At 71.0% G+C, this 55246-nt stretch carries 52 protein-coding genes and 1 pseudogene (1 of these 53 running past the window's edge); 31 read left to right on the top strand and 22 right to left on the bottom strand.

The genetic code is table 11. The features are described from left to right. Positions 1–23 precede the first annotated feature (23 nt). Positions 24–956, top strand: coding sequence for a lysylphosphatidylglycerol synthase transmembrane domain-containing protein (locus tag ADK36_RS15830; RefSeq protein WP_078942643.1), 933 nt, complete (start codon positions 24–26; stop codon positions 954–956). Positions 957–987: 31 nt separating this feature from the next. Here the strand turns inward: ADK36_RS15830 and ADK36_RS15825 are convergent, their stop codons facing one another. Together ADK36_RS15825 and ADK36_RS50185 are read right to left on the bottom strand one after the other, a co-directional pair. Beyond that, on the bottom strand, positions 988–1734 hold the full coding sequence (locus tag ADK36_RS15825; protein ID WP_053197969.1) for a PP2C family protein-serine/threonine phosphatase: 747 nt from the start codon (positions 1732–1734) through the stop codon (positions 988–990). A gap of 112 nt (positions 1735–1846) precedes the next feature. Further along, positions 1847–1998: pseudogene (locus tag ADK36_RS50185) on the bottom strand (peptide-methionine (R)-S-oxide reductase MsrB); the annotation flags it as partial. Positions 1999–2080: 82 nt separating this feature from the next. On the opposite strand from ADK36_RS50185, the gene ADK36_RS47930 reads away from it, so the two are divergent. Next, the gene (locus ADK36_RS47930) at positions 2081–2380 is read left to right on the top strand and encodes a hypothetical protein (RefSeq protein ID WP_048583771.1); all 300 of its coding nucleotides are present in this window, start codon (positions 2081–2083) and stop codon (positions 2378–2380) included. Positions 2381–2478: 98 nt separating this feature from the next. Here the strand turns inward: ADK36_RS47930 and ADK36_RS15815 are convergent, their stop codons facing one another. The 5 genes from ADK36_RS15815 to ADK36_RS15795 form a co-directional block, all read right to left on the bottom strand. Beyond that, positions 2479–3399: a phytoene/squalene synthase family protein gene (locus tag ADK36_RS15815; RefSeq protein ID WP_048583770.1), complete on the bottom strand. Its 921-nt coding sequence runs from the start codon at positions 3397–3399 to the stop codon at positions 2479–2481. Between the two features lie 17 nt (positions 3400–3416). Continuing rightward, positions 3417–3824, bottom strand: a complete 408-nt coding sequence (gene msrB, locus ADK36_RS15810) for a peptide-methionine (R)-S-oxide reductase MsrB (RefSeq protein ID WP_048583769.1) — start codon at positions 3822–3824, stop codon at positions 3417–3419. A 13-nt stretch (positions 3825–3837) separates the two neighbouring features. Then, positions 3838–5229, bottom strand: coding sequence for a UDP-N-acetylmuramate--L-alanine ligase (murC, locus tag ADK36_RS15805; protein ID WP_048583768.1), 1392 nt, complete (start codon positions 5227–5229; stop codon positions 3838–3840). Between the two features lie 209 nt (positions 5230–5438). Next, a complete protein-coding gene (locus ADK36_RS15800) occupies positions 5439–5912 on the bottom strand; it encodes an indole-3-glycerol phosphate synthase (RefSeq protein ID WP_199830189.1) in 474 nt (157 codons plus the stop codon). 149 nt (positions 5913–6061) lie between these two features. Then, positions 6062–6931, bottom strand: a complete 870-nt coding sequence (locus ADK36_RS15795; RefSeq protein ID WP_107083813.1) for a pyrimidine reductase family protein — start codon at positions 6929–6931, stop codon at positions 6062–6064. A 37-nt stretch (positions 6932–6968) separates the two neighbouring features. Between ADK36_RS15795 and zapE the strand changes: the two genes are divergently transcribed. The 8 genes from zapE to ADK36_RS15755 all read left to right on the top strand — a co-directional run bounded on the left by zapE (position 6969) and on the right by ADK36_RS15755 (position 14552). After that, the gene (gene zapE, locus ADK36_RS15790) at positions 6969–8078 is read left to right on the top strand and encodes a cell division protein ZapE (RefSeq protein WP_048583766.1); all 1110 of its coding nucleotides are present in this window, start codon (positions 6969–6971) and stop codon (positions 8076–8078) included. A 175-nt stretch (positions 8079–8253) separates the two neighbouring features. After that, positions 8254–8658 (top strand): hypothetical protein, encoded by a 405-nt coding sequence (locus tag ADK36_RS15785; protein WP_048583765.1) that lies wholly within the window; start codon positions 8254–8256, stop codon positions 8656–8658. A gap of 79 nt (positions 8659–8737) precedes the next feature. Further along, positions 8738–9316, top strand: coding sequence for a carbonic anhydrase (locus ADK36_RS15780; protein WP_048583764.1), 579 nt, complete (start codon positions 8738–8740; stop codon positions 9314–9316). A 5-nt stretch (positions 9317–9321) separates the two neighbouring features. Continuing rightward, positions 9322–10779 carry a SulP family inorganic anion transporter gene (locus ADK36_RS15775; RefSeq protein ID WP_048583782.1) on the top strand — a complete coding sequence of 486 codons (1458 nt, stop codon included), beginning with the start codon at positions 9322–9324 and terminating at the stop codon, positions 10777–10779. A 120-nt stretch (positions 10780–10899) separates the two neighbouring features. After that, positions 10900–11799: a slipin family protein gene (locus ADK36_RS15770; RefSeq protein ID WP_048583763.1), complete on the top strand. Its 900-nt coding sequence runs from the start codon at positions 10900–10902 to the stop codon at positions 11797–11799. 90 nt (positions 11800–11889) lie between these two features. Further along, the gene (locus tag ADK36_RS15765; RefSeq protein WP_048583762.1) at positions 11890–13278 is read left to right on the top strand and encodes a PhoX family protein; all 1389 of its coding nucleotides are present in this window, start codon (positions 11890–11892) and stop codon (positions 13276–13278) included. Between the two features lie 21 nt (positions 13279–13299). Next, a complete protein-coding gene (locus ADK36_RS15760) occupies positions 13300–13632 on the top strand; it encodes a hypothetical protein (protein WP_159029221.1) in 333 nt (110 codons plus the stop codon). Between the two features lie 62 nt (positions 13633–13694). After that, the gene (locus tag ADK36_RS15755) at positions 13695–14552 is read left to right on the top strand and encodes a polysaccharide deacetylase family protein (protein WP_048583760.1); all 858 of its coding nucleotides are present in this window, start codon (positions 13695–13697) and stop codon (positions 14550–14552) included. Positions 14553–14618: 66 nt separating this feature from the next. On the opposite strand, the gene ADK36_RS49525 is transcribed toward ADK36_RS15755, so the two are convergent. After that, positions 14619–15290: a hypothetical protein gene (locus ADK36_RS49525; protein WP_048583759.1), complete on the bottom strand. Its 672-nt coding sequence runs from the start codon at positions 15288–15290 to the stop codon at positions 14619–14621. Next, positions 15287–16204 carry an ABC transporter ATP-binding protein gene (locus ADK36_RS49520; protein ID WP_048583758.1) on the bottom strand — a complete coding sequence of 306 codons (918 nt, stop codon included), beginning with the start codon at positions 16202–16204 and terminating at the stop codon, positions 15287–15289. The genes ADK36_RS49525 and ADK36_RS49520 overlap by 4 nt, the downstream gene beginning before the upstream one ends. A 55-nt stretch (positions 16205–16259) precedes the next feature. Here ADK36_RS49520 and ADK36_RS15740 point away from each other — a divergent pair, with 55 nt between their 5' ends. From ADK36_RS15740 to ADK36_RS15725, 4 genes are all read left to right on the top strand, one after another. After that, entirely contained in the window at positions 16260–16991 is a 732-nt protein-coding gene (locus ADK36_RS15740; RefSeq protein ID WP_053197967.1) for an aminoacyl-tRNA hydrolase, read from the top strand. Between the two features lie 169 nt (positions 16992–17160). Beyond that, positions 17161–18495 carry a DUF692 domain-containing protein gene (locus ADK36_RS15735; RefSeq protein ID WP_053197965.1) on the top strand — a complete coding sequence of 445 codons (1335 nt, stop codon included), beginning with the start codon at positions 17161–17163 and terminating at the stop codon, positions 18493–18495. A gap of 283 nt (positions 18496–18778) precedes the next feature. Continuing rightward, complete coding sequence (locus tag ADK36_RS15730) at positions 18779–19570, top strand: DUF4142 domain-containing protein (protein WP_048583755.1); 792 nt, start codon at positions 18779–18781, stop codon at positions 19568–19570. Positions 19571–19704: 134 nt separating this feature from the next. Further along, positions 19705–21381: an alpha/beta hydrolase gene (locus ADK36_RS15725; RefSeq protein WP_053197963.1), complete on the top strand. Its 1677-nt coding sequence runs from the start codon at positions 19705–19707 to the stop codon at positions 21379–21381. On the opposite strand, the gene hemQ is transcribed toward ADK36_RS15725, so the two are convergent. Next, positions 21382–22113: a hydrogen peroxide-dependent heme synthase gene (hemQ, locus tag ADK36_RS15720; RefSeq protein ID WP_048583753.1), complete on the bottom strand. Its 732-nt coding sequence runs from the start codon at positions 22111–22113 to the stop codon at positions 21382–21384. A gap of 5 nt (positions 22114–22118) precedes the next feature. Continuing rightward, positions 22119–23579: a protoporphyrinogen oxidase gene (gene hemG, locus ADK36_RS15715; protein ID WP_048583752.1), complete on the bottom strand. Its 1461-nt coding sequence runs from the start codon at positions 23577–23579 to the stop codon at positions 22119–22121. Between the two features lie 161 nt (positions 23580–23740). On the opposite strand from hemG, the gene ADK36_RS15710 reads away from it, so the two are divergent. Continuing rightward, positions 23741–24775, top strand: coding sequence for a DUF4349 domain-containing protein (locus tag ADK36_RS15710; protein ID WP_053197961.1), 1035 nt, complete (start codon positions 23741–23743; stop codon positions 24773–24775). Between the two features lie 27 nt (positions 24776–24802). Then, on the top strand, positions 24803–26212 hold the full coding sequence (locus ADK36_RS15705; RefSeq protein ID WP_048583750.1) for an FAD-dependent oxidoreductase: 1410 nt from the start codon (positions 24803–24805) through the stop codon (positions 26210–26212). Positions 26213–26307: 95 nt separating this feature from the next. On the opposite strand, the gene ADK36_RS15700 is transcribed toward ADK36_RS15705, so the two are convergent. Continuing rightward, positions 26308–26637, bottom strand: coding sequence for a hypothetical protein (locus ADK36_RS15700; protein ID WP_048583749.1), 330 nt, complete (start codon positions 26635–26637; stop codon positions 26308–26310). A gap of 125 nt (positions 26638–26762) precedes the next feature. Here ADK36_RS15700 and ADK36_RS15695 point away from each other — a divergent pair, with 125 nt between their 5' ends. Then, the gene (locus ADK36_RS15695) at positions 26763–27587 is read left to right on the top strand and encodes a rhomboid family intramembrane serine protease (RefSeq protein ID WP_048583748.1); all 825 of its coding nucleotides are present in this window, start codon (positions 26763–26765) and stop codon (positions 27585–27587) included. Between the two features lie 6 nt (positions 27588–27593). On the opposite strand, the gene hemE is transcribed toward ADK36_RS15695, so the two are convergent. Beyond that, complete coding sequence (gene hemE, locus ADK36_RS15690) at positions 27594–28649, bottom strand: uroporphyrinogen decarboxylase (protein WP_053197959.1); 1056 nt, start codon at positions 28647–28649, stop codon at positions 27594–27596. Positions 28650–28795: 146 nt separating this feature from the next. On the opposite strand from hemE, the gene ADK36_RS15685 reads away from it, so the two are divergent. The 8 genes from ADK36_RS15685 (at position 28796) to ADK36_RS15650 (ending at position 35749) form a co-directional block, all read left to right on the top strand. Then, the gene (locus ADK36_RS15685) at positions 28796–29431 is read left to right on the top strand and encodes a DUF3000 domain-containing protein (protein WP_048583746.1); all 636 of its coding nucleotides are present in this window, start codon (positions 28796–28798) and stop codon (positions 29429–29431) included. Between the two features lie 210 nt (positions 29432–29641). Further along, a complete protein-coding gene (locus ADK36_RS15680; protein ID WP_003997051.1) occupies positions 29642–30304 on the top strand; it encodes a response regulator transcription factor in 663 nt (220 codons plus the stop codon). Between the two features lie 440 nt (positions 30305–30744). Beyond that, positions 30745–31065: a DUF4333 domain-containing protein gene (locus ADK36_RS15675; protein ID WP_048583745.1), complete on the top strand. Its 321-nt coding sequence runs from the start codon at positions 30745–30747 to the stop codon at positions 31063–31065. Between the two features lie 134 nt (positions 31066–31199). After that, positions 31200–31907, top strand: a complete 708-nt coding sequence (locus ADK36_RS15670; protein ID WP_048583744.1) for a hypothetical protein — start codon at positions 31200–31202, stop codon at positions 31905–31907. Positions 31908–32082: 175 nt separating this feature from the next. Continuing rightward, complete coding sequence (locus tag ADK36_RS15665) at positions 32083–32394, top strand: WXG100 family type VII secretion target (RefSeq protein WP_053197955.1); 312 nt, start codon at positions 32083–32085, stop codon at positions 32392–32394. 10 nt (positions 32395–32404) lie between these two features. Continuing rightward, complete coding sequence (locus ADK36_RS15660) at positions 32405–33604, top strand: putative T7SS-secreted protein (RefSeq protein ID WP_048583742.1); 1200 nt, start codon at positions 32405–32407, stop codon at positions 33602–33604. Between the two features lie 182 nt (positions 33605–33786). Then, the gene (locus tag ADK36_RS15655; protein WP_048583741.1) at positions 33787–34302 is read left to right on the top strand and encodes a hypothetical protein; all 516 of its coding nucleotides are present in this window, start codon (positions 33787–33789) and stop codon (positions 34300–34302) included. Positions 34303–34468: 166 nt separating this feature from the next. Next, complete coding sequence (locus tag ADK36_RS15650) at positions 34469–35749, top strand: ribonuclease D (RefSeq protein WP_078942642.1); 1281 nt, start codon at positions 34469–34471, stop codon at positions 35747–35749. Positions 35750–35856: 107 nt separating this feature from the next. Here ADK36_RS15650 and ADK36_RS15645 read toward each other — a convergent pair whose 3' ends face one another. Genes ADK36_RS15645 through ADK36_RS15635 form a run of 3 tightly spaced genes read right to left on the bottom strand, consistent with a single transcriptional unit; the run spans position 35857 to position 38947 of the window. After that, on the bottom strand, positions 35857–36687 hold the full coding sequence (locus ADK36_RS15645; protein ID WP_053197952.1) for a carbohydrate ABC transporter permease: 831 nt from the start codon (positions 36685–36687) through the stop codon (positions 35857–35859). Beyond that, positions 36684–37637: a carbohydrate ABC transporter permease gene (locus ADK36_RS15640; protein WP_053197950.1), complete on the bottom strand. Its 954-nt coding sequence runs from the start codon at positions 37635–37637 to the stop codon at positions 36684–36686. The genes ADK36_RS15645 and ADK36_RS15640 overlap by 4 nt, the downstream gene beginning before the upstream one ends. Then, complete coding sequence (locus ADK36_RS15635) at positions 37637–38947, bottom strand: ABC transporter substrate-binding protein (RefSeq protein ID WP_048583781.1); 1311 nt, start codon at positions 38945–38947, stop codon at positions 37637–37639. The genes ADK36_RS15640 and ADK36_RS15635 overlap by 1 nt, the downstream gene beginning before the upstream one ends. A gap of 173 nt (positions 38948–39120) precedes the next feature. Here ADK36_RS15635 and ADK36_RS15630 point away from each other — a divergent pair, with 173 nt between their 5' ends. From ADK36_RS15630 to ADK36_RS15615, 4 genes are all read left to right on the top strand, one after another. Beyond that, the gene (locus tag ADK36_RS15630; protein WP_053197949.1) at positions 39121–41514 is read left to right on the top strand and encodes a glycoside hydrolase family 2 protein; all 2394 of its coding nucleotides are present in this window, start codon (positions 39121–39123) and stop codon (positions 41512–41514) included. After that, a complete protein-coding gene (locus tag ADK36_RS15625; RefSeq protein ID WP_053197946.1) occupies positions 41511–42545 on the top strand; it encodes a LacI family DNA-binding transcriptional regulator in 1035 nt (344 codons plus the stop codon). Before ADK36_RS15630 ends, ADK36_RS15625 begins: the two co-directional genes overlap by 4 nt. Before the next feature lie 237 nt (positions 42546–42782). Then, positions 42783–44009 carry a thiolase family protein gene (locus ADK36_RS15620; RefSeq protein ID WP_048583735.1) on the top strand — a complete coding sequence of 409 codons (1227 nt, stop codon included), beginning with the start codon at positions 42783–42785 and terminating at the stop codon, positions 44007–44009. Further along, complete coding sequence (locus ADK36_RS15615; protein ID WP_048583734.1) at positions 44006–46135, top strand: 3-hydroxyacyl-CoA dehydrogenase NAD-binding domain-containing protein; 2130 nt, start codon at positions 44006–44008, stop codon at positions 46133–46135. The genes ADK36_RS15620 and ADK36_RS15615 overlap by 4 nt, the downstream gene beginning before the upstream one ends. A 91-nt stretch (positions 46136–46226) precedes the next feature. Here ADK36_RS15615 and ADK36_RS49515 read toward each other — a convergent pair whose 3' ends face one another. Together ADK36_RS49515 and ADK36_RS15600 are read right to left on the bottom strand one after the other, a co-directional pair. Next, positions 46227–47054 carry a hypothetical protein gene (locus tag ADK36_RS49515; protein ID WP_199830188.1) on the bottom strand — a complete coding sequence of 276 codons (828 nt, stop codon included), beginning with the start codon at positions 47052–47054 and terminating at the stop codon, positions 46227–46229. Between the two features lie 32 nt (positions 47055–47086). Continuing rightward, a complete protein-coding gene (locus ADK36_RS15600) occupies positions 47087–48103 on the bottom strand; it encodes a hypothetical protein (RefSeq protein WP_048583733.1) in 1017 nt (338 codons plus the stop codon). A gap of 153 nt (positions 48104–48256) precedes the next feature. Between ADK36_RS15600 and ADK36_RS15595 the strand changes: the two genes are divergently transcribed. Continuing rightward, positions 48257–49165, top strand: a complete 909-nt coding sequence (locus tag ADK36_RS15595) for an NAD(P)-dependent oxidoreductase (RefSeq protein ID WP_048583732.1) — start codon at positions 48257–48259, stop codon at positions 49163–49165. Next, positions 49158–49535, top strand: coding sequence for an NTP pyrophosphohydrolase (locus ADK36_RS15590; protein WP_053197944.1), 378 nt, complete (start codon positions 49158–49160; stop codon positions 49533–49535). The genes ADK36_RS15595 and ADK36_RS15590 overlap by 8 nt, the downstream gene beginning before the upstream one ends. A 38-nt stretch (positions 49536–49573) precedes the next feature. Here ADK36_RS15590 and ADK36_RS15585 read toward each other — a convergent pair whose 3' ends face one another. The 4 genes from ADK36_RS15585 to ADK36_RS15570 form a co-directional block, all read right to left on the bottom strand. Then, a complete protein-coding gene (locus tag ADK36_RS15585; RefSeq protein WP_048583730.1) occupies positions 49574–51091 on the bottom strand; it encodes an amino acid permease in 1518 nt (505 codons plus the stop codon). Between the two features lie 145 nt (positions 51092–51236). Continuing rightward, on the bottom strand, positions 51237–53165 hold the full coding sequence (gene dxs, locus ADK36_RS15580) for a 1-deoxy-D-xylulose-5-phosphate synthase (RefSeq protein ID WP_048583729.1): 1929 nt from the start codon (positions 53163–53165) through the stop codon (positions 51237–51239). Positions 53166–53386: 221 nt separating this feature from the next. Then, positions 53387–54679, bottom strand: a complete 1293-nt coding sequence (locus ADK36_RS15575; protein WP_048583728.1) for a sugar ABC transporter permease — start codon at positions 54677–54679, stop codon at positions 53387–53389. Further along, positions 54676–55246, bottom strand: the 3' portion of a protein-coding gene (locus tag ADK36_RS15570; RefSeq protein ID WP_048583727.1) for an ATP-binding cassette domain-containing protein. Its footprint extends 221 nt past the window's final position; only the last 571 of its 792 coding nucleotides appear in the window; its start codon lies off the right edge, out of view; its stop codon occupies positions 54676–54678. Before ADK36_RS15570 ends, ADK36_RS15575 begins: the two co-directional genes overlap by 4 nt.

Genomic DNA, 55246 nt, shown 5'->3' with positions numbered 1-55246 from the left:
GTCCCCGCCTCTCCCCCACCCGCATCGCTCGCATCGCCCGCCACGCGCTGCCCCTGCTTCCGCTCCCGCTGATCGGGGCATGGGCGGTGGCCGACTGGCACACCGTCCGCGACGGCGCCGCCCGGCTCTCCTCCGCCGACCCCTGGTGGCTGCTGGCCGGTCTCTTCTTCACCTGCATGGGCTGGGTGATCGCCGCGGTCGTCCGCCAAGGGGCCCTGCCGGAACGGCTTCCGCCGGGCCTGCTGCTCGCGTCCCAGTTCGCCGCCGGCGCCGCCAACCAGGTGCTGCCGGCCAGTATCGGCGCCCACGCCGTCACCCTGCGCTTCCTCCAGAGCCGCGGCATACCCCTGTCCCGGGCCACCGCCTCGCTCGCCCTGTACTCCCTGGTCAAACCGGTGGCGAAGACACTGGTGCTCCTCGCCTTCCTCGTGGCCTTCCCCGAGCTGCTGCACCTCGGCGAACTCCTCCCGGACCGGCGGACGTTGCTCATGGTCGCCGGCGGCGTGACGACCGCCCTCGTCACCGCAGGCGTGCTCGTGACAGCCGTACGACCGCTACGGCGCCCCCTCCTCGGCTTCGTACGCACCGCCCTGACCGACGCGCGCATCCTGCACACCCGCCCCAGCCGCGTCCTCGCCCTCTGGGGCGGGGCCGCCGCCACCCCGCTGCTCCAGGCGAGCGTGCTCGCCTCGGTCGGCTTCGCGCTAGGGCTGCCGCTGTCCTGGACGCAGGTGGTCCTCGCGCTCCTCCTCGCCAGCACGGCGGTGGGCGCGGTGCCCGCGCCGGGCGGCATCGGCCCCGTGGACGCGGGCGTGGTGTTCACGATGATCACCTTCGGCGCCCCGATGGGCCTGGCGGCGGCCACCGTCATCGGCTACCGCGTCCTGACGGTCTGGGTCCCCCTGCTGCCGGGCGCGCTGGTGCTCTCGGTCATGGTCCAGCGCAAGATCCTCTGACCCGGCGGACGGCTGCCCGGCCCGCTCCCCCTCACTCCTCCGCGACCCGCACCACCGCCACCGTGATGTTGTCGGGCCCGCCCGCCTCGATCGCGGCCTTCCACAGCTCGAAGGCCGCCCGGCCGTCGTCGTGCTCCCGCAGGATCTCGTCCAGTACCGCCTCCGGCACCGGGTCCGTCAGCCCGTCCGAGCAGACGAGGTAGCGCTCACCGGGAGTCAGGGGCTCGGCCCTGACATGGGGCAGGACGGCGCGATAGACGGGCGAGCCGCCCAGGCACTGGGTGACGAGTGAGGTGGTGCGCCCGACCGGGTGCGGCGGGCTGTCGTCGACGCTCAGCTGGCGCAGCCCGTCGGGCGACGCCGCGAGGACCCGGCTGTCCCCCACGTTGAACGTCGTGACCGAGCCGGGCTGTACGACGACTCCGGCGATCGTCGTCCCCATGGCGCTCAGCTCGCCGCCCTCATCGCCGCCGGCCGCCTGGTACACGGCGCGGTTGCAGGTGTTCAGGGCGTCACGGACGGCGACCTCGCTGCTCAGGGCGGGCCCGAGCGAGGCGATCCGGCGCACCACCAGGGCACTGGCCACCTCCCCGCCGGGATGCCCGCCGAGCCCGTCGGCGACGGCCACGACGAGGGGCGTGCCCAGCGGGAAGATCAGGGTCTGCGGATTCTCGGTCACGGTGCCGCACAGGGTCCACGGCCCGACGACGAGGCTGTCCTCGTTCCGCTCGCGCAGCAGTCCGGGATGGCTGATCGCACTCACAGCGACGTACGGCATGCAGCGCCACCGCCTTCCCGCAGGGACTGACAGCCGGGCCGGACGTGCCTTACGAGTCTAGGAACACCGGCATCCGGCGTGCCAGCGCAGCGGGGTCGGCGTTCGCGCGGCGTCAGCCTTCGGCCGGCGTCAGCCGGAGCGAGATGCTGTTGATGCAGTACCGCTGAGGTGCGAGCGGTCCTCGATGAGCTCCACCGCGTCGGTGTCCCTCGGGTCGTAGAAGGAGGGCCAGCCGTCATGATTCGCATATTCACAACTCACGGTCGAGGGCGTGTCCCCCGGTTCGGAGTGGGCCCTCGGCTGTGCAAGGGCCCGGAGTCACGCGGACCCGGCAGAGTCGATGTCAGTGGCACTCACCGACCTGATCCTGGACCGGCCCAGCGTGGAACCCGCCCGCCGGGAAGAACGGCGGCCGCCGGCCGTGGCCCGAGTCAACACATCGAGCCTGGGGAGTATTGAGGCGGCCGTCCACCCGGGCTTGGAAGTCCTGTCCATCGGCGTGTGGGACGTGCGCCGCGCTCCCGTGGCCGGCCAGCCGCGACTGCGAACCCTCACCGCGGACCTCGCCAACGAGCTCCTCGCCCTCCGGGACCGGCCCCCGATCATCCAGACCGTCATCGAAGGCGACCTCGGTCCAGCGGCGTAGGCGGTGGTTCCCTCGGCGTCTCACTCGCCGGAGCGCCGTGGCCGGCGTTACAGCACCCACGCCTCACAGGACACTCGGCCACGCCACAGACATGGGCGTCAACCTCCACTGCGGGGGCGCCACCGTGCGGCAGTCTCCCGTGCCAGCAAGCAGAGGCTGCCTACCGCCGAAGGCCCTGACGGTCGTTCGATGAGCCCGGCGCCGACCGCCCGTACGGCCTCAAGACGGAACTGCTGCACACCGATCAGCGCGCGCACGAAGGGCTTGTTCGCGGGGCTCACCGTATGCTCCAGCGGCCTCGCTGACTCCAGTGCGGTCGCGGCGGCGTCGGCCTGGGTCTGGATCAGACGGTTGACTGCCGGGCTCTGCGGTCTGTCCGGCAGCAGGTCCGCCCGGCTGACGTCGCAGTCTTCGAGGGCCTCCACAGGGATGCCAAGGCGCCCTGTGCGGAGATCCGACGCGAGGTCTTCCAGGAAGTCGAGACGCTGCATCGCCGAGATCAGCCTCTCGCAGCAACTGATGAACTCGTCCGGGCCGGGAGACCCGGCAGGAGCCAGAAGGCCCGCCGTGAGCATGAGGGCAGGTAGCGAGTAGCCGGTGACGTACCGGTCGAACTCCGCCTCGGTGGCGAACTCCTCCCAAGCGACTTCCAGCACGGCCCCGTCGAGGAAGTCCCCGACACGGGCCCGCATGCCCGGGTGCCGCTCGGCGGTGTGAGCCAGCACGCGCAGCACGGGAAGATCGGCGTCTCCGGTGGTACATGCCTTCTCTACCCGCTCGGCCCACTCGGCCAGGGCGGCCGAGCGCTCGGCCGCCCCACCCCGGTCGACGCGGTTGTCGGTCTCGTGCATGAAGGCGACGGCCGCGACGACGTCGGGCTGGAGAGCCGTCGGCAGCAGAAGACGTACGGCCAGGTACTCGGCTCGCGCGAAGCGGGCCACCACACGCCGCTGAAGCGCGTAGTCGCGCCGCAGCGACGGGTCCGCTATGCCCGCCTGCCGCAGGACGCGCCCCCACATACGTTCCCCTCCCGTACTCAGTCCCCGTCCGGGACCAGCCGCAGGGAGATCGAGTTGATGCAGTAGCGCTGGTCCGTCGGGGTCGGGTAACCCTCGCCCTCGAAGACGTGGCCCAGGTGCGAGCCGCAGCGGGCGCACCGGACCTCCGTACGGACCATCCCATGCGACGTGTCGGCCAGAAGTTCGACCGCGTCTGAGTCGCGTGCATCGTAGAAGGACGGCCAGCCGCAGTGGGACTCGAACTTCGTGGTGGAGGTGAAGAGCTCGGCGCCGCAGGCGCGGCAGGAGTAGACGCCCGTCGTCTTGGTGTTGGTGTACTCACCGGTGAAGGCGGGCTCCGTACCGGCCTGACGGAGGACGGCGTACTCGGCCGGGGTCAGCTCCGTGCGCCACTGCTCGTCCGGCTTTTCGATGTCGTACGACATGAGTGCTTGCCCCTCACTTCGACAGGCGGTCCAGAATGAGCGGGCCCAGGTCGGTGACATCGCCCGCGCCCATGGTGAGAACGAGATCACCGGGCTTCGCCATTCCCGCGATCAGTGCGGGCACCTCGGCCTTGTCCGGCACCGGCGTCACCTCGGCGCCGGCCGCCCGCGCCGCCTCGATGACCAGCTCGCTGGTGATGCCGGGGATCGGGTCCTCACGGGCCGGATAGATGTCGAGGACGAGCGAGGAGTCCGCGAGGGCGAGGGCGTCGCCCATCTCCTTGCCGAGCTCCTGGGTACGGGAGAAGAGGTGGGGCTGGTAGACGACCAGGATCCGGGCGTCCCCGGCGGCCGAGCGCATGGCCTCCAGGTCGGCGGTCATCTCGGTCGGGTGGTGGGCGTAGGAGTCGATGACCTGGACGCCCGCGGCCTCGCCCTTCAGCTGGAGCCGCCGCTTGACGCCCGTGTAGGCCGCCAGGGCCGGGGCCAGCTCGGCGGCCGGGACGCCGAGCGCCGCGCCCGCCGCGAGGGCGGCCACCGCGTTGAGCGCGTAGTGGCGGCCCGGGACCGAGACCGTGAAGGTGAGCTCCTGGCCGTCGAGGAGGACGGTGACCTCGCTCTTGAGCCCCTGCGGCAGCACCGACAGGACACGCACGTCGGCGTCCTCGGCCTCGCCGTACGTCACCACCCGCACCTCACCGGCCGCGACCCGCCGGGTCAGCTCCCGCGCCCCGTCCTGGTCCGCCGAGATCACCAGCGTGCCGCCGTCGGTGATGCGGTCCGCGAACGTCTCGAAGGACTCGTAGATCTCGTCCATCGACGCGTAGTTGGCGTGGTGGTCGAGCTCGACGTTCAGGACGATCGCGACGTCGGGGGCGTACTTGTGGAAGCTGCGGTCCGATTCGTCCGCCTCGGCGACGAAGATGTCACCGTCGCCGTGCAGGGCGTTCGAGCCGGGGGCGTCGAGGTCGCCGCCGATGGCGTACGACGGCTCGAGGCCCAGCTCGGTCAGGGAGACGGCCAGCATCGACGTCGTGGTCGTCTTGCCGTGCGTACCGGCGACGGCGATCGGGCGCAGCCCGTCCATCAGCGAGGCGAGCGCGTCGGAGCGGTGCACCACCGGAATGCCCAGCTCGGCGGCGCGGGCCAGCTCGGGGTTGTCCTTCCGGATCGCCGACGACACGACGACACAGCTGGCGTCGTCCGCGAGGTGCTCCGCCGCGTGCCCGATATGCACGGTCGCCCCCAGCGCCCGCAGCGCCTCGGCGGTCGCGGACTCCCTGGCGTCACTGCCGGCCACCTTGGCCCCCCGCTGCGCGAGAATCTTCGCGATCCCCGACATTCCGGCCCCACCGATACCGATGAAGTGCGGTCGGTCCATGGCGGTGGGAAGGCCGGGTGCCATGCGTGTTCTCCCAGGATGTGCGATACGACGGTGAGACCCCAGCCTATGGGGTACTCCGGCGGGCGTTGAGCAATGGGGCGCCGGGCACTGTGCCGACTCAGGGGCGCGGGGCGGTGTCGATATGCGGCTCCGCCGCGTGCGCGCGACAGGCCACAGACGACCCGCAGCCGGCGTCCACCACACCCGCTACGGCGCGACCCCGAAAAGCACTACGCCTTACTGTGCGAGAACAACTTCAGCACCGGCACCCCCACCTTGTGCCGAGCCCTCGACGCCCAGTCCCGGTGGAAGAACTCCTCCACGTAGTGGGGATCGGTCAGCACGATCACCTCGTCCGCCTCCACCTCGTCCACCATGCCCTTCAGCGCATCGAGCGGGTGATCCTCCAGCAACCGCCCCTCTGCCTCCGCCCCGGCCGTCCGCAGCGCCGTGAGCGACACCTCCAGCGCCCGCTCCCCCGTGGTCAGCGCCTCCTCGCCCTCAGGGGTCTCCCCCTCCCGTACGGCCTCGTCCAGCTCGCCGAGCGCGATGTCGTCGATGGCGCGCAACAACCTGTCGGCCTGCTCGCCCCGAGGCTGGAGCAGCACATGGAACGAGACCTGCTCGTCGCCGTGCAAGGTGGTGACGAACTCCACGTCGGCGGACGTCAGGGCCTTCTCGATCATCAAAACGCTTGTGAACACCGGGCGCCCCTTCTGCGGAAACCATCCTGCCCCGTGCTCGCACGGGGACTGCGAGTTTTAGTGTGCCCGGCGGAAGCTAAACGGAACGGTGGATTCCGCCGTTTTCAGGAGCACGGCATCCATAGAACCCATTTCCGAACCGCCTGACCTCACGTCCGCCGGTACCGACCGAACAGAAAGCCGTCCTCCTCCAGCAGGGACACCAGCTCGAACCGTTTCGGAACCGCCACCGACGGCCCCCCGGCGATGCGCTGGGCGTCTCCGGCGGTGAGCATCGGGGAGATCGTCAGACAGAGCTCGTCGAGCACTCCGGCGGCCACCAGCTGCCCGAGCAGCCGTGGGCCGCCCTCGGTCAGCAGCCGGGTGTGACCGAGCTCGGCGAGGGCCTGCACGGCCCGTACCGGGTCCACGCCGATGCCGTCACCGGCGATCACCACCTGGGCGCCCGCCTTCTCCGCGGCGGCGACCCGGTCCGGTGCCGCGGCGGCGCCCGTCAGGATCAGGGTGGGCACGGCGGGCGACGTGAAGAGCGGCAGGCCGTAGTCGAACTCCAGGCCGGCACTCACCACCGCGATCGCCGGCGCGGGGGCCTGCCCGGCCGCCTCACGCGCCGCCGCGAACTCCGCACGTACGCGCGCCGGACGGTACCCCTCCTGACGTACCGTTTCGGCGCCGACCAGCACGACGTCCGCCAGCGCCCGCAGCGTGCCGAAGATCCGCATGTCGGTGGCGGTGGAGATGGGCTGCGAGCGCCCGTCGTGCTGGGCGGCCCCGTCCAGCGTGGACACCATGTTGGCCCGCAACCAGGGCTGCGGCGAGCCGGGCGCGGGTTCGGGATAGGCGTAGGCGGCGGCGAGCCCGGTGAGGCTCCACTCCCGCTCGGCGAGATCACCCCCCAGAAGGCCATCGGACCCACTGGCCACAAGCCCCCCTCCAGCGGCCCCGGCCCCGGCCTCCCCGGGCGAACCGCCGGAGGGCCTCGCTGCTGTCTCGTCGGTCACAGGGAACAGGCGTCGCATGTCATGGAGTGTGGCACGGCGCTTAGCATGGTGAACCGTGTCGTCCTCCTCCGCCGTGTCCAAGCCGAGCCCGATAGCCGAAGCGAGCCCGCTGTCCCTGTGCGCCCTTGAGCCGCACGTCCCGGCGGACCGGCTGGTCGCCGAGATGGTGCCGCCGCCGCGCTTCGACTCGGTTCGCTTCAGCACGTACATCCCGGACCCGAACCAGCCCAGCCAGATCGAGGCGGTCGGGGTCCTGGAGTCCTTCGCGGGCGGGCTCGGCGGGGCGCACGCGAGTGGTGCGGGGAAGGCCAAGCGCGGCTTCCTCGGGTTCGGCAGGCCGAAGGCACCCAAGACGCCGGCCGGCCCTCGCGGCGTCTACCTCGACGGCGGCTACGGCGTCGGCAAGACGCACCTGCTCGCCTCCCTCTGGCACGCCACCCCGGCCGAGCCGTCGCTCAAGGCCTTCGGCACGTTCGTGGAGCTGACCAACCTCGTCGGCGCCCTCGGTTTCCAGCAGACGGTGCAGACCCTCTCCGGTCACCGCCTGCTGTGCATCGACGAGTTCGAGCTCGACGACCCCGGCGACACCGTCCTCGTCTCCACCCTGCTCGGCAAGCTCGTCGACGCGGGCGTGGCACTCGCCGCCACCTCCAACACCCTCCCCGGCAAGCTCGGCGAGGGCCGCTTCGCGGCGGCCGACTTCCTGCGCGAGATCCAGGGCCTGTCGGCCCACTTCCGCCCGCTGCGCATCGACGGCGAGGACTACCGCCACCGCGGTCTGCCCGAGGCGCCGGCGCCGTACTCCGACGAGCAGGTGACCAAGGCGGCGTACGCGACCGAGGGCGCATCGCTCGACGACTTCCCGCATCTGCTGGAGCACCTCGCGCGCGTCCACCCCAGTCGCTACGGCGCGTTGACCGATGGCTTGAAGGCCGTGTGTCTCACCGACGTCCGGCCGATTCCCGACCAGTCCACCGCGCTGCGGCTCGTCGTGCTCGCGGACCGGCTCTACGACCGTGAAGTCCCGGTCCTGGCCTCCGGACAGCCGTTCGACAAGCTGTTCAGCGAGGAGATGCTCCAGGGCGGGTACCGCAAGAAGTACTTCCGCGCCATCTCGCGACTCACCGCGCTGGCCCGCGACGCCAAGAGCCTGATAACCCACTAACTCCCCCTGGTCAAGGGGTGGTTCAAGCCAAGCCACCCTCGCATTTCAGGCTCTCTTCAGCTCGAAACGTTAAGTTAACCCTGCAAACAACTTTGCCGGGTTAACGTGTTTCTTGACCAACGGTTGACCAAGCGTTGGTGCGCACCATAGGTGTGGACTGTCTGGAGGGGGGCGCATGTTCCGAGGTACGACGGCACGGACCGTGGTTTCGATCCTCGCCGCCGTCCTGCTCGCCCTCCAGTTCTTCACACCCAGCGCTTCCTTCGCACACGCGCATACGGTCAGTCAGGCAAAGGCCAAGGCCCAGCCCGGAATCAAACCCTCCGGCAAGGCGCTGCGCGATGAAACCCTCACGTTCCGCCACTGCGTGCCGTCGGGTGATGGGGACCCGACCGGTCCGCTGCGCACGCGGGACCAACTGCGCTTCGCCGACTCCGGGCCCCAGCCGCCCGACCGACCGTTGCTCACCCGGGACCCCGCGTCCACGCACCAGCCGGGCACACTCGGCACCGCGTATGAGCGCACGTCGAGATCCTCGGCGTCCCACACTCCGGCGGGGCTTCAGGTCTTCCGCTGCTGAGAAGCAGAGCAGTCCCCCCACCTCTGTCATGTAAAAACCCCGACGCGCCATCGAGACGCGCCAGGAGGAGTCACCACACATGCAGCCCCTCATCGACAACGCCCGTACCTTCGGTCAGCGCCCTGAGGAGTTCGCCAAACTGGCCGCAGGGCAGTCCCCGCAGGTCCTCTTCATCACCTGCTCCGACTCCCGGGTCGTACCGGCCCTGATCACAGGCGCCCGCCCCGGCGAGCTCTTCGAGCTGCGCACCGCGGGCAACATCGTCCCGCCGTACACCTCGCAGCACCCCACCAGCGAGGCGGCCACCATCGAGTACGCCGTGGAGGTCCTCGGCGTCAGCGACATCGTGGTCTGCGGCCACTCCCACTGCGGAGCCGTCGGCGCGCTGGTGCGCGGCGACGACCTGGACGCCGTACCGGCCGTGCGCGACTGGCTCTCGCACGCCACTCCCCGCCCGACGGGTGCCGCGGAGGACCCGGAGGTCGCCGAAGGCGTCCAGGCCCATGTGCTGACGCAGCTGCTGCGGCTGCGCTCGTACCCGTGCATCGAGAAGAAGCTGAAGGAGCGTCAACTGAACCTGCACGCCTGGTACTACGAGGTGCACAAGGGCGCCGTGCGCGCCCACAGCGCCGAGACCGACGCGTTCGAAGCGCTGTGATCGGCATGATGACCAAGTTCCCCCACCTGCGGCAGGACTTCGCCGCCTCGTTGGTCGTCTTCCTGGTCGCGCTGCCGCTGTGTGTCGGTGTCGCCGTCGCCTCCGGAGTGCCGGCCGAGCTCGGACTCGTCACCGGCATCGTGGGCGGCCTCGTCACCGGCCTGATGCGCGGCAGCAGCCTTCAGGTCTCCGGACCCGCCGCCGGTCTGACCGTGCTGGTCTTCGAGGCCGTCCAGGAGTTCGGGCTGCCGGTCCTCGGTGTGCTCGTGCTCGCCACCGGTCTCCTTCAGCTCCTCATGGGCGCCCTGAAGCTGGGGCGCTGGTTCCGGGCCATCTCGGTCTCCGTCGTCGAGGGCATGCTGGCCGGTATCGGCCTCGTGCTCATCGCCGGACAGCTCTACTCGGTCGCGGACGCCAAGGCGCCCGCCTCCGGCCTGGCGAAGATAGCCGGGCTTCCCGGCGCGCTCGCCGACGCCGTCGGAAACACCGGGGCGCTGGCCTCGATCGGGCTGGGCGCCGGCACCATCGCGGTCCTGGTGCTCTGGAAGCGGATGCCGCGCCAGGTGCGCACCGTTCCGGGCCCGCTCGCCGCGGTCGGCCTCGCGACGCTGGTGTCCGTGCTGTTCGCCCTGCCGGTCGCCACCGTCGAGGTCAAGGGCCTGCTGGGCGCCATCCAGCCGCCCGGTGCGGATGCGTTCGGCGAGCTCGCCAACGTCGGCGTGCTGGCCACGATCGTCGCCTTCACGCTCATCGCGTCGGCCGAGTCGCTGTTCAGCGCGGCGGCCGTGGACCGGCTGCACGACGGGCCGCGCACCGAGTACGACAAGGAACTGATGGCGCAGGGCGCGGGCAACGCGGTCTGCGGTGTGCTCGGCGCGCTGCCGATGACCGCGGTCATCGTGCGCAGCTCCGCCAACGTCCAGGCGGGCGCGAAGACCAAGGCGTCCCGGGTCATGCACGGCGTGTGGCTGCTGCTGTTCGCGGCGCTGCTGCCGGCCACGCTGGCGCTGATCCCGATCCCCGCGCTGGCGGGCATCCTGGTCCACGCGGGCTTCAAGCTGATCCCCTTCCGCGGGATCGTCTCCCTGTGGCGGGGCCACCGGGGCGAGGCGCTGATCCTGGTCGTCACCGCCGTCTCGATCGTGGCGGTGAACATGTTCGAGGGCGTGCTGATCGGTCTGGCCCTGTCGGTCGCCAAGACCGCATGGGAGGCCTCGCACGTGAAGCTGGAGGTCATCGACAAGGGCGCCGGACCGATCCAGGCGTACCTGTCGGGCAACGCCACCTTCCTCCGGCTGCCGAAGATCCTCGACAGCCTGGAGGCCCTGCCCCAGGACCGTCCGGTGGAGCTGGACCTGTCCGGACTGCACCACCTGGACCACGCCTGCCGTACGGCCCTGGAGAACTGGGCCGAGCGCCACAGCGCGGTGGGCACGGAACCGGTGCGGGTCACCTCGCCCTGACCGGCGTATGACTCCTGGCTCGGTGTGAACCCTGGTCCGGGGCCGTCCATGGCCCCGGACCAGGCACCGGGCATATCGTTACAGGAGCACACGAACGGGCCCCTCCTTGAGGAGGTCGTCATGGTCGAGGAGCTGCTGGGCGTGGCCGCGGGCGTCTGCGCGGCGGGAGCGGTGTACGTCGCGGCCGCCGCACGGGTCGTCAAGCAGTACGAACGCGGGGTGGTCCTGCGGCTCGGACGCCTGCGGGGCCGTGTGCGCGATCCGGGGTTCATGCTGCTCGTGCCCGCGGTGGACCGGCTCCACAAGGTCAACATGCAGATCGTGACGATGCCGGTGCCCGCCCAGGAGGGCATCACCCGAGACAACGTGACGGTGCGGGTCGACGCGGTCGTCTACTTCAAGGTCGTGGATCCGACGGCCGCGATCATCAACGTCGAGGACTACCGCTTCGCCGTCTCCCAGATGGCGCAGACGTCGTTGCGCTCGATCATCGGCAAGAGCGATCTGGACGATCTGCTGTCCGACCGCGAGAAGCTCAACCAGGGGCTGGAGCTGATGATCGACAGCCCGGCCGTCGGCTGGGGCGTGCAGATCGACCGGGTCGAGATCAAGGACGTGTCCCTGCCGGAGTCGATGAAGCGCTCCATGGCCCGGCAGGCCGAGGCCGACCGCGAGCGCCGGGCCCGGGTCATCAACGCCGACGCCGAACTCCAGGCATCCAAGAAGCTGGCCGAGGCCGCGCACCAGATGGCCGACGCGCCCTCCGCCCTCCAGCTGCGGCTGTTGCAGACGGTGATGGCGGTGGCCGCGGAGAAGAACTCCACGCTGGTGCTGCCGATCCCGGTGGAACTGCTGCGGTTCCTGGAGCGGGGGGCACAGCCACCGCCGGACCACGCGGTCGCACCCACCTCCGAGCACATCGCCGTCGCGGAGTCCGTCGCGGACCCCGTCCGGGAAACCCGCACGGAACCGGTCCCGGAGTCCGAGCCGGACACCCCCGGACAGCCCCTTCAGAAGTGACACACGCTACGCGCGTGGTTCCCGCGACTCGCACCAAGTGATAGACACGGCGGGGTCACAGCTCCTGTCCGCCAGCAGGAAGGTTGTCCCATGTCCGAGCACACCGCCGCCGACCGTACGTCACGTCGTCAACTCCTCGCCCGCACCGGCGCGTTGGGCGTCTCGATCGCCTTCGCCGGCAATCTCACCGAGCTCTTCGCGGGCACCGCCGCCGCGCAGAACCTCGGCCACACCGGATACGGCCCGCTGGTCCCCGACCCGAAGGGCCTGCTCGACCTGCCGGAAGGTTTCTCCTACCGCGTTCTCTCCCGTGAGGGCGACAAGCTCCGCTCCGGCGAGGGCCTGGTGCCCTCCAACCACGACGGCATGACGGCCCTGCCCGGCCGGCACGGCCGCGTCCACCTGGTCCGCAACCACGAGAACCGCGCCGACGGCAGGGTTCCCGTGCCGACGGTCGAGGGCCTCACCTACGACCCCGCCGGCAAGGGCGGCTGTACGGCGCTGGCGCTGGACTCCCGCAACCGGGTCCTGTCCGAGCGGGTCGCCATCGCCGGTACCGCCGTCAACTGCGCGGGCGGGCCCACGCCTTGGGGTACCTGGCTGACCTGCGAGGAGACCGAGGACCGGGCGGGCACCAACGGGTACACCAAGGACCACGGCTTCATCTTCGAGGTCGACCCGGCGAACCCGTACCGCTCCGGCGCGGTCCCGCTGACCGCGATGGGCCGCTTCCAGCACGAGGCGATCGCGGTGGACCCGCGGCGCGGCATCGTCTACGAGACCGAGGACGCCTTCGAGAAGCCCTTCGGCCTCTTCTACCGCTTCCTGCCCCACCATCCGCACGGCGGCCTGGGCACCCTCCGCGCGGGCGGCCGCCTCCAGGCGATGCGCGTGCCCGGCGTCCCCGACCTCTCCTCGATCCAGGAGACCGGCGCGACCTTCGAGAACATCGAGTGGGTCGACGTACCGGACCCCCTCGCCGCGCAGACCCCCATCCGCCACCAGGACTTCGGCCCGAAGGGCATCACCCACGCACAGAAGCTGGAGGGCTGCTACTGGGGCGGCCGCTGCGTCTACTTCGTCTCCTCCTTCGCCCGCAGCGCGGAGGGCTCGGCGGCGGACCACTACGGGCAGATCTGGCGCTACGACCCCTCCGAGCGCCGCCTCACCCTGGTCATCGTCTTCGGCCCCGACACCAACCTCCAGCTCCCCGGCGAGTCCCCCGACAACATCTGCCTCGCGCCCAGCGGCGGCCTGATGGTGTGCGAGGACGGCAACGGCGCCCAGCACGTCTTCGGCGTGACGCGACGCGGGGAGGTGTACGCGATGGCCCGCAACGCCCAGGCCATCGGGACCCCGCAGGAGCCGGAGTGGGGCGAGTTCGCCGGGGTCACCTTCTCGCCGGACGGCAGGACGATGTACGTCAACTGCTACACACCGGGCACGACGTTCGCGGTGACGGGACCCTGGCGCAGGTAGCCGCCCCCGTCGGGCCGCCACGTGCGCAGACAGCCAGTGGAACGGCGCGGCAGCGGGGGCACGGGCACCGTGTGGCGGGCTCGCGACACGGTGCCACCGCGAGGTCGCGCCGACATTCCTCCTGCACCCCGAGGGGGCACGGTCCTCACCGGCTTCGGCATCGCCGCCCTCCAGGGCACGACGGCCCTCACGGCCACCGGTGAACTGGCCGGTTCGCCCGAGTACACCCCACGCCCCCCGGCCCCCGCGGGGGTGGGCGGACCCCGGCGCCGCACCCCCCTCGTGGTGGCCGCCGGCTCGCCGACCCGCGCCCTGAGCTTCTGCGCCGAGCGCCCGGTCCCGCCGGGCGGGTGACACGGGCCCGGCACACCCGCCCATGCGCCGATATGACCATCTGATCCCCATATCGTCATGCGGTGATCACACTGGTACGACGCATCACCGCAGTCTGCGCCCTGAGCGGGCTCGCCGCGTGCGGGTCGCCCGAGACCACCCGCGCTCCCCACCCGGCTCCCAGCACCACCGTCGCCACCTCGCCCTCGGCCGGGCCTCCGACCCTCGCCCCCGGCCCGGCCGGCCTGACCCCCGTCTTCGAGCACGGCCGCCCTGAGACCCGGGAGAAGACCGTCGCGCTCACCTTCGACGCCGATATGACCGCCGACCAGGGGACGCGGGCGGCGCGGGGGGAACGGTTCGACAATCCGGGGCTGGTCGCGGCTCTGCGGGAGTTGAAGGTGCCGGCGACCGTGTTCATGACGGGGCGGTGGGCCGAGGAGTATCCGGGGCAGGCCCGGGCCATCGGGCGGGACCCGCTCTTCGAGGTCGCCAACCACTCGTACAGCCACTACGCCTTCACCGAGGACTGCTACGGACTGCCGACCCTCGGGGAGGAGCGGATGCGGGCGGACGTGGAGCGGGCGTATGCCGCGTTCCGCAGGGTGGGGGTCCGGGACGCGATGCCGTACTTCCGGTTTCCCGGCGGCTGTTACGACCGGCGGGCGCTGAGGGCGCTGCTCCCGGCCGGCGTCACCGCCGTGCAGTGGGACGTGGTGAGCGGGGACGCGTTCGCTACGGACGCCCGCGCGGTCGCCCAGGAGGTGCTGGACGGGGTGCGGCCCGGGTCCGTGGTGGTCCTGCACTGCACGCTCAGTGCGGCTCCGACGACCGAGCGGGTGGTCCGGCGCGTCGTACCCGAGCTGCGCGCGAAGGGCTTCCGGTTCGTGAAGGTGTCCAAGCTGATCGGCGCTGCCGGGGCGGTCGGCGGGCGGGGCTGAGGCTCGTACACGGGGATCACGCTCTGCCCGGTGTGCGAGTGGCAGGAGGTGCGGCGCACGGCCTGTTCAGGGTGATCTGCGGGACGTGAGCGCGCAGGCCACGGCGGTCGCCGCCGCCGTGAGCAGGGCCGCGGCCGCCAGGGGCAGCAGGGGCAGGGGGACCGTGCCCGAGCGGGAGCCGGTGACCAGGCCGCTGACGGCCGCCTGCGCCGGGGAGCCGGTCACCACCACGGCGAGCAGAGCGGCGAGCAGCATCGCCGGGACCGCGCGGCCGGTCGAGCGCAGCAGCGGCCAGGTGGTGAGGGCGCCGACGGCCGTGCCGAGCAGGGCACAGGCCAGCGTGGCGAGCAGCCCGGCCGCGCCCGCCGGAAGCCGCGGTACGCGCGTCTCGTGATCCGCGCTCACCGGGTCGCTGATGAGCGTCACGACGACGGTCGCGACCACGCCCACGGCCGCCGCGGCGGTCAGCGCCACCAGCAGCGCGGCGAGGTGCGCCCGCCCCGGCCCGACCGCCGCGGAGACACAACTGCGGGCGGCGGTCGGCTCGTTGGTCACGCAGATCCGCACCAGCCAGGCGGCGACGGGCAGCAGGGCCGCGGCCGTGAAACCGAGCGAGTCGAGGATGGGCTGACCGCCCTGTACGCCGATGCCGAGGAACGCGGCGTACAGGATGAAGGGAGGAAGCCAGCGCTGCGAGCGGATCAACAGGGCTGCCTGGTAGCTGAGAAGGGCGGTCATCGGCGGCTCTCGGTGTCGGGGGCCGGCTCCGTCGCGGCCGGATCCTGGCCCACGCTCTCTTGGCTCGCGCTCTCCTGGGCCACGCTCACCACATGCCAGGGCGGGCGGGCCGTCAGCAGGGCGCGGAGGAGGACGTCGGAGTGGGAGGCGGGGAGGGTGAGGCGGTGGGTGCCGGGGGCGGGTTCCTCGACGGATATGACCGTGCGGGTCGCGTCGACGGGGAGGTGCGCGCCGTGCGGGCCCTGGGCGACGACGATCACGTGCGGGCCGGCGGGGTCCGCGGCCACCCGCTCCGTACGGAGGTCGAGGCCCGCGTCCCGCACGGTGTACGTCGCGTCGGGCGCCCCCGCCAGGCGGCTCGGGTCGTGGTCCACGAAGACCACGGCGGTGCCGTCCGCGGTGCGTTCGGCGACGGCCCGCTCCAGCTCCTCCCGGGCGGCGGCGTCGAGGCCGGTCCACGCCTCGTCCAGGATGAGCAGCTCCGGTTCGGCGAGAAGGGCCTGCACGACGGCGACCTTCTGGCTGCTGCCCTTCGACAGCTGGGCCATGGGCGTGCGGGCGTACGCGGCGGCGCCGAAGCGGTCGAGCCATTCCAGGGCGGCCCGGGCGGCGGCGGGGCGGGAGAGTCCGTGCACCTTGCCGAGGTGCGTGAGGTAGCCGACGGCGGTGAAGGGGAGCGCGGTCGGGAAGCGTTCGGGGACGTAGGCCGTGCGGGGGCGGCCGGTGATACGGCCCTCGGTCGGGGCGTCTATGCCGGCCAGGAGGCGGAGGAGGGTGGATTTGCCGGTGCCGTTGGGGCCTTCGACACGGATGAGGTCGCCGGGGGCCACGGCCAGGTCGACACCACGTAACACCCAAGGACCGCGCAGGCCGTAGCGGCGGCCCACGTTGTCCAGACGCAGATCACGTTGCATGGGGCCCATCCTCTCTCGCCGCGGAACGGATCTTCCGCCTGGCAGACTGGAGGACGTGACCAGTGATCCGACCGTTCCCGGCGACAGCCCCTTTCGTACCGAGCCTTCGACGCGCGACGAGGCACCTCAGTTCGTCCTGCCGCTCGTCGTCCGCGTCGAGCGGGCCGCTCCCCCGGCCCGTACGGACGCGCTGGAAACCGCCGCCCGCGCCGTGCTGGTGATCCTCGGCGACGAGCGGTCGGCCGGCGAGGGCGAGTGGGCCGAGGCCATGCGGGACTGGCAGGACGCCCGGATCCGGAAAGTCGTACGGCGGGCCCGCGGAGCCGAGTGGCGGCGGGCGGAAGCGCTGCCGGGTATCACCGTCACCGGCAAGTCGGCCGAGGTGCGGGTGTTCCCGCCCGTGCCGTTGGACGGCTGGCCCAAGGAGCTGGCGAAGCTCCAGGTGTCCGGCACCGATCTCGACGACCCGGAGCCGCCCGTGGACGCCGATCCCGCGGCGCCCGTGCTCTGGCTGAATCCCGAGCTCGACATGTCGGCCGGCAAGGCGATGGCGCAGACGGGGCACGCGGCGCAGCTCGCCTGGTGGGAGTTGTCGGACGAGGAGCGGGCCGCCTGGCGCGACGCGGGGTTCCCGCTGGCCGTGCGGACCGCGGAGCCGGGCCACTGGGGTGACTTGACCAGCGCCGGGCTGCCGTTGGTGCGGGACGCCGGCTTCACCGAGATCGCGCCCGGTTCGTGCACCGTCGTCGCCGACCATCCGGCGCTGCGGCGGACGCCGGGCGCCTGAACATCCCAGGCGCCCGGCGCGTACGTCCTTGCAGTGACCGTTCGCGGTGTGCGGGGCGCCGGTCGCAACCTCAAATGTTGCTCTGAAGGTGGCCCCCGAGTGGTTCGGCTCCCGGTGCGGGGGCCATACCTCCGTCACATCCGACACGGAGCAGGCCGAGGAGGGGACGATGGAGCGACTGGGCACGGGGATCGGGTGGCGTCCGGAGATCGCGGACGCCGTGGAGCGCATGCCGGGCATCGACTGGGTCGAGGCCGTCGCCGAGAACGTCTGCCCCGGGCATCTGCCCGAGTCCCTGGTACGGCTGCGGGAACGCGGGGTGACGGTGATCCCGCACGGCGTCTCGCTCGGCCTCGGCGGGGCGGAGCGGCCCGACGCCGAGCGGCTGGCCGCGCTCGCCGAGCGGGTGGAGGCGCTGGGGTCGCCGCTGGTCACGGAGCACATCGCGTTCGTACGGGCGGGCGGGCCGCTGACGGCGTCCCCGCGCCTGGAGGCGGGGCATCTCCTGCCGGTCCCCCGCACCCGGGACGCCCTCGACGTGCTGTGCGAGAACGTTCGTATCGCCCAGGACGCCCTGCCCGTGCCGCTCGCCGTGGAGAACATCGCCGCGCTGATCGCATGGCCGGGCGAGGAGATGACCGAGGGGCAGTTCCTGTATGAACTCGCCGACCGCACCGGGGTGCGGCTGCTGATCGACGTGGCCAATCTGCACACCAACCACGTCAACCGGGGCGAGGACCCGGCCAAGGCGCTCGCCGAGCTGCCGCTGGAGGCCATCGCGTACGTCCATGTCGCGGGCGGCTTCGAACGCGACGGCGTCTGGCACGACAGCCACGCCCATGCCGTCCCCCAGCCGGTCCTGGATGTCCTGACCGACCTCGCGTCCCGGGTGTCCCCGCCGGGGGTGCTGCTGGAGAGGGACGAGAACTTTCCGGAACCGGCCGAGCTGGAGCGGGAGTTGGGGGCGATCCGGGGGGCGCTGGAGAAGGGGGCGGCCGAGCGGCCGGCAACCGGGTCGGGGGCGAGCGCCGAGGGGGCCGCGCGGGAAGCGGCGGCCGGGACGGGCGCCGCTCGGGCCGGGGAACTCGACCCCGCCCGTCAGCGCCTCGCCCTCGCACAGGCCGCCCTGCTGTCCGCGCTCGTCGCCGGTACGCCCGTGCCGGAGGGGTTCGACCGGGTACGGCTCGGGGTGCAGGCGCGGGCGCTCGCCGGGAAGCGGGCGGACGTCGTGGCGAAGGTCGCGCCCGAGCTGCCGGTGATCCTCGGGGACGGGTACCGGCGGGCCTTCCTCGCGTACAGCCATGGGCACCCGATGACCGACGGCTATCGGCGTGACGCGCTGGACTTCGCCGGATATCTGCTGGCCGAGGGGCGGCTCGAAGACGCGCGGGTGCGGGCGGGGTTGCGGGAGTGGTGGCTGGAGCGGTCGGGACCGAGGCCGCACTCGCGACGGCCGGGAGTGCGGCTGGCCCGGGCCACGCGCCGGGTGCTGCTGCGACGCTGAACCGCACCGTCTACGCCGGCTGCCGCTCCCGCGCTGGACGCCGCCGCCCCGCCGAGTGTGCCGGGCTTAACACCCGCCGCCCGCCACACCGGCGACTCACCCGTTTCCGCCCCCTTTGCCGCCGTATGCCACCCACCCCCGCTCCCCCATTCGCCCGTATCCACCCTGGTTGCAACCATTCGCTCCTGTACGGCAGTTGGCGTAGATGCCGAGGTACTCCGAAGTAATATGCCAACCCCATCCCCGAAGCGCACTAACGTGCGGTGCCGCAACAGGAGGCACCATGCGACCGCGACCGCCCATCAACGGCCGAGGCATCTTCAGCGGCACCGGGATCATCATCACGGGCCTGACGGTGACGCTGCTGGCGATGATCTTCCCGATCTGGTCGTACGCCGACCGGTCCGGGACCGGTCTGGACACGCTCAACGCCGAGACCGTCCCGACCGGGTACGGGCCGCTGTCGGCACTCGACCGCGACTTCATCACGAAGGTCCGGCTGGCGGGACTGTGGGAGCTGCCCGCCGGGCAGCAGGCGCAGCAGAAGGGCACGACTCCGGCCGTACGGACCGCTGGGCAGCACCTCATCGAGGGGCACACGTTCCTCGACGAGCGGGTGCGCGACGTCGCCGCCAAGCTCAGCCTCGCGCTGCCCAACGAGCCGACCGAGCAGCAGCAGGAGTGGCTGGCGACGCTGAGCTCGGCCCAGGGCGTCGAGTACGACCGGCAGTTCGCGAACATCCTGCGGCTGGCGCACGGCAAGGTGTTCTCCGTGGTCGCCCAGGTGCGGGCCGGCACGCGCAACTCCCTCGTACGCAAGCTCGCCGACGACGCCAACACCACGGTGCTGGACCACATCACGGTCCTGGAGGCCACGGGCTACGTCGACTTCGACAGCCTCGCCCGCGACATGGTCGCCGACAGCACCCCTCCGCTGACGCCGCCCCCCGGCCCGCCGGGCCCGACGGCCGACCCCGCCCCGGCCGTCCCGATGACTCCGCCGCCGACGCCGAGCTACACCCTGCCGCCGGCCGCCACCGGCCGCCCACCCGAGGATCCCGGCCCGGCCGTGTGACCGAGGGCCCCTGAGCCCTGAGCTCGGTGACGCATAGGGGGCATTGCGGCGACACCGGCGGGATGGTGCTTGCCTTCATCAACAGACGAACGAAATATCCCTTTTGTTGCTGCCGTGCTGCGAAGGGATACGCCATGAGAGCTGCCGCCCTCTACTCGGCCGCGGGGGCTCTGCTCCTGACGACCCTGTCCGCCGCCCCGGCCGGCAGCACCGGGGCCGCCCCGGGGACGGCCGAGCAGCAAGGCGCCGGAGTGGCCGCCGCGCGCGCCAAGGCGGCCGGCATCGCCTTCGGCAACTGCGCCAAGGAGCAGGAGCTGCCGGGCAAGATGCAGTGCGGCACGGTGTCCGTCCCGCTCGACTACACCCGTCCCGACGGCAAGCAGATCAAGCTCGCCGTCAGCCGGGTGCGGGCCACGCACAAGGACCCGAACAACAGCAAGCACCGGGTGCCACGGCAAGGCTCCCTGGTCTACAACCCGGGCGGACCGGGCGCCTCCGGACTGCACTTCCCGCTGATCGGCCTGCTGCCCGAGTGGAAGCGGTTGGCTGCCGCGTACGACCTCGTCGGCTACGCCCCGCGCGGAGTGGCGCCTTCCGCGCCGCTGTCCTGCCAGGACCCCAAGAAGCTCGTCCAGGGCCCGGCGCAGGCGCCGACGCACCCCTCGGAGGAGTACAAGAAGGAGCGCATCGCCCGGGCGAAGGCCTACGCACGCGGCTGCGCCGAGCGCACGGGCAGCGCGCTGCGGCACTACAACTCCCTCAACAACGCCCGTGACCTGGATGTCCTGCGTGCCGCGCTGGGCGAGTCGAAACTGACGTTCATGGGCGCCTCGTACGGCACCTACTTCGGCGCGCTGTACGCGACGCTCTTCCCCTCGCACGTACGGCGGATGGTGTTCGACTCCGCGGTGAACCCGGACCCCTCGCAGATCTGGTACCGCAACAACCTCGCCCAGTCGGCCGCGTTCGAGGGACGGTGGGAGGACTTCCGGGAGTGGGTCGCCGAGCACGACGACGTGTACGGGCTCGGCGACACCCCGGAGGAGGTGCTGCTCAGCTACGAGAAGGTGCGGGCGCGGCTGGCCGAGGAGCCGGCGGACGGGAAGGTCGGGCCGGGGCAGCTGCAGGAGGCGTACCTACAGGCCGGCTACTACGACGACTACTGGCCGTCGCGCGCGAAGGCACTGTCGGAGTACCTGAAGGGCGACCCGAAAGCGCTGGTCGAGCTGGCCGCGCCGGCGAAGGAGGCGGCGGCCGAGCAGGAGAACTCCAGCGCGGTCTACACGGCCGTGGAGTGCAACGACGCGCCCTGGCCGACGGACTGGGCGGTCTGGGACCGGGACAACACGCGGCTCGCGCGCGTGGCGCCCTTCGAGACCTGGGACAACGCGTGGATGAACCTCCCGTGCGCCTACTGGCAGGCGCCCCGGCAGAAGCCCCTCGATGTGCGGACCGGGCAGGGTGAGCTGCCGCCGACGCTGATCCTGGCCGCCGAGCGGGACGCCGCCACGCCGTACGACGGGGCGATGGAGATGCACCGGCGCCTGGCGGGCTCGGTCCTGGTGACCGAACGGGACGCCGGAACGCACGGCATCGCGTACGGCCCGAACGCCTGCGTCAACGGCCATGTCGACGCCTATCTGCTGGAGGGCCGTCTCCCGGTCCGGCGCGCCTCGTGCGAGGCGCACCCCGAGCCGAAGCCGGAGCGCCCGGGCGACGACCGGGCGAAGCAGAAGCTGGGCGACCGGGCGGGCGCGACGAAGCCGGGCGGCCGGCCCCAGGAGGCCGCGACCGCCCGGCTCCCGCACTGATCAGGCGAGCCCGGCGACCAGCTCGGCCACGGACTTCCGGCGCCCCGTGTAGAACGGCACCTCTTCGCGGACGTGCATCCGGGCCTCGGAAGCCCGCAGGTGGCGCATGAGGTCGACGATGCGGTAGAGCTCGTCGGCCTCGAAGGCCAGGAGCCACTCGTAGTCACCCAGCGAGAAGGAGGCGACCGTGTTGGCGCGGACGTCCGGGTAGCCGCGGGCCATCTTGCCGTGGTCGGCGAGCATGCGGCGGCGGTCCTCGTCGGGCAGCAGGTACCAGTCGTAGGAACGCACGAAGGGGTACACGCTGACGTAGTTCCGCGGCGTCTCGTCGGCGAGGAACGCCGGGATGTGCGAGCGGTTGAACTCGGCGGGGCGGTGCAGCGCCATGTTCGACCAGACCGGCTCCAGGGCGCGGCCCAGCTTGGTGCGGCGGAAGAGGTTGTACGCCTCCTGGAGCTGGTCGCTGGTCTCGGCGTGCCACCAGATCATGAGGTCGGCGTCGGCGCGCAGCCCGGACACGTCGTACGTGCCGCGGATCGTCACGTCCTTGGCGGCGAGCTGGTCGAACAGCTCCTGGACCTCGTCGGCGTAGCCCGCGCGGTCCTCGGGGAGCACGTCCTTCAGCTTGAAGACGGACCAGAGGGTGTAGCGGATGACCTCGTTGAGGTCCTTGGCCAGCTTGCCCTTGTTCGGGATCCTGCCGGACTCGGTGGTGGAGGCGTCGTCACTCATGTCCCCTATTCTCCCGCTCCGCCGTGCAGACTCTGCACCGGGTTGGCGGTGAGCTCCTCCACACCCCGCAGATCGCCTTCCAGCTGGTCCACGGCCGCGTACGCGCTCGCGATGCACGCCGGGATGCCCACGCCGTCGTACTGCGCCCCGCACACGGCGAGGCCCGGCACCTTGGCGACGTGCTCGCGGATGCGGGCCACGCGCGCGTGGTGGCCGACCGGGTACTGGGGCAGGCCGTCGGTCCAGCGGGTGACGCGGGTTTCGAGCGGGGTGGCGTCGAGGCCGGTGGCCGCCCGGAGGTCCCGTCGGGAGACGTCGACGAGCTGGGCGTCGTCGCGCCCCAGGATCTCCGTCTCGCCGTACCGCCCGACGGACGTGCGCAGCACGACCACGTCCGGGTCCTCGTCGGCGATCCAGCCCCACTTCTGGGAGGCGAACGTGGACGCCTTGATGGTGCGCCCGTCGACCGGCGGCACGAGGAAGCCGCTGCCCGGGGGCAGGTCGGTGTCGGCGCGACGGTAGGCGAGGGTGATCAGCGCCATGGAGGCGTACTCGATGCCGTCCAGCTCGGTGGCGGCTTCGGGGGCCTCGGTGTGCAGGAGGGTCGCGGCCGCGGCGGCGGGTACGGCGACGACGACCGCGTCGGCGTGCAGCACACGGTCACCGGCGACGACACGCCACCCGGCGGCCTCCTCGCGGCTCAGCTCCGTGACCGGCGCCCCGGTCACGATCTCGCCGCCCCGCGCGCGCACCGACTCCGCGACGGCGAGCGGGAGTTGACCCACCCCGCCCTCGATGCCCATGAACACCGGCCCGGTCTGCTGGTTGGCGGCGGCCTTGGCCTGGATCTCGCGGACCGCCTCGGTGAGGGAGTCGTGCGTGCGCGCGGCCTGGTAGAGCTGCGGGACGGCCGAGCGCATCGAGATGCGGTACGCGTCGCCCGCGTACACGCCGCCCAGCAGGGGCTCGACCAGGCGGTCGACGACCTCGCGGCCGAGGCGCGCCGCCACGTACTCACCGACCGCCACGTCGTCACCGACCTCGGTGCGGGGCAGGTCGGCGTCGCGCTCGATGCGGGCCAGGCCCTCGTCGGACAGGACGCCGGAGAGGGCGGCGGCGGTGCCGGGGACGCCCATCACATGCCCCTTGGGCATGGGGCGCAGGGCACCGCGGGTCCAGATCGAGGCGGTCGCGGTGGCGGGCGGCTGGAGGCGCTCGTCGAGGCCCACCTCGCGGGCGAGGGCGACGGCCTCGGGGCGGCGGGCCAGCATCGACTCGGCGCCGAAGTCCACGCGCACGCCCGCGATCCGGCCCGGCAGCAGCTTGCCGCCGACCCGGTCCGACGCCTCCAGGACGGTCACCCGCCGGCCGGCGTCCAGCAGCCGGTGGGCCGCGGCGAGCCCCGCGATCCCGCCGCCGATGACGACAACCCTGCCCGTGCCCGTACGAGTCTCCACTTCGCGCATGTCCACAGCCTCTCAGACCCCACTGACAGTCCCTCCGCGCCCCGGTGTCCTTCACGAGTCCTGACCGTGACCGCATCGGGACCGATCACCGCAAACGTTCCGCCGGGGCCCGGCGTCGAAGAAGCGTCAGTCGTCACGACGACCCTCGGGGGTACGCCCAGATGCGCACACGAAGTTCCGCACGATCCACCCGATCCGCGGGTTCCGCACGATCCGTGCCAACGGTCAGGGCCCTGGCCGGCCTCCTTCTCGCCGCCGCCCTCGCACTCACCGGTTGCAGCGCCTCGGGCGACTCCGGGTCGGGCGGCGACAGCAAGGCCGCCGCGGGAGAGGCCGCGCAGGCGGACTCGCAGGCAGGGGCGAAGGAGGGCGCCCCGGGCAGCGCCTCCGGTGCCGACAAGGCGACCGCGCCGCCCAAGGCCACCGCGAGCCACATCATCCGCACCGCCTCCCTGACCGTGCAGGTCAAGGACGTACCGAAGGCCCTCGACGAGGCCCGCACCACCACCGAGAACGCGGGCGGCTACGTCGGCAACGAGACCACCACACGCGACGAGGAGGGCCATGAGCACACCCGGGTCGTCCTGCGGGTGCCGGTCGACCGGTACGCCGAGGTCCTCACGGAACTGGAGGGCGCGGGCAAGCTGATCGAGCGCAGCGCCAAGGCGCAGGACGTCACCGACCAGGTCGTGGACGTGGAGAGCCGCATCAAGACGCAGCGGGCCAGTGTGGCCCGGATCCGTGAGCTGATGGACCAGGCGACCCGGCTCAGCGACGTGGTCACGCTGGAGGGCGAGCTGAGCTCCCGCCAGGCCGACCTGGAGGCGCTGCTGGCCCAGCAGGCGTCCCTGAAGGACCGCACTGGCCTGGCCACCATCACCCTCTCCCTGTCGGAGACGCCGGTGAAGAAGGTCGCGAAGGACGACGACGGCCCCGGCTTCCTGGACGCGCTCGCGGGCGGCTGGGACGCGTTCGTGACGATGCTGCGCTGGCTCGCGGTCGTGATCGGCGCCGTGCTTCCCTTCGCCGCGGTGGCCGCGCTGATCGTGCTGCTGTGGCTGAAGGTCCTGCGGCCCCGGCTGCCGCGCCGCCCGGAGCCCGCGCCCGTGACGACCGCGCTGGGTCCGCTGCCGACGGCCCGCCCGGCACCTCGGCCCACGCGCGCGGGCGACGAACCGAGCGGCGAGGGCGACTGAAATGCCCGGCGCTCGTAGCGTGTTCGCATGAACATGAGCGCTGCGAGGGATGTGTCGGGTCCGCGAGAGCGGCTGGTCGTGATCGGCGGGGACGCCGCGGGGATGTCCGCGGCGTCGCAGGCCCGCCGCCTCAGGAGCGCCGAGGAGCTGGAGATCGTGGCGTTCGAACGCGGCCACTTCACCTCCTTCTCGGCCTGCGGCATCCCGTACTGGGTGGGCGGCGACGTCGACGACCGCGACCAGCTGATCGCCCGCTCACCCGAGGAGCACCGGGCCCGGGACATCGACCTGCGCATGCGGACGGAGGTCACGGAGATCGACGTGGCCCGCGGCCGGGTACGCGCGCGTGACGTCGATTCCGGCGACGAGTACTGGACGTCGTACGACAAACTCGTGATCGCGACCGGCGCCCGCCCGATCCGCCCCGACATGCCGGGCACCGACGCCCCCGGCGTGCACGGCGTGCAGACCCTCGACGACGGCCAGGCCCTCATCGACACGCTGACACGCACGCGTGGCCGCCGCGCGGTGGTGGTCGGCGCCGGGTACATCGGCGTCGAGATGGCCGAGGCGCTCATCAACCGGGGCTACGAGGTGACGGTCGTCAACCGCGGCAGCGAGCCCATGTCGACGCTCGACCCGGACATGGGCCGCCTGGTGCACGAGGCCATGGAGGGCCTGGGCATCACCATGGTCGACGACACCGAGGTCACCAAGATCCTCACCGGCGAGGACGGCCGGGTCCGGGCGGTGGCCACGGAGGACGCCGAGTACCCGGCGGACGTCGTCGTCCTCGGCATCGGCGTCCGCCCGGAGACGACCCTCGCGCGGGCCGCGGGCCTCCCTCTCGGCGACCACGGCGGCCTTCTCACCGACCTGGCCATGCGGGTGCGCGGCCACGAGAACATCTGGGCGGGCGGCGACTGCGTGGAGGTCCTCGACCTCGTCTCCGGCCAGGAACGCCACATCGCCCTCGGTACTCACGCCAACAAGCACGGCCAGGTCATCGGCACGAACGCCGCCGGCGGCTACGCCACGTTCCCCGGCGTCGTCGGTACGGCCGTCAGCAAGGTCTGCGACCTGGAGATCGCCCGCACGGGCCTCCGCGAGAAGGACGCCCGCCGGGCCGGCCTCCAGTACGTCACGGCCACGATCGAGTCCACGAGCCGCGCGGGCTACTACCCGAACTCCTCCTCCATGACGGTCAAGATGCTCGCCGAACGCCGCACCGGCCGACTCCTGGGCGTACAGATCGTGGGCAGGGAGGGCGCGGGCAAGCGGGTCGACATCGCGGCGGTGGCACTGACGGCGGGGATGACGGTGGAGCAGATGGTGTCCCTGGACCTGGGATACGCGCCACCGTTCTCACCGGTGTGGGACCCGGTCCTGGTAGCGGCGAGGAAGGCGACAAAGGCGGTGAATGCCGGCACCTCATAACAGGCGGCGCCGGCACCCCCCTCAGGGGCGCGGGGAACTGCGCGACGAGCCACGACGGCCCCGCACCCGCCGAACAACCCACACCCCTACGGCGACTAGGCGGATCCGTTGATCCTCTCGATCGCCTGCCGAGCCTGCTCAGCCGGCGGCCGCGACGGCAACGAAGACACCGACGCACTCACACTCGGCGGCATCGCGGCAGCGGGCTGCTCCCCCGCCGGCTTCGCATGCGCGGCCCCCCGCGCGGAGCGCAACCGATGGCTCACCGCCTCGTCGAGAGTGACCGGCCGCTGCATCTGCTGCGCCAGACGGCCGGCCTCCTGCCCCAGCCGGGCCACGTCTTCCCACGGCAGCCGCACCACCACGGAGATCTCGGCCTCCCCGTCCGGCAACGCGTGAATCGGAGGAGTAACTCGGTCGTTCATCGCCTGTTCCTCACGTAGACCCCGCGACCCGCCTTCCCCGTGCCGCGGGCGGTTGAGAACAGATACGCGCGCGCGAACGACGGCGTTCACCGATTCGCCGGACGTATCCCGGGCAGAAAAACCTCGTGGTCATCCCCGTCCATGACGTGAACCCGGTGCGCCGCACCCCTTGGGTGACATACGCGCTGATCGCCGCGAACGTCCTCGTCTTCCTGTCCATCCCCGGCACAGCCGGCTCCGTGGCCGGTGAGAGCAGCCTGTCCCAGCTGTGTCATCTGCACGCGTTCCTGGACCACTACGCGGCGGTGCCAAGGGAGTTGATCCACGACCAGCTGCCGGGCGTGGTCCCCACGGGCGACGTCGCCGTGGGCCCGCAGGGTCGCCCGGGGTGTGTGGTCGGCCCGCCGGACTACGACAAGTCCCCGGCGCTGTCGGTCTTCACCGCGCTGTTCCTGCACGGCGGTTGGCTGCACCTGCTGGGCAACATGCTGTTCCTGCTGATCTTCGGCAACAACATCGAAGACCGCATGGGGCATGTGCGGTACTTCCTGTTCTACGTCGTCTGCGGCTACGCGGCGTCGTACGGCTTCGCGTTCCTCAACGACGACTCGGCCGAGCCGCTGATCGGCGCCTCCGGGGCCATCGCGGGCGTGCTCGGCGCCTATCTCGTGCTGTATCCGAAGGCCAGGGTGTGGGTCCTCGTCCCGTTCCTGGTCTTCCTGCCGCTGCGGCTGCCGGCCTGGCTGGTGCTGGGCTTCTGGTTCGTGCTCCAGGCGGTGTACTCGAACGGCGAGGGCGTCTCCGACGCGGGCACCGTGGCGTACGCGGCGCACATCGTGGGCTTCCTGGCCGGCATGGCGCTCGCCTGGCCGCTCAAGGCCGGGACACCGCCGCCACCGGAGCCGGGCGGCCTGCTGTTCGGCAGGCGGGCGCGGCCCCACACGTGGTGAGCGCCGCTACCGGGCCGTCTGCGTGTGGACGTACTCGACGAGCCGGGTCAGCGCGTCCGGGTCGGTGGACGGCATGACGCCGTGGCCGAGGTTGAAGACGTGGCCCTCCAGGCCCGCCGCCGCGTCGAGGACCTCGCGGGTCTTGGCCTCGACCGCCTCGGGGGTGGTGAACAGGATGGTCGGGTCGAGGTTGCCCTGGAGCGCCTTGCCGGGGCCGACGCGGCGGGCGGCCTCGTCGAGCGGGACGCGCCAGTCGACGCCGACGACGTCCGCGCCGGCCTCGCCCATGAGCTTCAGCAGCTCGCCGGTGCCGACGCCGAAGTGGATGCGCGGGACGCCGTAAGCGGCGACGGCCTCGAAGACCTTCGCGGAGGCCGGCATCACCGAGCGCTGGTAGTCGGCGGGGGCGAGGGAGCCGACCCAGGAGTCGAAGAGCTGGACCGCGGAGGCGCCGGCCTCGATCTGCACCTTGAGGAAGTCGGCCGTGATGTCCGCGAGACGGTCGAGCAGGTCGGCCCAGAGCTCCGGGTCGCCGTACATCATCGCCTTGGAGTTCTCGTACGTGCGCGACGGACCGCCCTCGACGAGGTAACTCGCGAGAGTGAAAGGCGCGCCGGCGAAACCGATGAGCGGGGTGGTGCCGAGCTCGCGGGTGAGCAGGCCGATGGCCTCGGTGACGTACGAGACGTCCTCGGGGGTCAGGTCGCGCAGCCGCGCCAGGTCGGCGCGGGTGCGGATCGGGCGCTCGACGACCGGGCCGACGCCGGGCTTGATGTCGAGGTCGATGCCGATGGCCTTGAGGGGCACGACGATGTCGCTGAAGTAGATCGCCGCGTCCACGTTGTGCCTGCGCACGGGCTGGAGGGTGATCTCGGTGACCAGCTCGGGCCGCATGCAGGACTCGAGCATCGGAATGCCCTCGCGCACCTTGCGGTACTCCGGCAGGGAGCGCCCGGCCTGCCGCATGAACCACACCGGCGTGTGCGGCACGGGTTCGCGCCTGCACGCCTTGAGGAAAGCGGAGTCGTACGTGGCGGACGGCGGCGTCTGGTTGGCACTCACGGGGCCAAGTCTCGCACGGCCGCACCGGGCCCGACGCCGGGGTTGCCGTGTTGTCCGGGTGTCCCTCCCTGCACGAAGCCCCCGTTCCCCTTAATCTTCCCGGCATGGCTGCGGCTCAGGAACGACTGTCGGACGGTACTGGCGGGATGGACGACGCGAAGGGCACCGGGGAGGCGGACCGGCATTCGAAGAGTACGGCTCCGCCGGTGTTCCGTGCGGCGGTCGACGCCCTGCGCGGCAGTCGGCTGCGGCCGCAGATCGAGGTCGAGCAGACCAAGGCGCCCCAGCGGCTCGCTCCGTACGCGTACGCGCTGGAGGCCACCGTCGTCGACGGCGACCAGGACCTGGCCGACGGCCGCCTGGTGCTGCTGCACGATCCGGCGGGCCACGACGCCTGGCGGGGCGCCTTCCGGCTGGTGACCCTGGTGCGGGCGGAGCTGGAGCCGGAGATGGCCGTCGACCCGCTGCTGCCCGACGTGTGCTGGTCCTGGCTGACCGGTGCGCTGCAGGCGCGCGGGCTGTCGTACGGCGAGCCGAGCGGCACCGTCACGCGGGCGAGTTCCCACTACTTCGGCGGTCTGTCCGAGCGCCCGGCGGCCTCGCAGATCGAGATCCGGGCCTCCTGGACTCCCCGCGAGGGCCTGGGCGGCGTTCCGGACACCGCGGCCCACCTGGCGTCCTGGTGCGATCTGCTCGCCCAGGTCGCGGGTCTGCCGCCGGCCGGCCCGGGTGACGCCTCGGTGGTGACGCTGCCGCAGCGCCGCGACCCGCAATCCCGCTGACGGGCGACTTGACCGTCACTTTGTCGATACGGCCACTTTCGGTCAGGAATCAGTCCATGATCGAGCCATTTTGCTTGCCGAACGATCGACCACGCGTCCGAATTGCCCCGATTGTTACTCACTAAATCGTGATCTTTCCCTAAAGGGCCACGGGTTTGGTGCCGAAGACGACTGTGACCTTGAAAGCCGTCCCCGCACCCAGGAGGCCTGGTGTCCGTTCTCCTCGAGCAGCCCGCAAGCCTGGTCGCCTACCGCCCGAACAAGCCGACCGCCATGGTGGTCGTGGCCGATCCCCGCGTCCGCTCCACCGTCACCCGTCACCTCTGGGCTCTCGGTGTGCGCGATGTCATCGAGGCCTCGTCCATCGCGGAGGCTCGTCCCCGCATCGGCAACCCCCGCGACATCTGTGTCGCCGACGTCCATCTGCCCGACGGTTCCGGCCTGACCCTCCTGTCGGAGACCCGCGCCGCGGGCTGGCCGAACGGCCTCGCCCTGTCCGCCGCCGACGACATCGGCGCCGTACGCAACGCCCTCGCCGGTGGCGTGAAGGGTTACGTCGTCACCGGCACCCGCACCAACGTCGGGCTCCCCACCCGACCCGGTGCCGCTCCCATCGGCGCCGCCGCCGCCCGTATGCACCGTCGCCACCCGGGTGCCCCGAGCCACCCGGGCGGCTACCGCGAGCTGTCCGGTCGCGAGGTCGAGGTGCTGCGGCTGGTGGCGGAGGGCCAGTCGAACAAGGCGATCGGCGTCTCGATGGGCCTGTCCGCCCTGACCGTCAAGAGCCACCTCGCCCGTATCGCCCGCAAGCTGGGCACAGGTGACCGCGCCGGCATGGTCGCCGTGGCCCTGCGGACCGGCATCATCCACTGACATCCACCCACGCCTGACATCCGCCCCCTGCCTGACACCCGCCCTCGTCCGACAACCCGCCCACGGCATCCGCCGCAATAGCTCGAGCCCCGCCGCACTCCATTTGAACGCTTGCTCGTGCACTGACGTGACCGGGATCGGCCTCTGATCCCGCCCGCGTCCCTCACCCGTCGTGGACCGGATCTTTCAGCTGGCTGACTGGTTTACGACCCTCAGGCGCCCGCCGACGGAACGTTCCGTCGGCGGGCGCTGTCCATACCCGGACGCCCTTGACCTGCCTCTGGCCGGCGCAGGTGAAGATCACTCGCGGGCGGGAGCGGGAGGATGTGAAGATCACTCAGGCAGGCAGCCCGGGCTGATAGACAGTCGACGGACAAGCGTCGTCTTCCGACCCCCGACGCTGTCCTCCCACTGTCCTCCCGCCCCGAACGGAGCCCGTCATGCCCAAGCCCTCCTCGTCCTTGGTCCCTTGGGGCCTCGCCGCCGCAGCCGCCGCTGCGCTTCTGGTGGGCTGCTCGTCGGAGGCCAAGCTGCCCAAGGACGAGGTGGCGAACGCGGTGGCCGAGAAGCTCGCCGCGCAGACGGGTCAGCCGAAGCCGGACGTCACCTGCCCCGAGGACCTCGCGGGCGAGGTCGGCACCTCGTTGCGCTGCAAGCTCACCGCGACCGACGGCACCAGCTTCGGCGTGACCGTCAAGGTCACCTCCGCCGAAGGCAGCACGATCCGCTACGACATCAAGGTGGACGAGACCGCCTCCTGAGCCGGACCGGCCCGCGCCCGCGCCCGCTGGACCGTTCCGGCGGGCGCGGGGGAATTGTGTGACCGCGAGGTGCGGATTGTGATGGAGCGCCGGGGGGTCGGGCACGCAGCGGGGCCTCGGGGGATGCTGGCTCCATGAGTGGAGCGGAAGCAGTCCTGATCGTGGTGTGGTGTGGTGCCCTGACGGCACTCGTCGTGTGGGTCAACCGGCGCAAGGCCCGCAAGAAGCGTGAGACCGAAGAGGCGTACGCGCGGCTGCGGTCGTTCGCCGAGAGCCGCGGGTGGACCTACGAGGAGGGCGTGCCGAGCCTCGTTGACGCGTACCAGGGGGCCGAGCCGCTCCCGGTCAAGGCCAGCGGCGTCATGGGGGACAACGTCGTCAGCGGCACGTACCGCGGATTCGGCTTCCGCGCCTTCGAGTACCGCTACTACAACAGCGACGTCGACTCGGAGACGACGCAGGTCATCGTCCACTCCGTCTGGGCCCTGAACCTGGGCGTGGAGGTTCCGGACCTGCGCGTCCACCGCGACGGCTGGTTCGACACCCTCATGCGGGGACGGGCCATGGAGCTGGGCATCCCGCAGCTCGACAAGGACTTCCACATCGTCTCGCGTGACGAGGAGCGCGCCCGGGCAGTGCTGCTCGGCGGCCTGGCGGAGTTCCTCACGTCCGACCCCCGGGCCTTGGAGATGCCGCTCCGCCTCCACGACGGCCAGCTGATCACCTCGCGTGCGCAGACCAGCCTGAGCAGCGAGACGTTCGACGAGCCCCTCGAGTATCTCGTCGACGCCGTCGGCCACTTGGGAGTCCTGTCACCCGCCCGGCCTCCGCAGGCGCCGTAGGACAGCCGTCCCGGGGCGCACGATGCGGTCGCGCTATGAAGCTTCCTGGCAGGAATCATGTGAGGTCCTGGGCCGGTGCCGCCGCGTCTTTACCTTTGGGAGACCCTTTTCACGTTCTCAACAACCAGGGCGCGGACGCGCGTTCGCGCCCTCTTGCACGTAGAGGGGGGAGCGGATGGGCCAGTTCGATGTGGAGCCGTCCGAGCTGCGGTCGGCTGCCAAGAAGATCAAGGACTCCGTGGGCAGGAGCGACAAGGTGAAGCTCGACGAACTCGGGGATTCCGGCGGCGACTTCGGCCACGGTGACGCGGCCGACGAGTTCGCTCAGCTGATGGCCACCTGGATGGAGGCCATCAAGAGCCCGATGAAGGAGGACGGGGAGAACTCGGCGGACAAGCTGGACGAGAACGCCGCGTCCTACGAGCGCGCCGAGCAGGACACCCAGAACAACTTCACCGGGCCCGCGGTCGCCGGCCCGAGCTACTGACGGGACGGCAATGGCGGCACAACTCGGCTCCACCCAGGACCCGCGCGCACTCGTCCCGGGCAACCCGTCGAAACTCACAGCCAACGCTGACAAGCTCGACGGCCACGCGAAGACCCTCGACGGCATCGGGGACGAGCTCAGCTCCGTCCGCATCCCCAGCTGGCACGGACAGGCCAGTGACGCCTTCTGGGAGGACTTCTCCGGCCAGAAGAACAAGTGGTACCGCGGCTCGGACTCGCTCGGCGCGGCCGCAAGAGCACTGCGGGACTACGCCAGAGCCCTCACTTGGGCCCAGGGGCAGGCGGAAGAGGCCATCCGGCTGTACGAGGGGGGCGACGAGAGCGGCGGCGAGCAGTTGCTCGCCTCAGCGCGCGCCCATGTCGAGTCGGAGGGCGACGCCGCGGCCAAGAAGTTCAAGGCGCAGGGCGGTGAGGGCGACAACGCGCCCGACTGGCTCTTCTGGGCCTCGGAAGCGGCGCAGGACAACACAGGCGCTACGTCCAAGCAGCTCTTCGAGTTGGAACGGGCACGCGACCCACGGACCATCGGGGCCTGGGGCGACCACAAGAACATGACGCAGGCGGAGAGGGAAGCGCTGCGCGAGGGCAAGGGGCCGGGCATCACCGTGGCCGGCCCGTCCGTGACCACCGACGCCAAGGTGTGGGGCGCCGAGGCCAAGGGCCGCGGTGAGTTCGCGGGCGGCGAGGTCTCCGGCAAGGCCGGCGTCAACCTCCTCGGCGTCGATGCCTCCGCCGGGGTGGGCCTCGTGGACGGGAACGCCACCGCCCAGGCATCCGGCAAGGCATACCTCGCCCAGGCCTCGGCCGAGGGCAAGTACGGGGTCGGTTACTTCGAGGCCTCCGGCAAGGGCGAGGCGTACGTGGGCGCCGAGGCCGGCGTCAAGGGCTCCATCGGCACGGACGGTGTCCACGTCGGCGGCGAGGCCTTCGCCGGTGCCAAGGCCACCGCTGAGGGGCACGCCTCCGTCGCCGGTGTCGGCGTCGGTGGCACGGCGGAGGCGTGGGCCGGTGCCGGGGCCGAGGCCCACTTCGACGCGGGCATGAAGGACGGGAAGATCGTCATCGGCGGCGATGTGGGCGTCGCCCTCGGCGTCGGCGGCAAGCTCGGCGGCCAGATCGAGATCGACCCGGGCAAGATCACCGACGCGGCAGGCGACGCGGTCGACGCGGTCGGGGACTGGTTCGACTGACCCTGCGCAGGGTGGCCCCGCCCGGGGCTCCCGCTGTCGCCTCTGCCCGGCAGTCCCCTCTTCCCTGGCCGTCCTTTCCTCCCTGCCGTCCCTTCCTCCGCTGTCTCCTTCCTCCCCGCCGTCCTTTCCTCCCCGTCGCGTCCCGTACCGTCGGAATCCGTACCGCAAGGAGTTGATCCACCATGCCGGGCACACTTCCGGTGCCGCTCGAAATCGAGCTCCCGCAGGGCTGGCAGTCGGCGCCCCCGGACGAGGTCGGCGCCCCGCACGCCGCTTTCGTCGCACTGCACATGGCCTCCCGGGGCCAGGGCTTCATGCCGAACATCACCGTCACCGGCCACACCCTCAAGGGCTCGTCGAGCCTGCACGGCCTCGCCGAGGAGTCGGTGCGGCGGCTGCGCGAGAACGTGGGCGCCGTCGAGATCGTCAAGCGCACCGAGGTGGGCACCTCGCCCGCGCCGGGCCTCATCGACGCCCCGGGGATCGTGCAGAACCTGCGCATCCAGGCCACCGTCAACGGGCAGCCGATGGAGCTCGCGCAGAGCCAGCTCATCCTGGTGCTGGAGAACGAGCAGCGGCGCACCGAACGCGCCGAGATCGAGATCGCGCTCACGGCGAGGACGAGCCAGCTCCAGGACGTCCTGGAGGACTTCCAGACCTTCATCTCCGCCCTCCGCCCGGCCTCCCCCGGGTTGTGACGGGTGCTTTCGGAGGATTCCGGCCGTTCGCAGGCGGGTCGGGGGCACACATGGCCGAGAAGCACCGGTGCGCCGTGAGAAACGACGAGACGTGTTTCCGCAGGTCAGCACCAGCGTGTCCAGAACGCGCAGGTCAGACGCTCGCCGATACAGATACCCTTGACATGTGACCGACGCCCAAGAGACCGCAGCAGACACTTCACTGCGAACCACCGGAGGCGCCCCTCCGGACGACGGCGGATCTTCTGTTACGGAGGCGCCGATCCCTTTGCTGGAGCCCCGCGAGGGCATTCCGCCCGTGATCGCCGACGAGGCGGCGCTCACCAAGGTGATCGCCGCCTTCTCCGCAGGCTCCGGCCCCGTCGCCGTCGACGCCGAACGCGCGTCCGGCTACCGATACGGCCAGCGCGCCTATCTGGTGCAGCTGCGCCGCGAGGGCGCGGGATCCGCGCTGATCGATCCCGTCGCCTGCCCCGATCTGTCAGCCCTCGGCGAGGCGCTCTCCGGCGTGGAGTGGGTGCTGCACGCGGCCACCCAGGATCTGCCCTGTCTACGCGAGATAGGCATGACGCCGAGCCGGCTGTTCGACACCGAGCTGGCCGGGCGGCTCGCCGGGTTCCCCCGGGTCGGCCTCGGCGCGATGGTCGAGAACGTGCTCGGGTTCGTCCTGGAGAAGGGCCACTCGGCCGTCGACTGGTCGACCCGGCCACTGCCCGAGCCCTGGCTGCGGTACGCGGCACTGGACGTCGAGCTGCTGGTCGATCTCCGCGACGCGCTGGAGAAGGAGCTGGACCGGCAGGGGAAGCTGGAGTGGGCGCAGCAGGAGTTCGACGCGATCGCGGCTGCGCCGCCCGCTGAGCCGCGTAAGGATCCTTGGCGGCGGACGTCCGGCATGCACAAGGTCCGTCGGCGGCGACAGCTTGCTGTCGTACGCGAGCTGTGGCAGACGCGGGACCGTATCGCTCAGAAGCGGGACGTTTCGCCGGGCAAGGTCCTGTCGGACGCGGCCATCGTGGAGGCCTCGCTCTCCATGCCCGGGAACGCCCACGCCCTCGCCGCGCTGAATGGTTTCGGGCATCGGATGGGGCGGCGGCAGCTGGAGCAGTGGCAGGCCGCCGTCGATCGTGCGAAGGCTCTGGCCGAGTCCCAGTTGCCGGCGCCTGGGCAGCCCGTCACCGGGCCTCCGCCGCCGCGGGCCTGGGCGGACAAGGATCCTGTGGCTGCGGCTCGGCTTTCCGCGGCTCGGGCCGCGGTATCGACGCTCGCTGAGCAGCTCAATATGCCGCAGGAGAATCTGATCACTCCGGATACCGTGCGGCGGGTTTGCTGGGAGCCGCCGAAGGTCGTCGACGCCGGGTCGGTCGCGGAGGCGCTGGCCGGTTATGGGGCTCGGGCCTGGCAGGTCGAGCTGGTCACGCCGGTCTTGATTGCCGCGTTGTCCGCCTAGCCGCCGTAGGAGGTTCTCTCGTACGGCGGCCAAAGGCCGTATGTGGTTGCTCGCGCCCACGCGGCGGTAGCCGCAGATCGATACAGCCCCGCGCCTCTTCGGGGCGCTTATCTGGTCGCCCCCTTCATGAAGCCGTTGTAGATGAACCGCTGGAGCAGCAGGAAGACGATCAGCGTCGGCAGGATGACGAGGACCGCTCCTGCCGAGATCGTTTCCCAGTGGGCGCCGAACGGGCCCTTGAAGCGGAACAGGGACGTCGAGATCACGCCAAGGTCTTCCGAGGGCATGTAGAGGAACGGGATGTAGAAGTCGTTGTAGGTGGTGATGCCCTTGACGATCACCACTGTCGCGATGGCCGGTTTCAGCAACGGGAAGATGATCTTGCGGTAGATCGTGAACGCGTTGGCGCCGTCCAGGCGGGCCGCCTCGTCCAGGGACGTCGGGATCGAGCGGACGAACTGGAGGAAGATGTAGATCGAGACGATGTCCGTGCCCATATAGAGGACGATGGGCGCCCAGAGGCTGTCGAACAGGCCGAAGCTGTTGACGATCTGGAAGGTCGCCACCTGGGTCGTGACGCCGGGGACCAGCGCGGCGACCAGGAACAAAGCCACGACCAGTTTCTTGAAGCGGAACGTGAAGCGGTCGATCGCGTACGCCGTCATCGAGCCGATGAGGACCGTGCCGCCGATGGCGAAGAGCAGGATGATCGCCGTGTTGGCGAAGGCCGAGAGCATACGGCCGTCCTGGAACGCCGTCGCGTAGTTGCCGAAATTCAGCAGGTCGTCGGGGAGGGCCAATGCCCCGCTGTCGCCCGCCATCTCCTGCTCGGACTTGAGGGACGTCAGCACGACGGCGGCCAGCGGCAGCAGGACCACCACCGTCGCGGCGATCAGGGACAGGTACACCAGCGTGCAAGCCACCGCGCCGCGCGTCATGCGAGGTCCACCTTGTCGTCGGGTACCAGGCGCCGCTGCACCCAGGTCACGGCCAGGACGATGAGCAGCAGCACGACCGCGGCCGCCGAGGCGAGCCCCGTCTTGTTGAACTGGAAGGCCAGCTTCACGGTCTGGATCACGAAGGTCTCGGTGCCGGTCGCCCCGCCGGTCATGATGTACGGGATCTCGAAGACCGAGAGCGAGCCGGAGATCGAGAGGATCACCGTCAGGGACAGGACCGGCTTGATGCCCGGCGCGATGATGTAGCGGAACTGTTGCCAGCGGTTCGCGCCGTCCAGTTCGGCCGCCTCGTACAGGTCCCCGGGGATCGACTGGATCGCGCCGAGGAAGAGGACGAAGTTCAGGCCCAGGTAGCGCCAGACGGAGACGGCGGCGAGGGAGGTGTTCGCCGACTCGGGTGTGCCCAGCCAGGCTCGGTCCGTCTCCACGCCGAGGAGGCCGAGGACGGAGTCGAGGGTGCCGCCGTCCTGGAAGAAGTAGAGGAAGACGAAGCCGATCGCGACGCCGTTGATCAGGTACGGGAAGAACAGCACGCCCTTGAAGAAGTTCCGGAAGCGGACGTTGAAGCTCAGGATCGTGGCGAAGTAGAGGGCGGCGACTATCTGGAGGACGGAGGCGGCCAGGTAGTAGCCGCTGACCCAGAAGACCTCGAACAGGTCGGAGCGGGTGAAGAGTTCGGCGTAGTTCTCGGCACCCGTGTAGTGCAGTTCGGGGCTGACGCCGTCCCAGTCGGTGAAGCTGTACGCGACCATGTTGGCGATCGGCGCGTAGGTGAAGACGATCAGCAGGGCGAGCGGGGCGAGCAGGAAGAGCCAGGGGGTGGCCCCGCGCCACAGGCGTGCCGGGCGCGGAGCGGGGGCCGGTTCGGGGGCGCCCACCGCCCCCGTGGGGGCCTTGGCGGCCGCCTTCTCGGTCGTCGTGTCCGTCATCAGGACCCCAGGGAGCGCTGGGTCTCGGTCCACTTCTTGCCGAGGTCGTTCAGGAAGTCGTCCAGGTCGCCCTTGGTGGCGCCGCGGGCGAGGTCGACGAGGTCCTGGCGGTAGTCGGGCTTGTAGATGCCGATCTCGGACTGGTTGTCGATGGACTTCACCACGGCGCCCTTGGTGTCGTCGAGGTCGAGGATCTTGACCCCCGCCTCCTCGTACGGCTTCATGACCGTGGGCAGCGGGGCTGACTTGAGCGGGGACAGGGCGAGGTTGTCCGCCGCGTAGCCGGACTTGTCGGTGAACCAGTCGAGCCAGGCGCGGGCCGCCTCCTTGTGCTCGGAGTGGATGTTGACGGCCTGGTTGTAGTCGGGCTTCGCCACCGCGCAGAACGTGCCGCTCCGCTGGGCGGGGAAGGGCATGAAACCGATGTCGTCCGGATCGGTGCCGGCCTGCTTCGCCGCGCCCTGCATCTGGATGACCGCCCAGGAGCCGAGCCACATCGTGGCGATCTCGCCCTTCGCGATCCGGGGCTTGGACGCCTCCCAGTTGGTGGTCGTCGGGTCCTTCTCGACGAGCCCCTCGTGGACGATGTCGTACAGCAGCGTGTCGGCGGTCCGCAGATCGGCGCCCTCGGCCCACGGATCGCCCTCGGCGAGCCCGGTCGTGGCCTGCTCGTCACAGCTGACCGAGCCGTTGACGTCCGTCCACTGGGTGAGCGGCCACATGTCCTTGAAGTTGGTGTAATAAGGGATCGCGTCGGTCTTCGACTTGATCGCCTTCAGGTCGTCGAGGAACTCGGCCGGTGTGGTGGGCCAGTCGGTGACCCCGGCCTCGCTCCAGACCTTCTTGTTGTAGATGAAGCCGGGCACGGCACCGAGTGGACTCTGGCCGTAGACCTTGCCGTCCACGGTCGTGTAGTCGGTGAAGCGGTAGGTCTTGCTCCGCTCGGCCTGGGTGCCCAGCGAGGCGAAGAACCTGGGGTAGTCCTTCTTCTCGATCACTGCGGGGATCATGAGGACGTCGCCGTAGTTCTCCGTGTTCATACGGATCTTGACTTCGCCCTCGTAGTCGGTGATGGCGTCGAACTCGACCTTCACCTCGGGATACGTCTTGTTGAACTCGGCGGCGTACTTCTTCATCGTCCCGTCCTGCACGAGGTCGGTGCGGTGGGTGAGGACCGTGATGGCGCCGCTCACCTTTGACGGGTCGTCAGGCGCCTTGGCCTCCGCGCCTTTCGAGCTTCCTCCGGTGCCGGTGCACGCCGAGAGCAGCAGGGCACCTGTGGTGACGGCGAGGACTGTACGGCGGTTCATGTGCATCAGCTCCGTTCATGGGACGGACGAGCACGAGCGGGTTGGCTGGTTCCGAACTCTGACAACGTTTTCTTAACCGGTAAAGTCCGTATCTCGCCAACGATGCCAAGGTGTCTCCCGGTGCTGGGATTGATCGGTATGGATCGGTTTAGGAGATCGGTTTAGGAGTGCGCATGCTTCAAGCGACACCGCTCACCGACGGATGGACCCTGCGACACGAGGGAGCCGCGCTCCCCGCCGCCGTGCCGGGCTGTGTGCACACCGATCTGCTGGCGGCGGGGGCGATCCCGGATCCCTTTCTCGGGCGCGGCGAGGCCGAGGTGGCGTGGGTGGGGCGGCGGGACTGGACCTATGAGACCGATCTGGCCGTCACGTCCAGTCACGAGTCCAGCCATGAGTTCGGTCATGAGCAGACCGACCTCGTCTTCGACGGGCTCGACACCGTCGCCGAGATCCTCCTCGACGGCCGGCTCCTGGGCCGGGTACGGAACATGCACCGCTCGTACCGCTTCGACGTGACGGGGATGAGCGGGCGGCTCTCGGTGCGGTTCGCCTCCGCGTACGCCGAGGCCGAGGCGGTGCGCGGCAAGCTGGGCGAACGGCCCTCCGCCTATGCCGAGCCCTACCAGTACCTCCGCAAGATGGCCTGCTCCTTCGGCTGGGACTGGGGCCCGACCCTGGTGACGGCCGGGATCTGGCGGCCGGTGCGGATCGAGCAGTGGTCGACGGCCCGGATCTCGCGCGTGCGGCCGCTGGTGACCGTCGAAGAGGGCACCGGGCAGGTCGAGTTGGTGGTCGACGTCGAGCGGAGCCGGGTCGAGGTGCCGCTCACCGTCGAGGCGGCGGTCGGCGGGGTGCGGGCACGGGCCGAGATCGAGGGGTCGACCGGGGTCGTACGGCTGACCGTGCCGGACGTGGAACTGTGGTGGCCGCGCGGATACGGCGAACAGCCGCTGTACGACGTCGAGTTGACGCTGCTGCACGGCGAGGAAGCGCTGGACTCGTGGCATCGCCGGATCGGCTTCCGGACCGTCGAGCTGGACCGTCGCCCCGACGAGCACGGCACCGGATTCACCCTCGTCGTCAACGGCGAGCGGCTCTTCGCCCGGGGCGTCAACTGGATCCCGGACGACGTGTTCCCGTCCCGGATCACCCGAGAGCGCTACCGGGAGCGGCTGGAGCAGGCGGCCGGCGCGGGCGTCGACCTCGTGCGGATCTGGGGTGGCGGGATCTATGAGAGCGAGGACTTCTACGACGCCTGTGACGAGCTGGGGCTGCTGGTCTGGCAGGACTTCCCGTTCGCGTGCGCGGCCTATCCGGAGGAGCAGCCGCTGCGCGGGGAGGTGGAGGCCGAGGCGCGGGAGAACGTCGTACGGCTGATGCCGCATCCCTCGCTCGTGCTGTGGAACGGCAACAACGAGAACCTGTGGGGGTTCCGGGACTGGGAGTGGGAGCCGCGGCTGGCCGGGGAGTCCTGGGGCGAGGGGTACTACCTGGGCGTACTGCCGCGCGTGGTGGCAGAGCTGGATCCGACGCGGCCGTACACGGCGGGCAGCCCGTGGTCCGGTTCGTGGGACCACCACCCGAACGACCCGGCGCACGGCACGCATCACTCCTGGGAGGTGTGGAACCGGGAGGACCACGCCGACTACCGGCTGAGCGTGCCGCGTTTCGTGGCCGAGTTCGGCTGGCAGGCGCCGCCCGCGTACGCCACGCTGCGGCGGGCGCTGCCGGGTGAGGAGCTCGCGCCGGACTCCCCCGGCATGCTGCACCACCAGAAGGCGGACGACGGGAACGGGAAGCTGAGGCGGGGCCTTGAGCGCCATTTCGGCTTCCCTGAAGGGGACTTCGACCGCTGGCACTACCTCACCCAGGTCAATCAGGCGCGGGCCGTCGCGGCCGGGATCGAGCACTGGCGGTCGCACTGGCCGGTGTGCGCGGGCACGGTCGTATGGCAGCTGAACGACTGCTGGCCGGTGACATCCTGGGCGGCGATCGACGGGGACGGGCGGGAGAAGCCGCTGTACCACGAGCTGCGACGGCTGTACGCGGACCGGCTGCTGACGCTTCAAGTGCGGGAGTGCGGCTTGGAGTTGGCCGTCGTCAATCAGGCGGCGGAGGAGTGGGAGGGTGCGGTGCGGCTGCGGCGGATGTCCGTCGAGGGGGAGGTGCTCGGCGAGGCGGGCGTGGGGTTCGCCGCCGGAGGGCGGGCGGTGGCCCGGGTCGGCGTACCGAGGGAGCTGGAGCCGGCCGGGCCGAAGGAGTTCCTGGTCGCGGACGTGGATGCGCTGAGGGCCGTGCACTTTCCCGTCCCCGACCGCGAAGTGCCGTATCCCCGGCCGGAGTTCGACATCGCCCTCGTTCCGGGTGGGATCTCGGTGACGGCCCGCACCCTCGTACGGGATCTGCTCCTCCAGGCCGACCGGCTGGATCCGGACGCGGTGGCCGATCGGGGGCTCGTCACGCTGCTGCCCGGCGAAGAGGTGACCATCGGGGTGCGCGGCTGGGAGACTCCTGCCGTCGAGGCCGCGCGATCGGCCCTGTACTGCATGGAGCCCGGCCGATGACGGCAACGCCGACCCCCCGCGTCACCATCAAGGACGTCGCCGCCCGCGCCGGTGTGTCCAAGGGCGCCGTGTCGCTCGCCTTCAACCACAAGCCGGGACTGTCGGAGGCGACCCGGGACCGGATCTTCCGGGCCGCGCGGGAGCTGGGCTGGGCGCCCAACCTCACGGCGCGGACGCTGGCCGGGTCGCGGGTGGACGTGGTGGGGCTCGCGATCTGCCGGCCGGCCCGGCTGCTCGGCCTCGAACCGTTCTACATGGAGTTCATCTCCGGCGTGGAGAGCGTCCTGACCGAGCACTCCTGCTCGCTGCTGCTGCGGCTCGTGCGGACCGTGGAGGAGGAGACCGGGCTGCAGGAGTCGTGGTGGCGCGGGCGGCAGATCGGTGGGTCGATCCTGGTCGACTTCCGCGCGGACGACCCGCGCGTGGCGATGGCGGAGCGGCTCGGGATGCCGGTCGTCGCGGTCGGGCACCCGTCGCTGACGGGCGGGCTGACGTCGGTGTGGACCGATGACACCACCGCCGTGACGGAGGCCGTGCGGTATCTGGCCGCGCTGGGGCACCGGCGGATCGCGCGGGTGGGCGGGGCGGCGGCCCTCGGGCACACGTCCATCCGTACGGCGGCGTTCGACGAGGCGGCGGGGGCGGTGGGGCTGGCCGGGGCGTGGCAGGTCGCGACGGACTTCTCGGGCGATGCGGGGGCGCGGGCGACTCGGTCCTTGCTGACAGCGTCCGCGCCGGATCGGCCGACGGCGATCGTGTACGACAACGACATCATGGCGGTGGCGGGGTTGTCCGTGGCGGCCGAGATGGGGCTGTCAGTGCCGGGGGATGTCTCGTTGCTGGCCTGGGACGACTCGCAGTTGTGCCGGCTCACGCATCCGACGTTGTCCGCGATGAGTCATGACGTGCACGGGTTCGGGGCGGAGGTGGCTCGCACGTTGTTCGGGGTGATCATGGGGGGTGGGGCGGGGGCGCATCCCGTGCCTACTCCGGTGCTGACTCCTCGGGGGTCCACAGCGCCGCCGCGGTGAGGTTTCGTGTGCGGCTGCGGGTGCGTTGCGGCTGGTCGCGCCCACGCGGCGGAGCCGTACATCGATGCAGGCCGCGCCCCTTGACGGCGTCGCCCTCGGCCCCGTTCGAATGTGACCTTCGCCGCTCCCGCCTCCAGGACTGTGCAGCTACGTTACCCATAAGTAGCATGAGCCTGAGCGCGCGCTCAGCGCTTGCGCCGTGCAGCAGTGCCATCCCGCATCTGGAGGAGAGCCATCGTGCCTCGTACCGTCAGGGACGTCGTCTTCGTCGACGGCGTCCGCACCCCGTTCGGCAAGGCGGGCCCGAAGGGTATCTACCACGAGACCCGTGCCGACGACCTTGTCGTGAAGGCGATCCGGGAGCTGCTGCGCCGCAACCCCGGTCTCGACCCGAAGCAGATCGACGAGGTCGCCATCGCCGCGACCACGCAGATCGGCGACCAGGGCCTGACCCTCGGCCGTACCGCCGGCATCCTCGCGGGCCTGCCGCAGTCGGTGCCCGGCTACTCCATCGACCGCATGTGCGCCGGCGCCCTGACCGCCGTGACGTCCGTCGCCGGTTCGATCGCCTTCGGCGCCTACGACGCCGTCATCGCCGGTGGTGTCGAGCACATGGGCCGCCACCCGATGGGCGAGGGCGTGGACCCGAACCCGCGGTTCGTCAGCGAGAAGCTGGTCGACGAGTCCGCCCTGTTCATGGGCATGACCGCGGAGAACCTGCACGACCGCTACCCGACGATCACCAAGCTGCGCGCCGACGAGTACGCGGTGCGCTCGCAGGAGAAGGCCGCCAAGGCGTACGCCAACGGCAAGATCCAGCAGGACCTGGTGCCGATCTCGGTGCGCCGCACCAACGCGGAAGCCGGTGAGACGGGCTGGGGCCTGGTCACCGCCGACGAGCCGATGCGCCCGGGCACCACGCTGGAGAACCTGACCGGCCTGAAGACCCCGTTCCGCGTCCACGGCCGGGTCACCGCCGGTAACGCGGCCGGTCTGAACGACGGCGCCACCGCCTCGATCATCGCCTCCGAGGACTTCGCCCGCGAGAACAACCTCCCGGTGAAGATGCGCCTCGTCTCCTACGCCTTCGCGGGCGTCGAGCCCGAGGTCATGGGCTACGGCCCGATCCCGGCCACCGAGAAGGCCCTCGCCAAGGCGGGCCTGTCCATCGAGGACATCAACCTCTTCGAGATCAACGAGGCCTTCGCGGTCCAGGTCCTCGCCTTCCTGGAGCACTACGGCATCGCCGACGACGACGCCCGCGTCAACCAGTACGGCGGCGCCATCGCGTACGGCCACCCGCTGGCCTCCTCCGGCGTCCGGCTGATGACGCAGCTGGCCCGCCAGTTCGAGGAGCAGCCGGAGGTCCGCTACGGCCTGACCACCATGTGCGTCGGCTTCGGCATGGGCGCGACGGTCATCTGGGAGAACCCGCACCACAAGGACGCCGGAGGCAACAAGTGAGCACCACCGCTGAGCTCCTGAAGGGCGCGGCCGAGCTGTTCCCGGACGAGGTCGTGACGTCCGCGCACGTACGTCACCTCGACCTGCCGTACGGCGCCGGGCGCTTCGCGCTCATCACGCTGGACAACGGCTTCGACCACACCAAGCCGACCACCTTCGGTCCGCAGTCGCTGGCGAACCTCGACACCGCCATCGACCAGGTCGAGGCCGAGGCCGCCGCCGGTGACATCGTCGGCGTCGGCATCACCGGCAAGCCGTTCATCTTCGCGGTCGGCGCCGACCTCAAGGGCGTCGAGCTGCTGAAGGAGCACAAGGACGCGCTCGCCATCGGCAAGGGCGGCCACGAGGTCTTCAAGCGCCTCGCCGCTCTCGCGGTCCCGACCTTCGCGTACTACAACGGTGCCGCGATGGGCGGTGGCGTCGAGGTCGGTCTGCACTGCAAGTACCGGACCGTCTCGAAGGCGCTGCCCGCCTTCTCGCTGCCCGAGGTCTTCCTCGGTCTCGTCCCCGGCTGGGGCGGCTGCACGATCCTGCCGAACCTGATCGGCGCCGACAAGGCTGTCTCGGTGATCATCGAGAACAGCCTCAACCAGAACAAGCAGCTCAAGGGCCAGCAGGTCTTCGACCTCGGTATCGCGGACGCGATCTTCGAGGGCGCCGACTTCCTGGAGCAGTCGCTGATCTGGACCGCCCAGGTGCTGAAGGGCGACGTCGAGGTCGACCGCCCGGTCATCGACCGCGGTGAGGCCTGGGACCAGGCCGTCGCCAAGGGCCGCTTCATCGCGGACAGCAAGGTGCACGGGGCCGCTCCGGCCGCCTACCGCGCCCTCGACATCATCGCCGCCGCCAAGAACGGCGACCTCCAGCAGGGCTACGACGCCGAGGACAAGGCGCTCGCCGACCTGATCATGGGTGGCGAACTGCGGTCCGGCATCTACGCCTTCAACCTGGTCCAGAAGCGTGGCAAGCGCCCGGCCGGCGCCCCGGACAAGAACCTGGCGCGCCCCGTCACCAAGGTGGGCGTGGTCGGCGCGGGCCTGATGGCCTCGCAGCTGGCGCTGCTCTTCCTGCGCCGCCTGGAGGTGCCGGTCGTGCTGACCGACATCGACCAGGAGCGCGTCGACAAGGGTGTGGGCTACGTCCACGCCGAGATCGAGAAGCTGCTCGGCAAGGGCCGTATCAACCAGGACAAGGCCAACCGCCTCAAGGCGCTGGTGAGCGGTGTCCTGGACAAGGCCGAGGGCTTCTCCGACGCCGACTTCGTCATTGAGGCGGTCTTCGAGGAGATCGGCGTCAAGCAGCAGGTGTTCGCCGAGGTCGAGGCGGTCGCCCCGGCGCACGCGATCTTCGCCACCAACACCTCCTCGCTGTCGGTCTCCGAGATGGCGTCGAAGCTGAAGAACCCCGAGCGGGTCGTGGGCTTCCACTTCTTCAACCCGGTCGCGGTGCTGCCGCTGCTGGAGATCGTCCGCGGCGAGAAGACGGACGACGCGTCGCTGGCCACGGCCTTCGCCGTCGCCAAGAAGCTGAAGAAGACCGCGGTCCTCACCAAGGACGCCCCGGCGTTCGTCGTGAACCGCATCCTCACCCGCTTCATGGGCGAGATCCAGAACGTGATCGACGAGGGCACCCCGGTCGAGGTCGCCGAGAAGGCCGTCGAGCCGCTCGGTCTGCCGATGTCCCCGCTGGTGCTCCTTGAGCTGGTCGGCCCGGCCATCGGTCTGCACGTGTCCGAGACCCTCAACCGGGCCTTCCCGGACCGCTTCACGGTCTCCCCGAACCTCGCGGCCGTCGTCAAGGCGGGCAAGCGCGGCTTCTACGTCTACGACAGTGGCAAGCCGGAGCTGGACCCGGAGGTCGCCGCGCTGCTGAAGCAGGGCGACTCCGTCCTGACCGAGGAGCAGGTCCGTGACCGCGTCCTGGACGCGGTGGCGCAGGAGATCGGGCTCATGCTCGACGAGGGCGTCGTCGCCGAGGCCCAGGACATCGACCTCTGCCTGATCACGGGCGCCGGCTGGCCCTTCCACCTGGGCGGCATCACGCCGTACCTGGACCGCGAGGGTGTCTCCGAGCGCGTGAACGGCAAGAAGTTCCTGGCACCGGGCGTGGCGAGCGTCCCGGCGTAAGCGCTCCGCTGTGAACGCCGGTGCCCCGCACGCCAACTGGTGTGCGGGGCACCGGCGTTCCTGCCCGGGACTGATCCACCTGGACCGGCGTTCAGGAGGCGACGGTCCACCGCAGCACCGTGCGGCCCTCGGGGCCGGGGCCGAGCGTCACCGGGTAGACCTGTCCATGGGCTCGTTCACCGCGATGCCTCATCGAGTGGTCGCCCGGGTCCCAGCCGATCCCCAGCACCTGGCAGCCCGCCACCTGCACGGCGCCTACGGACAGCGGGTGGTTCCACCCCGCGCGGTTGAAGCGGTGGAAGTCGTTGTGCTCGTCGAGTACGGACATCAGGCGCCGGCCCCTGCCCTCGGGCTGCCAGGCCTTCAGGGAGTCGGCGAGTGCCTCCGCCTCCGCGAGAGGCAAGTCGAGCCGGCCCCGTACGCGACTGCCGTTCTGGACGATCACGTCTCCCCCGAACACCTCGTGGACCTCGTCCACGTCGCCGCCCCAGTAGAAGACGTCGGCGAGCCCGTCGGTCGACGGGTGGCCGTCACCGGTCCAGGAGTCCAGGGCGATCGCGTCGCCGAGCACCATGCCGCACCGGTCGACCGGCAGGTCGCCGAGGAGGACCGGCTCGTCCGCCGTCCACGGAAGCCCGAGGTCCACTTCGAGGATCGCGATCGTCGGCTCACCGTCGAAGGGTGAGGCGGCCGTCGTGGCCCGCACCGCAAGCGGCACGTCGGAAGCCGCAGGCACCCCGGCCATCTCGCACAGCCAGTCCTGGACGTGCCCGCCACCCGCCGACGCCACCGCGATCGCGCGCTCGGACAGGGACCCGCCGCCCAGCTGCGGCCAGTAGTCGATCCAGGACGCCATGCCCAGGACGAGTACTCCTGACGGGGCCGTCACGACACCCAGGTCGACACCTTGTTCGATCATGCGGTGATTCTGCCCTACCGCTGTCCGGCGGGTCAGACCTCCCGCCACGCCTCCAGCGCCAGCCCCGGCTCGTCCTTGCGCCGGGTGATGAGCAGCTGCCCCGTCGACGGCGACAGCGTGGCCGCCACCACGCGGCCCTCCTCGTCCAGCGCCAGCGCCACCACCGCGTCCACCGGCAACTGCGGCCCCGACTCGGTCCACCACGCCCCCGCCGACTCCTGCTCCGTCGGATACGCGGCGAAGGCCACGCGGCCGCTCGCCGAGCGCTGGGCGAGCAACGTGCAGTCGTGGCCGTCGAGTTCGCAGCGGATCGCGGAGACCGGGCCGGGGCCCGCGGACGCCAGCAGGGTGACCGGCTTGGTGCCGGGGCGCCAGGCGCACAGGTCGCCGGATTCCTCGGCGTAGAAGAGGGTCGTGTGGTCCGCGGAGGTGGCCAGGGCGTACAGGGTGCCCGGGCGGACCGGGGCCTCCATCGCCTCCTCCAGGACCGGGACGGCGCCCGGCTTCTCCTGCTGCCAGTGCAGGAGGGCGCCCGGGACGGCCGCGTAGAGCTCCACCAGTCCGGACTCGCCGGTCACGGCAGCCAGGTCGTCCTGTACGTCGCGCCCCTTGAGGTCGCGCCAGGGGCCCCAGCCGCCGACCTCCTTCTGGCCGCGCATGCTCACGCCGCCGCCCTTGTTGGGGACGAAGACATGGGCCCGCCCCTGCGCGTCGACCGTGACGGCGGGCGTGCCGGTGCGGTCGCCGGTCCGGTCCGGGTGGCCGATGGAGACCCAGTCCAGGGCGGCCAGGCGCGGGCGGAAGTGCGTGGAGTGGACCAGGCCCGACTCCCCCGGCTTGGTGGGACGCCAGGCGGCCAGATGGGCGTAGGCGTCGGCGCCCTGGCCGAACGCGGGGCCGGGGCGCAGCCGCTGTTCGCCGCCGACCCGGCGCGCGGGTTCCCAGGGGCCGCCGGGCCCGAGTTCCGCCCGGCACAGGACGGCCTCGTCGGTCGGCAGATAGACGCTGAGGCGGCCGTCACGGCCGCGGATGAGCCAGTCGCCGTTCACCGGATCACCATATGCGGGGCAGGCTCACGGCCGTCTCCCGCCCCCTGCTCCGGGCGGTCCGACTCGGCCCTCCCGAAACCACCCCACGCATGTAAGCATGATCTTGGTCATACCGGACCGGTAACGTCCGTACCAGAACAGGAAGTCGACGTCATGACCGACAAGTTCACCGTGAGCGTCCTGGGCACCGGCATCATGGGCGCCGCGATGGCCCGCAACCTCACGAAGGCCGGGCACTCCGTCCGCGTCTGGAACCGCACCCGGGCCAAGGCCGAGCCCTTGGCCGCCGACGGCGCCTTCGTCGCCGACAGCCCCGCCGAGGCGGTTCAGGGCGCCGCCGTCGTCCTGACCATGCTGTACGACGGTCCCGCGACCCTGGACGTCATGCGGGCGGCCGCGCCCGCCCTGGGCTCCGGCGTCGCGTGGATGCAGTCGACGACCGCCGGCATCGAGGCGATCACCGACCTGGCCGGCTTCGCCCGCGAGCACGGCCTGGTCTTCTACGACGCCCCCGTGCTCGGCACCCGCGGGCCCGCCGAGGCCGGTCAGCTCACCGTGCTGGCGGCGGGGCCGGTCGAGGGGCGGCAGACGGTGACGCCGGTGTTCGACGCGGTGGGCGCCCGTACGGTGTGGACCGGGGAGGACGGCGGGGCCGGGACGGCGACACGGCTGAAGCTGGTCGCCAACAGCTGGGTGCTCGCGGTGACGAACGCGGCCGGTGAGGTGCTGGCGTTGTCCAAGGCCCTGGACGTGGATCCGCAACGGTTCTTCGAGGTGATCGAAGGCGGCCCGCTCGACATGGGGTATCTGCGCGCCAAGTCCGGGCTGGTGCTGAACGGCGGGCTGTCCCCGGCGCAGTTCTCCGTGGCCACGGCGGCGAAGGACGCGCGGCTCATCGTGGAGGCGGGTGAGCGGCACGGGGCGCGCCTGGATGTGGCCGCGGCGAGCGCGGAGCGGTTCGAACGGGCGGATGCGCAGGGGCACGGCGACGAGGACATGGCGGCGGCGTACTTCGCCAGCTTCGAGGAGGGAACCGCCGTGCGACCCTTGCCCCATGAATGAGGACTCCGGCGCTCCCCTGCTCGTGATCGTCGACGCCGCGAATGTCGTCGGGTCGGTGCCCGACGGGTGGTGGCGGGACCGGCGGGGGGCCGCGGAGCGGCTGCGGGACCGGCTGGCGGCGGACGGGGTGCCGGGGCATGCGGGGCCCGTGGAGATCGTGCTCGTGGTGGAGGGGGCCGCTCGGGGCGTGGAGTCCGTGCCGGGCGTGCGCGTCGAGCCCGCCGCGGGGAGCGGGGACGATCACATGGTGGAGCTGGTGGCGCGGGAGGCCGGGCGGACCTGCCTGGTGGTGACCGCTGATCGGGAACTGCGGCGCAGGGTGACGGAGTTGGGGGCGGACGTGGCGGGACCGCGTACGGTTCGGCCGTAGCCGGCTGCCGTACGCGGTCCCGTGGCGTCGGGGTCCGGCTACGCGGTGCCCTCCCCCTTCTCCACCTCGTCCACGGTCGTCTCCTGGTGCCGTCCGAGACGGCTGTGGGAGCGGCCGTAGAGGAAGTACACGAAGAAGCCGGCGGCCATCCAGATGGCGAACCGCACCCACGTCTCCGCGGGCAGGTTGATCATCAGCCACAGCGAGGCGCACACCGACAGGATCGGAATGACCGGCACCCAGGGGGTGCGGAAGGACCGGTGCAGGTCGGGGCGGGTCTTGCGGAGGATGATCACGCCGATGGCGACGACCACGAAGGCGAACAGGGTGCCGATGTTCACCAGGGCGGCGAGTTCGGTCAGCGGGGTGAAGCCGGCGAGGACCGCGATGACCACGCCGAGCAGGATGGTCGGGCGGTGCGGGGTCTTGAACCGCGGGTGGACGTGGGAGAAGAAGCGGGGCAGCAGCCCGTCGCGGCTCATCGCGAAGAAGACGCGGGTCTGGCCGAGGAGCAGGATCATGCAGACCGTCGTCAGGCCGACCGCCGCTCCGAAGCTGATGAAGCCCGCGAACCAGGGGTGTCCGGTGGCCTTGAAGGCGTCGGCGAGCGGGGCGTCCACGGACAGCCGGCTGTAGTGCTGCATGCCGGTGACGACGATGGACACGGCGACGTACAGGGTGGTGCAGATGATGAGGGAGCCGATGATGCCGCGGGGCATGTCGCGCTGCGGGTTCTTGGTCTCCTCGGCGGCGGTGGCCACGACGTCGAAGCCGATGAAGGCGAAGAACACGACCGAGGCGGCGGTGAAGATGCCCATCACGCCGAAGTTGGAGGGCGCCCAGCCGAACATCAGCTGGATCAGTGGCGACTGGAGACTGTCCCCGGCCTCCACGGCCTTCTGCTTCGGGATGAAGGGGTCGTAGTTGTCGCCGTCGATGAGGAACGCGCCCGCGATGATCACGACGAGGACGACGGTCACCTTGATGGCGACGACGAGGGACGTGATCCGCGCGGACAGCTTCATGCCGACCACGAGGATGCAGGTGAGGACGAGGACGAGTGCGGCGGCGAGGATGTCGAAGCCGAAGACGTCGGCGCCCTCCCGGCTGCCCAGGCTCGCGGGCATCTCCCAGCCCGCGTTGTCCATGAGCGACTGGATGTAGCCGGACCAGCCGACGGCCACCACCGCCGTCCCGAGCGCGAACTCCAGGACCAGGTCCCAGCCGATGATCCAGGCGGGCAGTTCGCCGAGCGAGGCGTACGAGAACGTGTACGCGGACCCGGCGACCGGGACCGTGGAGGCGAACTCGGCATAACAGAGCGCGGCGAGCGCACAGGCGACGCCGGCCGCGACGAACGCCAGGGCCACCGCGGGCCCGGCGTTGTTCTTCGCTACGGTGCCGGTGAGCACGAAGATGCCGGTGCCGATGATGACACCGACGCCGAAGACGGTCAGATCCAGCGCGGACAAGGACTTCTTGAGCGCGTGCTCTGGCTCCTCGGTATCGAGGATGGACTGCTCGACTCTCTTCGTCCGGAAGAGTGTGCTGCTCACGGTCGTACCTCCCGCGCTTGCGTCCTCGGCATGATCAAGAGGGGGCGTGGTACGCCTGCCCCGGCGCCGGGGGATTCACACAGATGGGCCGGTTTCACCACCCCTGACGGTGGTGAAACCGGCCCGTTCGGCGCTATGGCTCGCGTCAGTCGCGCGCGGGCTCCACCGAGTCGACCTCGGCAGCCGTACGGTCGAACCGGCCGTCCAGCTTGGAGACCAGTCCGGTGACCTGGCGGGCGATGTCCGGGGCGGTGAGGCCGATCTCCGCCATCACCTCGGCGCGTGAGGCGTGGTCGAGGAAGCGCGGCGGGATGCCGAAGTCCCGCAGGGGGAGGTCGACGCCCGCGTCGCGCAGGGCCTGCGCGACCGCCGAGCCGACGCCGCCGACCCGGGAGTTGTCCTCGACGGTGACGACCACGCGGTGCCGCTCGGCGAGCGGGGCCATGGCCTCGTCGACGGGCTTGACCCAGCGCGGGTCGACGACGGTGGTGGTGATGCCCTGCTTGTCGAGGAGCGAGGCGATCTCCAGGCACATGGGGGCCAGCGCGCCCACGGAGACGAGCAGCACGTCGGGCGTGTCCGTCCCCGGCTCACGCAGGACGTCCATGCCGCCGACCCGGCCGACGGCGGGCACGGCGGGACCGACGGCACCCTTGGAGAAGCGGACGACGGTCGGCGCGTCCTTGACCTCGACGGCCTCGCGCAGCTGCGCCCGCACCTGGTCGGCGTCGCGCGGCGCGGCGAGCCGCAGGCCGGGCACGACCTGGAGGATCGACATGTCCCACATGCCGTTGTGGGAGGCGCCGTCGGTGCCGGTGACGCCGGCCCGGTCGAGCACGAAGGTGACCCCGCACTTGTGCAGCGCGACATCCATGAGCACCTGGTCGAAGGCGCGGTTGAGGAAGGTGGCGTAGACGGCGAAGACGGGGTGCACGCCGCCCGTCGCCAGGCCGGCCGCGGACACGGCGCCGTGCTGCTCGGCGATGCCGACGTCGTAGATCCGGTCCGGGAAGGTGTCCGCGAACTTCTTCAGGCCGACCGGCTGCAGCATCGCGGCGGTGATCGCCACGATGTCCTCGCGCTCCTTGCCGAGCTTGACCATCTCGTCGCCGAAGACGGACGTCCAGTCGGCGCCCGAGGCCTTGACCGGCAGGCCGGTGTCGGGGTGGATGGGGCCGATGCCGTGGAAGCGGTCGGCCTCGTCCTGGAGGGCGGGCTGGTAGCCGCGGCCCTTCTCGGTGAGGCAGTGCACGATGACCGGGCCGCCGAACCGCTTGGCGCGCGCGAGCGCCGACTCCAGGGCCTCGATGTCGTGCCCGTCGATCGGCCCGACGTACTTCAGGCCGAGGTCCTCGAACATGCCCTGCGGCGCGATGAAGTCCTTCAGGCCCTTCTTGGCCCCGTGCAGGGTCTCGTACAGGGGCCTGCCGACGACCGGCGTGCGGTCGAGGATCTCCTTCGTCCGGGTGAGGAAGCGCTCGTAGCCGTCGGTCGTGCGCAGCGTCGCCAGATGGTTCGCGAGACCGCCGATCGTCGGCGCGTACGACCGCTCGTTGTCGTTGACGACGATGACGAGCGGGCGGTCCTTGGCCTCGGCGATGTTGTTCAGCGCCTCCCAGGCCATACCGCCGGTCAGGGCACCGTCACCGATGACGGCCACGACATGGTCGTCGCGTTTGCGCAGCTGGTTGGCTTTGGCGAGGCCGTCGGCCCAGCCGAGGACGGTCGAGGCGTGGGAGTTCTCGATGACGTCGTGCTCGGACTCCGCCTGCGAGGGGTAGCCCGACAGGCCGCCCTTCATCTTCAGCCTGCTGAAGTCCTGGCGGCCGGTGAGCAGCTTGTGGACGTAGGACTGGTGGCCGGTGTCCCAGAGCACCTTGTCCCTGGGCGAGTCGAAGACCCGGTGCAGGGCGATGGTCAGCTCCACCACACCGAGGTTGGGGCCGAGGTGGCCGCCGGTCTTGGAAACCGCCTCGACGAGGAAGGTGCGGATCTCCTCTGCCAGCTGGTCCAGCTGCTCAGGGCTGAGCCGGTCCAGATCGCGCGGTCCCGTGATGCGGGTCAGCAGCGGCACCCGTGCCTCCTTGCAGTAGAGCTTTTCGAGCTGTTGCCGGGCTTGTCGAGTCTAATGTTCCGCCTCGGCGGAAGGTTCCCGGCCCACCCGTCGTAGGTCACGCAATCGGCTCTACCCGGTAACACCCCGTGCTACAACGCCCCGAAGGGGCGCGGGGAACTGCGCGACCAGCCACAACGGACCGGCACACGGCAATCCACCCACGCCCCTGCGGCGGGTCCCTACGCTCGACCGGCGGTCTTCTGCGTCTTACGAGTGATGGAGTCGATCACCACCGTGGTCAACAGCACACCCGCGGTGATCATGTACTTCACCGGCTCGGCGATCGACTCCAGCTGGAGCCCGTACTGGATCGACACGATCACCAGCACACCGAGCAACGCGTTCCAGGTCCGCCCACGCCCACCGAACAGCGACGTGCCACCGATGACGGCCGCCGCGATGGCGTTCATCAGCAGGTCACCCGTACCGGCGCTCTGGTTGGCGGAGGCGATCTTCGAGGCCAGGAACAGGCCGCCGATCGCCGCGAACCCACCCGAGATGGCGAACACGGAGATCCGCACCGCGGTCACGTTGATACCCGCACGGCGGGACGCCTCGACGCTGCCACCGAGGGCGAAGACCTTGCGGCCGTACGAGGTGCGGCGGAGCACGAAGTCCGTGCCGACCAGGAAGACGAGGAAGATCACCGTGGCCAGCGGCAGGCCCTTGTACTGGTTGTACATGATCGCCGCGGCGAAGGAGACCACACCGAGCAGCACCGTCCGCAGGATGGTGTCGCTCAGCGGACGGGACGGGATGCCCGCCGCGTCACGTCGGCGGTTGCTGAGGAAGGAGGTGACGAAGAACACCGCCGTCACCACGGCCGCCAGCCCGTACGCCGCCGCGACGTCCGTGAAGAAGTACGTCGTCAGCTTGCCGATCAGGCCGTCGCTGTCGAGGTTGATCGTGCCGTTCTCGCCCAGCGTCTGGAGCATGAAGCCGAGCCAGAAGAGCAGACCGGCCAGGGTGACGGCGAACGCGGGGGCGCCCAGCACCGCGAAGAAGAAGCCGTGCGCCATGCCGATGACGACACCCGCCGCGACGGCGATGAGCACGGCCGCCCACTCGGGCCAGCCCTGGTTGACCGCGAGGACGGCCGCGATGGCGCTGGACGCGCCACTGACCGAGCCGACGGACAGGTCGATCTCGCCGAGCAGCAGCACGAAGACGATGCCGACCGAGATCATGCCCGTGCCGACCATCGTGACGGTGATGTCGCTGATGTTCTGCGCGGACAGGAAGGCGGAGTTCAGGCTCTGGAAGATGACGCAGATGGCGACCAGGCCGAGGATGACCGGCAGGGAGCCCAGCTCACCGGCCTTCAGCTTGCGCTTGAACTCGCCGATGTAACCGGCCAGGCCCTGCTCCTGCACCAGCAGGCGGGGGTCGACCGCGGTCACCGCGGCCGCGGCGGCCTCGGTGTTGCGCACGTCGTGGTCCTGCGCCGTCGCGGAGGTCTTGTCGATGCTCACTTGGAACCCTCCCCGTTCGTGCGCGCCGCACGGCGGGTCACGGCGTTGTCGGTGGCGCCCGTGATGGCGGAGATGATCTCCTCCTGCGAGGTCGTCTTGACCTCGAAGACGCCGTTGTTGCGGCCGAGGCGCAGGACGGCGACCTTGTCCGCCACGGCCTTGACGTCGGCCATGTTGTGGCTGATGAGGATGACCGCGTGGCCGCGCTCGCGCAGCCGCTCGACCAGGTCGAGGACCTGGGCGGTCTGCTCGACGCCGAGGGCGGCGGTGGGCTCGTCGAGGATGACCAGCTTGGGCTCGCCGAGCATGGAACGGGCGATGGCCACGGTCTGGCGCTGACCGCCGGAGAGCGAGGCGATCGGGATACGCACGCTGGGGATGCGGATCGACAGCGTCTGGAGCAGCTCGCGCGAGCGGCGCTCCATCTCGACCTCGTCGAGGACGCCCCACTTGCGGACCTCACGGCCCAGGTACAGGTTGCCGACGACATCGATGTTGTCGCACAGCGCGAGGTCCTGGTAGACCGTCGCGATGCCCAGGCTCTGGGCATCGTGCGGCCGGTTGATC

Source organism: Streptomyces viridochromogenes (assembly GCF_001270495.1).
Classification (GTDB): Bacteria; Actinomycetota; Actinomycetes; order Streptomycetales; family Streptomycetaceae; genus Streptomyces; species Streptomyces viridochromogenes_A.
The sequence above is the reverse complement of the archived record's forward strand: the minus strand, read 5'-3'. Positions and strand labels throughout refer to the sequence as shown.

Excerpts from the sequence above, each read along its gene's own strand:
- ADK36_RS15630 (WP_053197949.1), top strand. The coding sequence starts at position 39,121 with ATGCTTCAAGCGACACCGCTCACCGACGGATGGACCCTGCGACACGAG.
- ADK36_RS15590 (WP_053197944.1), top strand. The coding sequence starts at position 49,158 with ATGAATGAGGACTCCGGCGCTCCCCTGCTCGTGATCGTCGACGCCGCG.
- ADK36_RS15670 (WP_048583744.1), top strand. The coding sequence starts at position 31,200 with ATGAGTGGAGCGGAAGCAGTCCTGATCGTGGTGTGGTGTGGTGCCCTG.
- ADK36_RS15655 (WP_048583741.1), top strand. The coding sequence starts at position 33,787 with ATGCCGGGCACACTTCCGGTGCCGCTCGAAATCGAGCTCCCGCAGGGC.
- ADK36_RS15795 (WP_107083813.1), bottom strand. The coding sequence starts at position 6,931 with ATGCGACGCCTGTTCCCTGTGACCGACGAGACAGCAGCGAGGCCCTCC.
- ADK36_RS49525 (WP_048583759.1), bottom strand. The coding sequence starts at position 15,290 with ATGACCGCCCTTCTCAGCTACCAGGCAGCCCTGTTGATCCGCTCGCAG.
- ADK36_RS15625 (WP_053197946.1), top strand. The coding sequence starts at position 41,511 with ATGACGGCAACGCCGACCCCCCGCGTCACCATCAAGGACGTCGCCGCC.
- ADK36_RS15705 (WP_048583750.1), top strand. The coding sequence starts at position 24,803 with ATGAACATGAGCGCTGCGAGGGATGTGTCGGGTCCGCGAGAGCGGCTG.
- ADK36_RS15725 (WP_053197963.1), top strand. The coding sequence starts at position 19,705 with ATGAGAGCTGCCGCCCTCTACTCGGCCGCGGGGGCTCTGCTCCTGACG.
- ADK36_RS15710 (WP_053197961.1), top strand. The coding sequence starts at position 23,741 with ATGCGCACACGAAGTTCCGCACGATCCACCCGATCCGCGGGTTCCGCA.
- ADK36_RS15765 (WP_048583762.1), top strand. The coding sequence starts at position 11,890 with ATGTCCGAGCACACCGCCGCCGACCGTACGTCACGTCGTCAACTCCTC.
- ADK36_RS15780 (WP_048583764.1), top strand. The coding sequence starts at position 8,738 with ATGCAGCCCCTCATCGACAACGCCCGTACCTTCGGTCAGCGCCCTGAG.
- murC (WP_048583768.1), bottom strand. The coding sequence starts at position 5,229 with ATGGCACCCGGCCTTCCCACCGCCATGGACCGACCGCACTTCATCGGT.
- ADK36_RS49520 (WP_048583758.1), bottom strand. The coding sequence starts at position 16,204 with ATGCAACGTGATCTGCGTCTGGACAACGTGGGCCGCCGCTACGGCCTG.
- hemQ (WP_048583753.1), bottom strand. The coding sequence starts at position 22,113 with ATGAGTGACGACGCCTCCACCACCGAGTCCGGCAGGATCCCGAACAAG.
- ADK36_RS15675 (WP_048583745.1), top strand. The coding sequence starts at position 30,745 with ATGCCCAAGCCCTCCTCGTCCTTGGTCCCTTGGGGCCTCGCCGCCGCA.
- ADK36_RS15735 (WP_053197965.1), top strand. The coding sequence starts at position 17,161 with ATGGAGCGACTGGGCACGGGGATCGGGTGGCGTCCGGAGATCGCGGAC.
- ADK36_RS15730 (WP_048583755.1), top strand. The coding sequence starts at position 18,779 with ATGCGACCGCGACCGCCCATCAACGGCCGAGGCATCTTCAGCGGCACC.
- ADK36_RS15770 (WP_048583763.1), top strand. The coding sequence starts at position 10,900 with ATGGTCGAGGAGCTGCTGGGCGTGGCCGCGGGCGTCTGCGCGGCGGGA.
- ADK36_RS49515 (WP_199830188.1), bottom strand. The coding sequence starts at position 47,054 with ATGATCGAACAAGGTGTCGACCTGGGTGTCGTGACGGCCCCGTCAGGA.
- ADK36_RS15635 (WP_048583781.1), bottom strand. The coding sequence starts at position 38,947 with ATGAACCGCCGTACAGTCCTCGCCGTCACCACAGGTGCCCTGCTGCTC.
- ADK36_RS15785 (WP_048583765.1), top strand. The coding sequence starts at position 8,254 with ATGTTCCGAGGTACGACGGCACGGACCGTGGTTTCGATCCTCGCCGCC.
- ADK36_RS15640 (WP_053197950.1), bottom strand. The coding sequence starts at position 37,637 with ATGACGGACACGACGACCGAGAAGGCGGCCGCCAAGGCCCCCACGGGG.
- msrB (WP_048583769.1), bottom strand. The coding sequence starts at position 3,824 with ATGTCGTACGACATCGAAAAGCCGGACGAGCAGTGGCGCACGGAGCTG.
- ADK36_RS15815 (WP_048583770.1), bottom strand. The coding sequence starts at position 3,399 with ATGTGGGGGCGCGTCCTGCGGCAGGCGGGCATAGCGGACCCGTCGCTG.
- ADK36_RS15700 (WP_048583749.1), bottom strand. The coding sequence starts at position 26,637 with ATGAACGACCGAGTTACTCCTCCGATTCACGCGTTGCCGGACGGGGAG.
- ADK36_RS15685 (WP_048583746.1), top strand. The coding sequence starts at position 28,796 with ATGGACGACGCGAAGGGCACCGGGGAGGCGGACCGGCATTCGAAGAGT.
- ADK36_RS15665 (WP_053197955.1), top strand. The coding sequence starts at position 32,083 with ATGGGCCAGTTCGATGTGGAGCCGTCCGAGCTGCGGTCGGCTGCCAAG.
- hemG (WP_048583752.1), bottom strand. The coding sequence starts at position 23,579 with ATGCGCGAAGTGGAGACTCGTACGGGCACGGGCAGGGTTGTCGTCATC.
- ADK36_RS15595 (WP_048583732.1), top strand. The coding sequence starts at position 48,257 with ATGACCGACAAGTTCACCGTGAGCGTCCTGGGCACCGGCATCATGGGC.
- ADK36_RS15825 (WP_053197969.1), bottom strand. The coding sequence starts at position 1,734 with ATGCCGTACGTCGCTGTGAGTGCGATCAGCCATCCCGGACTGCTGCGC.
- ADK36_RS15775 (WP_048583782.1), top strand. The coding sequence starts at position 9,322 with ATGATGACCAAGTTCCCCCACCTGCGGCAGGACTTCGCCGCCTCGTTG.
- ADK36_RS15660 (WP_048583742.1), top strand. The coding sequence starts at position 32,405 with ATGGCGGCACAACTCGGCTCCACCCAGGACCCGCGCGCACTCGTCCCG.
- ADK36_RS15645 (WP_053197952.1), bottom strand. The coding sequence starts at position 36,687 with ATGACGCGCGGCGCGGTGGCTTGCACGCTGGTGTACCTGTCCCTGATC.